The 57671-nt window shown below is 44.0% G+C and carries 49 protein-coding genes, 4 tRNA genes and 1 pseudogene (2 of these 54 only partly in view); 23 read left to right on the forward strand and 31 right to left on the reverse strand.

All coding sequences use genetic code 11. The features are described 5' to 3' along the window. On the forward strand, positions 1-708 hold the final stretch of the coding sequence (locus PGW99_RS10490) for an acetyl-CoA hydrolase/transferase family protein (protein ID WP_273777629.1). It extends 804 nt beyond the left edge of the window; only the last 708 of its 1512 coding nucleotides appear in the window; its start codon lies beyond the left edge, outside the window; the stop codon is at positions 706-708. A gap of 98 nt (positions 709-806) precedes the next feature. On the opposite strand, the gene PGW99_RS10495 is transcribed toward PGW99_RS10490, so the two are convergent. The 6 genes from PGW99_RS10495 to PGW99_RS10520 all read right to left on the reverse strand — a co-directional run bounded on the left by PGW99_RS10495 (position 807) and on the right by PGW99_RS10520 (position 4340). Further along, positions 807-1115, reverse strand: a complete 309-nt coding sequence (locus PGW99_RS10495; protein WP_273777630.1) for a hypothetical protein — start codon at positions 1113-1115, stop codon at positions 807-809. A 157-nt stretch (positions 1116-1272) separates the two neighbouring features. Next, a complete protein-coding gene (locus PGW99_RS10500) occupies positions 1273-2553 on the reverse strand; it encodes an OmpP1/FadL family transporter (protein WP_273777631.1) in 1281 nt (426 codons plus the stop codon). 120 nt (positions 2554-2673) lie between these two features. Beyond that, positions 2674-3408 (reverse strand): class I SAM-dependent methyltransferase, encoded by a 735-nt coding sequence (locus tag PGW99_RS10505; RefSeq protein ID WP_273777632.1) that lies wholly within the window; start codon positions 3406-3408, stop codon positions 2674-2676. 116 nt (positions 3409-3524) lie between these two features. Further along, a tRNA-Phe gene (locus tag PGW99_RS10510) sits at positions 3525-3600 on the reverse strand. 134 nt (positions 3601-3734) lie between these two features. Then, positions 3735-3810, reverse strand: a tRNA-Phe gene (locus PGW99_RS10515). A 152-nt stretch (positions 3811-3962) separates the two neighbouring features. After that, positions 3963-4340, reverse strand: a complete 378-nt coding sequence (locus PGW99_RS10520) for a GNAT family N-acetyltransferase (protein WP_273777633.1) — start codon at positions 4338-4340, stop codon at positions 3963-3965. 93 nt (positions 4341-4433) lie between these two features. Between PGW99_RS10520 and hisB the strand changes: the two genes are divergently transcribed. The 4 genes from hisB to hisA all read left to right on the forward strand — a co-directional run bounded on the left by hisB (position 4434) and on the right by hisA (position 7199). Beyond that, the gene (gene hisB / locus PGW99_RS10525; RefSeq protein ID WP_273777634.1) at positions 4434-5027 is read left to right on the forward strand and encodes an imidazoleglycerol-phosphate dehydratase HisB; all 594 of its coding nucleotides are present in this window, start codon (positions 4434-4436) and stop codon (positions 5025-5027) included. After that, positions 5027-5644 (forward strand): imidazole glycerol phosphate synthase subunit HisH, encoded by a 618-nt coding sequence (hisH, locus tag PGW99_RS10530; RefSeq protein ID WP_273777635.1) that lies wholly within the window; start codon positions 5027-5029, stop codon positions 5642-5644. Before hisB ends, hisH begins: the two co-directional genes overlap by 1 nt. A gap of 88 nt (positions 5645-5732) precedes the next feature. Further along, the gene (locus PGW99_RS10535; protein WP_443098223.1) at positions 5733-6359 is read left to right on the forward strand and encodes a 3'-5' exonuclease; all 627 of its coding nucleotides are present in this window, start codon (positions 5733-5735) and stop codon (positions 6357-6359) included. Positions 6360-6467: 108 nt separating this feature from the next. Continuing rightward, on the forward strand, positions 6468-7199 hold the full coding sequence (hisA, locus tag PGW99_RS10540; RefSeq protein WP_273777637.1) for a 1-(5-phosphoribosyl)-5-[(5-phosphoribosylamino)methylideneamino]imidazole-4-carboxamide isomerase: 732 nt from the start codon (positions 6468-6470) through the stop codon (positions 7197-7199). A 49-nt stretch (positions 7200-7248) separates the two neighbouring features. On the opposite strand, the gene PGW99_RS10545 is transcribed toward hisA, so the two are convergent. The 3 genes from PGW99_RS10545 to PGW99_RS10555 are packed head-to-tail and all read right to left on the reverse strand — an operon-like array spanning position 7249 to position 9237. Then, on the reverse strand, positions 7249-7638 hold the full coding sequence (locus tag PGW99_RS10545) for a DUF4870 family protein (RefSeq protein WP_273777638.1): 390 nt from the start codon (positions 7636-7638) through the stop codon (positions 7249-7251). A gap of 18 nt (positions 7639-7656) precedes the next feature. Next, complete coding sequence (locus PGW99_RS10550) at positions 7657-8280, reverse strand: DUF1294 domain-containing protein (RefSeq protein ID WP_273777639.1); 624 nt, start codon at positions 8278-8280, stop codon at positions 7657-7659. Between the two features lie 9 nt (positions 8281-8289). Beyond that, on the reverse strand, positions 8290-9237 hold the full coding sequence (locus tag PGW99_RS10555) for a homoserine kinase (RefSeq protein WP_273777640.1): 948 nt from the start codon (positions 9235-9237) through the stop codon (positions 8290-8292). Positions 9238-9350: 113 nt separating this feature from the next. Between PGW99_RS10555 and hisF the strand changes: the two genes are divergently transcribed. Then, the gene (gene hisF / locus PGW99_RS10560; protein ID WP_273777641.1) at positions 9351-10109 is read left to right on the forward strand and encodes an imidazole glycerol phosphate synthase subunit HisF; all 759 of its coding nucleotides are present in this window, start codon (positions 9351-9353) and stop codon (positions 10107-10109) included. A gap of 59 nt (positions 10110-10168) precedes the next feature. Here hisF and PGW99_RS10565 read toward each other — a convergent pair whose 3' ends face one another. Further along, the gene (locus tag PGW99_RS10565) at positions 10169-10414 is read right to left on the reverse strand and encodes a hypothetical protein (RefSeq protein ID WP_273777642.1); all 246 of its coding nucleotides are present in this window, start codon (positions 10412-10414) and stop codon (positions 10169-10171) included. Positions 10415-10486: 72 nt separating this feature from the next. Next, positions 10487-11572 (reverse strand): DNA/RNA non-specific endonuclease, encoded by a 1086-nt coding sequence (locus PGW99_RS10570; protein ID WP_273777643.1) that lies wholly within the window; start codon positions 11570-11572, stop codon positions 10487-10489. A gap of 258 nt (positions 11573-11830) precedes the next feature. Here PGW99_RS10570 and PGW99_RS10575 point away from each other — a divergent pair, with 258 nt between their 5' ends. After that, positions 11831-12283 (forward strand): hypothetical protein, encoded by a 453-nt coding sequence (locus PGW99_RS10575; RefSeq protein ID WP_273777644.1) that lies wholly within the window; start codon positions 11831-11833, stop codon positions 12281-12283. 54 nt (positions 12284-12337) lie between these two features. Here PGW99_RS10575 and PGW99_RS10580 read toward each other — a convergent pair whose 3' ends face one another. After that, positions 12338-14215 (reverse strand): potassium transporter Kup, encoded by a 1878-nt coding sequence (locus tag PGW99_RS10580; protein ID WP_273777645.1) that lies wholly within the window; start codon positions 14213-14215, stop codon positions 12338-12340. 120 nt (positions 14216-14335) lie between these two features. On the opposite strand from PGW99_RS10580, the gene PGW99_RS10585 reads away from it, so the two are divergent. From PGW99_RS10585 to PGW99_RS10610, 6 genes are all read left to right on the forward strand, one after another. Next, positions 14336-14425 (forward strand) — tRNA-Ser (locus PGW99_RS10585). A gap of 208 nt (positions 14426-14633) precedes the next feature. After that, the gene (locus PGW99_RS10590; RefSeq protein WP_273777646.1) at positions 14634-15881 is read left to right on the forward strand and encodes a tyrosine-type recombinase/integrase; all 1248 of its coding nucleotides are present in this window, start codon (positions 14634-14636) and stop codon (positions 15879-15881) included. Between the two features lie 159 nt (positions 15882-16040). After that, positions 16041-16802 (forward strand): hypothetical protein, encoded by a 762-nt coding sequence (locus PGW99_RS10595; protein ID WP_273777647.1) that lies wholly within the window; start codon positions 16041-16043, stop codon positions 16800-16802. 99 nt (positions 16803-16901) lie between these two features. Beyond that, positions 16902-17189, forward strand: coding sequence for a helix-turn-helix transcriptional regulator (locus PGW99_RS10600; RefSeq protein WP_273777648.1), 288 nt, complete (start codon positions 16902-16904; stop codon positions 17187-17189). Positions 17190-17191: 2 nt separating this feature from the next. Further along, entirely contained in the window at positions 17192-17413 is a 222-nt protein-coding gene (locus tag PGW99_RS10605; protein WP_151504272.1) for a helix-turn-helix domain-containing protein, read from the forward strand. Continuing rightward, positions 17410-19221 carry an AAA family ATPase gene (locus PGW99_RS10610; RefSeq protein WP_273777649.1) on the forward strand — a complete coding sequence of 604 codons (1812 nt, stop codon included), beginning with the start codon at positions 17410-17412 and terminating at the stop codon, positions 19219-19221. Before PGW99_RS10605 ends, PGW99_RS10610 begins: the two co-directional genes overlap by 4 nt. Positions 19222-19513: 292 nt before the next feature. On the opposite strand, the gene PGW99_RS10615 is transcribed toward PGW99_RS10610, so the two are convergent. The 6 genes and pseudogenes from PGW99_RS10615 to hsdR all read right to left on the reverse strand — a co-directional run bounded on the left by PGW99_RS10615 (position 19514) and on the right by hsdR (position 28210). Beyond that, positions 19514-19903 carry a hypothetical protein gene (locus tag PGW99_RS10615; RefSeq protein WP_151504274.1) on the reverse strand — a complete coding sequence of 130 codons (390 nt, stop codon included), beginning with the start codon at positions 19901-19903 and terminating at the stop codon, positions 19514-19516. A gap of 225 nt (positions 19904-20128) precedes the next feature. Next, on the reverse strand, positions 20129-22036 hold the full coding sequence (locus tag PGW99_RS10620) for a DUF262 domain-containing protein (RefSeq protein WP_151504275.1): 1908 nt from the start codon (positions 22034-22036) through the stop codon (positions 20129-20131). Positions 22037-22062: 26 nt separating this feature from the next. Further along, positions 22063-22524 carry a hypothetical protein gene (locus PGW99_RS10625; RefSeq protein WP_273777650.1) on the reverse strand — a complete coding sequence of 154 codons (462 nt, stop codon included), beginning with the start codon at positions 22522-22524 and terminating at the stop codon, positions 22063-22065. 11 nt (positions 22525-22535) lie between these two features. After that, positions 22536-24296, reverse strand: a pseudogene (locus PGW99_RS10630) (restriction endonuclease subunit S); the annotation flags it as partial. 15 nt (positions 24297-24311) lie between these two features. Further along, the gene (locus PGW99_RS10635) at positions 24312-25787 is read right to left on the reverse strand and encodes a type I restriction-modification system subunit M (RefSeq protein ID WP_273777652.1); all 1476 of its coding nucleotides are present in this window, start codon (positions 25785-25787) and stop codon (positions 24312-24314) included. 56 nt (positions 25788-25843) lie between these two features. Beyond that, a complete protein-coding gene (gene hsdR / locus PGW99_RS10640; RefSeq protein WP_273777653.1) occupies positions 25844-28210 on the reverse strand; it encodes an EcoAI/FtnUII family type I restriction enzme subunit R in 2367 nt (788 codons plus the stop codon). A gap of 793 nt (positions 28211-29003) precedes the next feature. Between hsdR and PGW99_RS10645 the strand changes: the two genes are divergently transcribed. The 4 genes from PGW99_RS10645 to PGW99_RS10660 all read left to right on the forward strand — a co-directional run bounded on the left by PGW99_RS10645 (position 29004) and on the right by PGW99_RS10660 (position 31515). Next, positions 29004-30071, forward strand: a complete 1068-nt coding sequence (locus PGW99_RS10645; protein ID WP_273777654.1) for an ImmA/IrrE family metallo-endopeptidase — start codon at positions 29004-29006, stop codon at positions 30069-30071. Next, on the forward strand, positions 30052-30540 hold the full coding sequence (locus PGW99_RS10650; RefSeq protein WP_273777655.1) for a PIN domain-containing protein: 489 nt from the start codon (positions 30052-30054) through the stop codon (positions 30538-30540). The genes PGW99_RS10645 and PGW99_RS10650 overlap by 20 nt, the downstream gene beginning before the upstream one ends. A gap of 483 nt (positions 30541-31023) precedes the next feature. Next, on the forward strand, positions 31024-31176 hold the full coding sequence (locus tag PGW99_RS10655) for a hypothetical protein (RefSeq protein ID WP_273777656.1): 153 nt from the start codon (positions 31024-31026) through the stop codon (positions 31174-31176). Positions 31177-31439: 263 nt separating this feature from the next. Next, a tRNA-Thr gene (locus tag PGW99_RS10660) sits at positions 31440-31515 on the forward strand. A 45-nt stretch (positions 31516-31560) separates the two neighbouring features. Here the strand turns inward: PGW99_RS10660 and PGW99_RS10665 are convergent. The 7 genes from PGW99_RS10665 to PGW99_RS10695 all read right to left on the reverse strand — a co-directional run bounded on the left by PGW99_RS10665 (position 31561) and on the right by PGW99_RS10695 (position 39214). Next, a complete protein-coding gene (locus PGW99_RS10665; RefSeq protein ID WP_273777657.1) occupies positions 31561-32403 on the reverse strand; it encodes an SAM-dependent methyltransferase in 843 nt (280 codons plus the stop codon). A 6-nt stretch (positions 32404-32409) separates the two neighbouring features. Continuing rightward, complete coding sequence (locus PGW99_RS10670; protein WP_273777658.1) at positions 32410-33708, reverse strand: FAD-dependent oxidoreductase; 1299 nt, start codon at positions 33706-33708, stop codon at positions 32410-32412. 448 nt (positions 33709-34156) lie between these two features. Beyond that, a complete protein-coding gene (locus tag PGW99_RS10675) occupies positions 34157-35032 on the reverse strand; it encodes a pirin family protein (protein WP_273777659.1) in 876 nt (291 codons plus the stop codon). A 209-nt stretch (positions 35033-35241) separates the two neighbouring features. Beyond that, positions 35242-35805 carry an alkyl hydroperoxide reductase subunit C gene (ahpC, locus tag PGW99_RS10680; protein WP_273777660.1) on the reverse strand — a complete coding sequence of 188 codons (564 nt, stop codon included), beginning with the start codon at positions 35803-35805 and terminating at the stop codon, positions 35242-35244. Positions 35806-36028: 223 nt separating this feature from the next. Continuing rightward, on the reverse strand, positions 36029-36595 hold the full coding sequence (gene ssb / locus PGW99_RS10685; RefSeq protein WP_273777661.1) for a single-stranded DNA-binding protein: 567 nt from the start codon (positions 36593-36595) through the stop codon (positions 36029-36031). Positions 36596-36646: 51 nt separating this feature from the next. Beyond that, entirely contained in the window at positions 36647-38011 is a 1365-nt protein-coding gene (locus PGW99_RS10690) for an MFS transporter (RefSeq protein WP_273777662.1), read from the reverse strand. Between the two features lie 120 nt (positions 38012-38131). Beyond that, positions 38132-39214 (reverse strand): DUF475 domain-containing protein, encoded by a 1083-nt coding sequence (locus PGW99_RS10695; protein WP_273777663.1) that lies wholly within the window; start codon positions 39212-39214, stop codon positions 38132-38134. A 435-nt stretch (positions 39215-39649) separates the two neighbouring features. Between PGW99_RS10695 and uvrA the strand changes: the two genes are divergently transcribed. Together uvrA and omp33-36 are read left to right on the forward strand one after the other, a co-directional pair. Then, the gene (uvrA, locus tag PGW99_RS10700) at positions 39650-42481 is read left to right on the forward strand and encodes an excinuclease ABC subunit UvrA (RefSeq protein ID WP_273777664.1); all 2832 of its coding nucleotides are present in this window, start codon (positions 39650-39652) and stop codon (positions 42479-42481) included. Positions 42482-43288: 807 nt separating this feature from the next. After that, positions 43289-44170, forward strand: coding sequence for a porin Omp33-36 (gene omp33-36 / locus PGW99_RS10705; RefSeq protein ID WP_273777665.1), 882 nt, complete (start codon positions 43289-43291; stop codon positions 44168-44170). A gap of 30 nt (positions 44171-44200) precedes the next feature. Here omp33-36 and PGW99_RS10710 read toward each other — a convergent pair whose 3' ends face one another. The 3 genes from PGW99_RS10710 to PGW99_RS10720 all read right to left on the reverse strand — a co-directional run bounded on the left by PGW99_RS10710 (position 44201) and on the right by PGW99_RS10720 (position 47142). Further along, the gene (locus tag PGW99_RS10710) at positions 44201-44932 is read right to left on the reverse strand and encodes an ion channel (RefSeq protein WP_273777667.1); all 732 of its coding nucleotides are present in this window, start codon (positions 44930-44932) and stop codon (positions 44201-44203) included. A gap of 162 nt (positions 44933-45094) precedes the next feature. Next, a complete protein-coding gene (locus tag PGW99_RS10715; RefSeq protein WP_273777669.1) occupies positions 45095-46810 on the reverse strand; it encodes a cation acetate symporter in 1716 nt (571 codons plus the stop codon). Continuing rightward, complete coding sequence (locus tag PGW99_RS10720; RefSeq protein WP_273777671.1) at positions 46810-47142, reverse strand: DUF485 domain-containing protein; 333 nt, start codon at positions 47140-47142, stop codon at positions 46810-46812. Before PGW99_RS10720 ends, PGW99_RS10715 begins: the two co-directional genes overlap by 1 nt. A gap of 183 nt (positions 47143-47325) precedes the next feature. Between PGW99_RS10720 and PGW99_RS10725 the strand changes: the two genes are divergently transcribed. Beyond that, positions 47326-50814: a hybrid sensor histidine kinase/response regulator gene (locus tag PGW99_RS10725; protein ID WP_273777673.1), complete on the forward strand. Its 3489-nt coding sequence runs from the start codon at positions 47326-47328 to the stop codon at positions 50812-50814. 139 nt (positions 50815-50953) lie between these two features. On the opposite strand, the gene PGW99_RS10730 is transcribed toward PGW99_RS10725, so the two are convergent. Beyond that, positions 50954-51604, reverse strand: a complete 651-nt coding sequence (locus PGW99_RS10730) for a response regulator (protein WP_273777675.1) — start codon at positions 51602-51604, stop codon at positions 50954-50956. 376 nt (positions 51605-51980) lie between these two features. On the opposite strand from PGW99_RS10730, the gene msuE reads away from it, so the two are divergent. Together msuE and sfnG are read left to right on the forward strand one after the other, a co-directional pair. Continuing rightward, positions 51981-52712, forward strand: coding sequence for an FMN reductase (gene msuE, locus PGW99_RS10735; protein ID WP_273777676.1), 732 nt, complete (start codon positions 51981-51983; stop codon positions 52710-52712). Between the two features lie 28 nt (positions 52713-52740). Beyond that, positions 52741-53847, forward strand: coding sequence for a dimethylsulfone monooxygenase SfnG (gene sfnG, locus PGW99_RS10740; RefSeq protein ID WP_273777678.1), 1107 nt, complete (start codon positions 52741-52743; stop codon positions 53845-53847). 142 nt (positions 53848-53989) lie between these two features. On the opposite strand, the gene PGW99_RS10745 is transcribed toward sfnG, so the two are convergent. Together PGW99_RS10745 and acs are read right to left on the reverse strand one after the other, a co-directional pair. After that, on the reverse strand, positions 53990-55171 hold the full coding sequence (locus tag PGW99_RS10745; protein WP_273777679.1) for an acyl-CoA dehydrogenase family protein: 1182 nt from the start codon (positions 55169-55171) through the stop codon (positions 53990-53992). 138 nt (positions 55172-55309) lie between these two features. Beyond that, entirely contained in the window at positions 55310-57253 is a 1944-nt protein-coding gene (gene acs / locus PGW99_RS10750) for an acetate--CoA ligase (RefSeq protein WP_273777680.1), read from the reverse strand. Positions 57254-57526: 273 nt separating this feature from the next. Here acs and PGW99_RS10755 point away from each other — a divergent pair, with 273 nt between their 5' ends. Further along, on the forward strand, positions 57527-57671 hold the start of the coding sequence (locus PGW99_RS10755; protein WP_273777681.1) for a DUF805 domain-containing protein. The gene runs 437 nt beyond the window's last position; only the first 145 of its 582 coding nucleotides appear in the window; the start codon lies at positions 57527-57529; the stop codon falls past the right edge of the window.

The raw sequence follows: 57671 nt of genomic DNA on the forward strand, positions 1-57671 counted from the left end.
GCGAATGCAGTATTGACAGGTTTCAAACACTCAAGCTTTGAAAACCTCGTAATGTATTCTGAAGTACTACAAGACTGTACTTTTGAATTGATTGATGCAGGCAAAATGACCTTTGCATCAGGCTGTTCAATGACGTTGTCTGAAAAGTGCGGTAACCGCGTATTTGGCAACTTGGCAAAATACAAAGACAAATTTGTCCTTCGTCCGCAAGAAATTTCAAACATTCCAGAAATCGTGCGTCGTTTAGGCATCATCGGTATCAATACTGCGCTTGAATTTGACATCTACGGTAACGTGAACTCAACTCACGTTTGCGGTACACACATGATGAACGGTATTGGTGGTTCAGGTGACTTCGCACGTAACGCGAACATTGCCATTTTTGTGACTAAATCAATTGCGAAAGGTGGTGCGATTTCCTCTGTTGTTCCAATGGCATCACACGTGGATCACGCGAACCACGACGTTGATATCTTGGTGACTGAACAAGGTCTTGCAGATCTTCGTGGTCTAGCTCCACGTGAGCGTGCACGCGCTATTATCGACAACTGTGTACACCCATCTTATAAAGACGCGTTAAATGACTACTTCGAACGCGCATGTGAACAAGGTGGTCAAACCCCTCACGTGTTAGAAGAAGCGCTTTCTTGGCACGTAAACTTCAAAAAAACTGGCAAAATGCTTGTCAATGAAGTTGAAACCGCTTAATTGAAAGCAATAAAAAAACGCCCGAAAGGGCGTTTTTTTATTGCAAGTTAAATCCGGTCATCTATGGCTGACCGTATAAACAGAACCAGTCAGACTGGTTAAGCCACAACATAATGCAATAACCAAAGCAGTAAACGCACTCCTACTAAAATGACTGCTGCATAAGCATGCAAAATCAAATAGGCAAAACTAATCCAGCCACCCGCTCCATTTACCTCGCGGCCCTGATATTCGCAGAAGAGCACAAATGCTACAGCAAAGATTTCCATCACGATGGTCGTATTCAGTACCCAGTGCCAAGGAAAATGTAATAGCCACACCCAAGCGATAAACAACAAAGCAACGGGAAGCAAAATTTTACTGAGCTGCAGCAAGACGTATAGCTCCCTGCCCGATTTATTCTGCATCTGTTTTACCCTATCCAATCTTATTACGTGATCTGTATCGAAATGGATGTCATCAATGCAATCTGATGACCCATCAACCCCTTATAATATGTAACTCTATCTACCTGATATTAAAAAACCCAGCAGATGCTGGGTTTTTATTTTTAGCTGAAGAAGCTTAGAATTTCACACCATAGGAAACACCCAAGATGTTTTGATCCATAGTGAGGTTTGCTTCTCCACCACCAAACGCTGCTGGAATTGTGCCATGCACCGTTTTTTCCAAAGCATGCGTATATGCCACGCTGACTTCCTGCTTCTGATCAATATGCCAAGTTGCTCCAACACTTAAGTGCTGCTGCACCACACCCGGAGCCAAAATATTCAGGAAAGCCTGATCCCCTTGTACAGGTTGATCATTGTAGCTATAGCCTGTACGCAGGGTCAGTTTTGGTGAAGCCTGATAGGTTGCAGAAACTTTATAGACATTGATGTCATCCCAACCAAAGCCTGGGCCATTTTGGCCACCAAACTTCAATTCAGGATTTCCAGACATGACTAGAGCAGCATTAAAATCGTTTCCAACAGATTTCACATCGGAATAGTTAATGCGCTGATAATCTGCTGCAACCGACAAAGCTGGAGTCACCTGATAATTTAAACCGACACCATAGTTTTCTGGCACATCAAAATCACCCTGTTCAGCAAACAAACCTGCATACTTTTTAAAGCGGCTCGCATCAATTTTTGAAGCATACGTCGCGCCTAGCGTCAGTTGATCATTCACTTTAGCCGACCAGCCAATACGTGCACCAACACCCGTTGAATCATCATGACTGCCATTACTTAATTTGGTTGAATCATTAGAAACACTACCAAAAACAAATCCATCAAAGCCTTTCGCCTGGAAACGCTGATACAGGATATTGGCAGCCAAAGCTAAAGATTGATTCTCCGCATATTCCCAAGAAATCGCAGGTGAAACAAACAGCTGGTTCAGGTTTATTCCTGCACTTCCCGTATTGCCAAAAGCAGCATAAGGATTGTTTTTATAGTTGGTATTCATCCCGCCATTACCATATACCGCAATACCGGCAGCCAACTGATCATTGATCGGATGACTATAACCAAATTCCGGAATCAGGAAATATTTACGGCTGTTACCGTCATACTGGCCATTTGCACTACCAAACCCGATTCCAGTATTCCCCACTATTTCCGCTTCACGGTCCGGTGCAAACAAGGTCACACCCGCATCAAGACGGGATCCAACCCAGCTCAGTCCCGCAGGGTTACTGGCAATAGTTAAACTATCCTGAAAGTTCGCGATTGAAGTGCCTGCATTCCCCTGAGATTTCACACTATAGGCATGCATGAAATAACCAGTGGTAGCAAATGCAGATGATGAAAAGAGTGGAGCAATCACAGCAGCCGACAGCAATGGTACAAGACGTTTCATGGGAATATAGCTTCAACAAAAACAATATATGCAGCAGTATATTGAATGATGTTATTCCTGTATTCGAATATAAATTAATATATTTATTCTAATTTTGAATATAGAAAAGTTCATTCAGCTTTATAAATGCCCCAACCGCAACAAGATAGGAAAATGCACCTGAATTTTTTTCTGCAAATCATGATCTTGCAATTGATTCAATAATAGGTCGACCGGATTCTGCTGATGGCGGCGTTGAAAATGCTGTACAGCGGACCAGGTGTTTAAATAGGCAATCAGTTGAGCAACACTCCATTCAAAGTGCATATTCAGCTCTGGTGCCGGATATTCCTGAAATGGGAAGGGAATCGTACGATAGCCTTCATTAATATAGTGCCGTTCAGCGTCCCAATAGCCTTTCAAAATTCCCTTGTACAACTCATCAATAAACTGGTTGATGCGCTGCTGATCGGTACGAATCAAGCCATAACCTATCACGGCAAGCAGCCCTGCCGGTTTTAACGTACGTCGTACCTCAGCATAAAATTTTTCAAAGTCGAACCAATGGATCGCCTGAGCCACGCTAATCAGATCAAAATGCTGTGCAGGAAAATCAGTCTGTTCGGCAGACTGCACGGAATACTGTACATTTTCCAGAATCGGTGCCTGCGCCAACTGTTTCGCACTGATATCAGTCGCCATCACCTGCTGAAAATGCGGTGCCAGCAATTGAGTCAATTGTCCAGAACCTGCTCCACAGTCCCAAACACACTGTTGTGCAGGTACATAAGGCAACAGTTGTTTGAGCAATTCAGCTGGATAAATTGGACGTGCCTGCTGGTATAAAGCACTTTGCGCTGAAAACAGATCCTTCATTATTATTCTATTCAATCCATGATTTTTTCTAATATAACTGAAAGCCTAGCAAAGCAAAATATGCTCATCACAGGCATAAAAAAAGCCCCAAACTAATGTTTGGGGCTTTTTGAATATGGTGGCGTGAGGCAGGATCGAACTGCCGACACACGGATTTTCAATCCGTTGCTCTACCGACTGAGCTATCGCGCCGATGGGGTGTATTAAGCCGTATCTGCTCTGATTAGTCAACAGAAATTCTGCATTTTTTCGCTAAGAGAATATTTTTTACCCAAAAAAAATCCCTGATGGGATCAGGGATTGAAACTTTGACAAAGTTTTGAATATGGTGGCGTGAGGCAGGATCGAACTGCCGACACACGGATTTTCAATCCGTTGCTCTACCGACTGAGCTATCGCGCCGATGTGGGCGTATTAAACAGTTTAAATACAATTGAGTCAAGCACAGATGCATCAAAATGTTTCAACCGCCTATTTTTAAATCAAAATATCCATAATTTAAGCAACTCAGCATTTAAAACGCTGCTCAATTATGCCTGAATGACTTTAAGAGATTAAATTTTCTCTAAATGTGCTAGACAACGATGAATCGCCCCACAGCCTGGTTCAAATACTTTGACACCTTTGGCCTCTTCCATACGGCAAACTTCACTGACCAAACGTTCTGCCACGCCACGACCACGATTAGCTGGATGCACGACAATATATTCCAGACGGCGGCTTTCGCCCTGTCCGCTACACCAGATTGCGCCAATGATTTTTGTGTTAAATTCTGCCGTGTAAACTAGGGTATACTGGGCAAGATGTTGTTCAAGCTGTTGCAGGGCATCTTGACCGTCGCCAAATTCAGGGCTGGTATCATACAGTCGCTCAAGCTGGCTGCGAACTTCGGCATTTTCTAGTGAAGTATAAGCATGTACGGTTATAGGCATTGATTAACCCTCCTGAGCAATCTATGATGCTGTCACATTCGTCACAGCGAACTTTACATCAATCATTTTTGACGTTTTTTGAGGAACGTGTCTATGACGCAACGTATCAGTGAAGTGGTAAGAAATACCAACGAAACCAAAATTCGAGTTCGTGTCAACCTCGATGGTACGGGTCAAGGCACTCTAAATACAGGTGTTCCCTTTTTAGATCATATGATTGATCAAATCAAGCGACATGGCTTGTTTGACATTGATATTCATTGCGATGGCGACTTAGAAATCGATGATCACCACACGGTTGAAGATTGTGGCATTACCTTGGGTCAGGCTTTTGCTCAAGCGCTCGGTGACAAAAAAGGCATCCGTCGCTATGGCCATTTCTATGCACCACTGGATGAATCTTTATCACGTGTAGTCGTTGATATTTCAGGTCGTCCGGGCCTGTTTATGGATATTCCATTTACCCGTGCACGCATTGGTACTTTTGATGTTGACCTGTTCTCCGAATTTTTCCAGGGCTTTGTCAATCACGCCTTGATGACTTTGCACATCGACAACCTGAAAGGCAAGAACAGTCACCACCAGATCGAGTCAACCTTTAAAGCTTTTGCTCGTGCACTACGTATGGCTTGTGAACTCGATCCACGCGCTGCGGGTACCATTGCTTCAACCAAAGGTAGCTTGTAATGACCCGGATTGCGCTTCTTGACTATGGCATGGGAAATCTGCACTCTGCCGCAAAAGCATTGGAATATGTCGGTGCAACAGTAGATGTCACCAATGATCCAAAATTGATTGCCCAGGCCGATAAAATTGTCTTCCCGGGTGTCGGAGCGATACGCGACTGTATGCAGGGTATGCATGAAGCTGGGATTGATGAAGTCGTGCGTCAAGCGGCATTCAATAAACCGGTACTGGCGATTTGTGTCGGCATGCAGGCCTTGATGCAACGTTCAGAAGAAAATGATGGCGTGGATGCTTTGGGGATTTTTGCAGGTCAAGTAAAACGCTTCCCGGAAATTCCGCATCTCAAAGTGCCGCATATGGGTTGGAATCAGGTGCATCAGATCGACCCAAGCCATCCGATGTGGAAAAACATTGAACAGGACGCACGTTTCTACTTTGTGCACAGTTATTATGTCGAGCCACAAGACCCGGCGATTGTGGCAGCAACCTGTGATTATGGGCTGAATTTCTGCACCGCAATCCACAAAGAGAACCTGTTTGCGACTCAGTTCCACCCAGAGAAAAGTCATACGGCCGGTTTGCAGTTACTGAAAAACTTTGTGGAATGGGATATCTAATCCGATAAAATCAAGCCTAGTCAATCTAGGCTTTATTTTTGTCTATTTAAAGTGTTCAATTCGTTATCCCTCTATAGCGTAAATTATGATGGATCCACTTTCTCTTACGACTTTCCCCAGCGTAGCAGAACGACGTTTGCTACCTGCTTTCGTCAATTTACCCAGAGATCAGATCCATCTGATTAATACTGCAGCACAATGTCGAGCCATTCAGGAACAACTCGATATCGTACACGTGTTCGGTTTTGATACAGAATCCAAGCCCACATTTAACGCCAATGAAAAATCGACTGGCCCACATTTACTACAACTGGCCACAGATCAACACGCTTACCTGTTTCAAGTTAATCCTGAGACCTTAGCCTTTCTGGCTCCCCTGCTCTCCAACCCCAAACAACTCAAAGTCGGCTTTGCCCTAAAAAGTGATGTCAGCTTATTGCGCAGTAAAGGGATTGAACTTGCTGGAACCGTCGATCTTTCAAAAAGTTTTCATGTTTTTGGCATCAAACAGCAGGTTGGGGCACAAAATGCGGTCGCTATTTTATTGCAGCAATATCTCCCCAAGTCCAAACACACCAAACTCAGCAACTGGTCCAAATTCCCACTCACCGAAGCCCAAATCGACTATGCTTGCGCCGATGCCTATGCCAGCCTGCGGATCTATGAGGAACTGAAACGTCGCAATCTGCTGACAACACCCAGAAAGGGCCGCTAAAACGGGTTCTCAACAGAAAAGCCCAACATCGAGGCTTAGCGATTGAACAATACTTTGTTAAGATTGCCACTAATTCAAGCTTGAAAAGATAAAGCCAGGAGCGAAAGCATGCTGATCATCCCTGCAATTGACCTGAAAGACGGTAAATGTGTACGTTTAAAACAAGGCCGTATGGAAGACGATACCGTATTTTCTGATGATCCGGTTGCCACAGCACAACATTGGGTCAATGAAGGCGCCCGCCGTCTGCATTTGGTCGACTTAAACGGTGCTTTTGCCGGTACGCCGATTCACAAGCCGGTGGTTGAAGCGATTGCCAAAGCTCAACCAGAATTGCCAATCCAAATTGGTGGCGGGATTCGCTCACTAGAGACTATCGAGCATTATCTGGATGCCGGTGTGACTTTCGTGATTATTGGCACCAAGGCTGTGAAAGAACCAGAATTCGTTGAAGAGGCTTGCAAAAAATTTGCTGGTCATATCATTGTGGGTATCGATGCCATGAACGGCATGGTAGCGACTGATGGCTGGGCCAATGTCACGGATGTGAAAGCCACTGAACTGGCAAAACGTTTTGCTGATGCAGGTGTATCAAGCATTGTCTACACGGATATTGCGCGTGATGGCATGATGCAAGGTGTCAACGTTGAGCAGACCGTACAACTGGCACAGTATTCTGGTCTTCCGGTGATTGCTTCAGGTGGTGTCACTAATCTGGATGATGTTCGCAATCTGAAAGGCAAACCGGGCATTCTGGGCGCCATCACCGGTCGTGCCATCTACGAGGGTACCCTCAACCTGCGTGATGCCCAAATCCTGCTAGATGAAGACAAAATCTAAAATCTTTTAATAAAAAAGAGGCAATTGCCTCTTTTTTATTGTCTCTTTTTCAGTACATCGGACGGTTTTCATTTAACGCTAGCAAGCCACGAATCACCCGGTAGATACTCCAGATCCAGGCCGCCACCATCACCATCCCACAGAGCAATGTTGAAATAACGAGCCCATTGGCAAGTGCAGTTAAATCCGTATCGGTGCGCCATAAAAACAGAAAAGGTACAAAGGCCAGGATATTCCATAATAGATACCACCAGAAGCTGCGGATCTGCCAGCGAAAGTGGCTGGCATAAATCGTGCCCTGTACGTCTGCACGTTTCAAATAATTGATGATAAGTGCGATAATCGCCAGCAGCCCCCCACTCAAGATGGCAAGCGCATACAGTACATACAAGGCCAAGGTCAGATTCTTATAGGCATTTTGTCCATCCATCATGCTCATGTACGATACTCCAATGGCTTAATTTTGAAACATATTGAATGGCGAAAGCCACCAACCCAGTAGCAGCAGATGCAACACAATCGTGGCAAAGTAAATCTGACGGAAAGGCTGTTTCTGGGTTTTATGCCTAAATTTCTGCTGAGCCAACCAGGCTGCCGGCCAGCCTCCCAAACTCGACAACACATGCAAGGTTTGCTCGGGTACACGTTGTTTCCCCTCGCGAGCTGCCTGTTTATCCTGAGCATACATCCAGTAACTGATCCCATTCGTCAATAGAATGCCGAGAAGAACCAGGCCTGCCAGATGACCACTCAGGCTGAGAATCCCCAGCGACAGCAGATAGGCCGTGATCACGATCTGCATTGGTTGCAGCTTTACCACTTTCTCTGGAACTGCCTGGATTTTACCTTGCAGATGACGCGCCTGAGCCGCGTTCAGATAACTGGCTTGCTGGGCACGACAACGACCTTGGCCGTCTAGTATCACCAGATATTCCAGAGCACAACCTACGATCGGACGTGGCCCAGGACGGGCAAAATCCTTGATATGCAGGAACACCTTGGCTTTGCTCGGGTCATTCGGCTGGATAAAGCCATAGCCCTTATCATCAAACCATTCCACCAGACGGCCTTGATCACGCATCAACAGTTCCTACCCAACATATTTCAAACGTTCGACCAGCATATTGCGCATTTCGAGCGGATCTTTTTGCAAGATATCGGCACTGCTACGCCCCTCTGTGGCATTTCGCTCTGCCACCTCTAACCGTGACAGCCAAAAACGACAGGCCGCCATCGCCAGATACACCGGTAAACAGGCAAACTCATCTGGGGTCAGCTCACGCTCCAACTGATAGGCATTCAGATAAGCATCAGCTTTTTCTTCATCCAAGGTGACTTCCGGATAGTCACTACAAAAATCATTCAGCGTGATGGCAATATCCAGCAGCAAGTCATCACGATTGAGCTCAGAAAAATCCAGAATGCCATGTAATGCCGGGCCAACGAACAGGGTGTTATCACGGAACAGGTCCGCATGGATCATACCTTGTGGACGATCGGGGAATTCAGACTGACAGGTTTTGAAACACTCAAAGACCTGATCCAAGAGTGCCTGATCTTCTGCATTCATACGCTGACGCAGACGCGTTGCCGTTTCTATCCACCAGCTTTGACCATGGTTACTTTCACGTTGTAGCGGATAATCCTGCAAGACCACATGCATGCGCGCCTGTGCCACCGCAATCGCTTCGACTTGAGGCAGCGTTGCAGGTGATGGATGTTCACCCTGTAAACGAGGGGCGATTTGTGCCGGTTTCCCTGCGATCCTATGAATCGCCTGTCCAGCAGGTTGTAAAGGCACTGCGACCGGCACGCCATTTTTTCCCAGATGGGTCAGCACAGGAACCAGTTCCCCTGCGGCCTGTTCACTCAGCTCTTCAAAGACGGTCAGGACAAACTGCTGAGCATCCTCACACACTAAAAAGTAGTTGGTATTTTCAATGCCACCCTGAATCGGAATTAATTCAGTCACAACCAGTCCATAAGGTTCGGCAAATGCCTGAACTTGCTGTAAATTCAATGGGGTATAAACCGACATAGAAAACCTGCAAAAAATCTGATGTATTTTTGCTAGAATACCTGTTCAATCTACCGAGGTGTAGCACCTGCGTAGGGAACTTTCATAATCGGCTGTTATATTTGGAAAAATTTATGCTCGCAAAACGTATCATTCCTTGCCTAGACGTTGATAATGGTCGAGTGGTCAAAGGCGTACAGTTTCTTGATATTCGTGATGCGGGTGATCCGGTAGAAGTCGCACGTCGTTATAACGAACAGGGTGCGGATGAAATTACCTTCCTGGACATTACAGCAACGCATCATGGCCGTGATACCACGTACCGTACCGTTGAACGTATGGCTGAGACTGTTTTTGTTCCGCTGACTGTCGGTGGTGGTGTTCGCAAGGTTGAAGACATCCGCAACCTGCTCAATGCCGGAGCAGACAAAGTCAGCATTAACTCGGCAGCCGTGTTTAACCCTGAGTTCGTACAAGAGGCTTCTAGCCACTTTGGCGCACAATGTATCGTGGTGGCGATTGATGCCAAAAAAACCGGCGATCATAAATGGGAAATTTTTACCCACGGTGGCCGTAAACCGACCGGGATTGATGCGATTGAATGGGCCGTAAAAATGGCGGATTATGGTGCGGGTGAACTATTAATCACCAGTATGGATGCGGATGGTACCAAAGCCGGTTATGACCTCGCGCTGATGCGTGCGATCAATGACCGCGTCAACATCCCAACCATTGCCTCTGGTGGCGTCGGTAATCTGCAACACTTGGCCGATGGGATTCTCAAAGGCGGGGCAGATGCAGTCTTAGCTGCCAGTATTTTCCACTTTGGTCAGCACACGATTCCCGAAGCGAAGAAGTATCTGGCTGAACAAGGTATCGAAATGCGTCTGTAATCCATATTCACGAAAAAAGAGCCTACAAGGGCTCTTTTTTTTACGCTAGGAAAAATAGCTTAGCCAAAGGGATTTTCGATTTCGCCTTCTGCTTTACGTTCAATCTGTTGTGGTAAATTTTCTTCTTGCTCTAGTGCAGCAACCACCTGATTGAGAAAGGCCTGCAAAGCTTTGGCATTTTTTAATCCCGCCTGATCCTTGGTAATCTGCAAATTCCCATACAGGCTGACATAATCGGTTTGATTTTCTAAGGTCAGATCCTCAATCGCAGAGGATTCCGTTCCCTGTTCAAATGGTTTAAACATTATTGCCTCTCATTGTTCTGTTGGCGATCGCAGCAAGTTTCACCTAGTTTTAAGTGAAAATACCGCAACTGTCTATTTTAAAAACTGTAACAGGAACTGCAACAGCATGGTGAGAATCTGCTTGATCAAACTCGGTGCGGCTTCTTCGGGACTGGGAGAGCTCCCGTTGTCATCACTCCCGGTCGCTGCAGCAATTTTCTGCTGGCCAAATTGCTGCTGGGTCTGTTTGATCTGCTCTGGGGCAACATCTTCAGCACATTGACTCTCGGCATCCCATTGAGCATATTCTAGTGGCTGGTTGGCCTTTACTGCTGTGGCATTCAGAGGCAACTGATAAGTGTTGCGTTTTTGCTCCTCAGAAAGCTGTGGGAACAGATTCATGCCGAGCTGCTCTTCCAAATAGCAGACACTCACGACCTTTACCTGCAGTGAATTGTTGTTCGGTGCAAAATAGGCACCAATCGCCCCGGTTTTCGGCACATAAACCGCTTTAAAAACGGCACTCGGGACAATCACCCCCTTGCCAATCGTTTTCAGTTTCTGCCCCATAAAGACCGGGCCTGTCACCACATAGACATCCTGCTTCTGCTTGGTGACAATGGCGCGGGTGGCTTCTTCCAGCTCACGCCAAATCTGCTGATTGTTTTTTGGTGCTTGTGGCACCATGTTGGCCAAAGAGAAACTGTCATATTGGGCTTGAGTATCCCCCATATCGGCATTCGGTGCCATATGACCACGGTCATAGCCGGAGGCTCGATAATCGGCCAATAATGCCCGATGCTGCTCCGGAATACGGGTTTCTTCGTGGAAATTATCTTCACGTTTAATCTTGGTGGCCAGACGTTTCGGGGTTAAATGCTCGGCCACCCACAGCGGGGTTTTGGACACGCCGGAATACATGACATTGAAGCCATTAAAACAGAGCGGATAGCTGTTTTTCTGTAGGCTGGGGCGAGCTAAATAGGGCGGCACTTCTCGATAGAATTGGCTTAGGCAGGCCGAACTCCCTAGACTCCCTGTAGTCCACTGGCTGAGTTTTTCCTGACCAAAGGCCATTGCGAAACTACCCATCGCCACCAAACCCAGAACTATTTTCAGGCCGTACTGATTCACGCTATTCGAACCAGGCGCATTCTTTTTCAGCTTGTTGTTTGCCATTTCTATCCCGATCGCACCTATTTTTGTGGAGCTTAGCAAGCAGGCCCAGTCCTGTATATTCACCCTCCTGCTAACCGCACAATCCTTAAACAAGAAAAGCTGAATATCAGCACCGTCCGGGTAACGAAATGTTGGGGTTCTATAGGGCTTTCTCTGGCCCTTTGCTGTGTTTCAGTAGTTTTCATTGCGTGACCTAATAGGCTTATGTCAATTTCTTCCGCGATATAAATCACACTAAAAAACACATCCGGAGGATATATGTATTCTAAAACCTTGATGCTCGGTCTGATCGGCAGTTTGTTCAGCCTCGGCGTATGGGCTGAACCACCCGTTCAGCCGGGCGATACCCTCGAGAGTCTGTCCAAAGTCAAAATCACCACCAGCACACGTGAGCAAGCCAGTCTGCCAAGTAGCTCCTCCGATCAGGCTGAAATGGTACAGACCAGCAATATCGCAGAGGGTGTTCCAACTGAAGCTGCGGAACAGGCTGGGGCAACAAATGGCGCAGAACAAATGCAGCAACCTTTAGCCCAATCGGACAATGCCGAGAAAGCCAAGCGACCTTATGCCCTTGCGGAACTGCCTTCTTCTGCAGAGCAACCGATCAATCTTGAGACAGCACCTGAGCAGCCCGGCCCTGAAACTACAATGCCCGTACCTGAGGCAGAGAATGAAAAAGCAACGAGCGTAAAACCAGCTTTAACACCTTAAAAAAGCAAAACCAGGGTCAAAGCCCTGGTTTTTTTGAGATCAATCCAAAAAAATTTAAATCTCGATCTGGCTCCCTAATTCAACGACACGGTTCGGTGGAATACGATAGAAATCGCTAACCGGACTGGTATTGCGCTGCATGGAGATAAACAGTTTTTCCCGCCATGGTGACATCCCATCCCCCACCGTACTGATGATCCGTTCACGCGATACAAAGAAACTGATATTCATTAAGTTGTATTCTAGTCCCAGATCCTGATACACCGCTTGCAGCGCCTGTGGGATATTCATTTCATCTTTAAAGCCGTAGTAAATTTCTACGCGGTAAAAATGCTGATTCAGGGTTTCAATCTGGAAGCGTGCTTCATCCGGCACATACGGCACATCCTGAATTTTGACCGTAAGCATAATGTTCTTTTGATGCAGCACTTTATTGTGCTTCATGTTGTGCAACATGGCATGCGGCACGACTGTGGGTGTACCGGTCAGGAATACGGCTTCACCTTCAACCCAGTTGGCCTGCTCACCAATACTCTGAACAAACAGTTCAAGTGGCAAAGTATCTTGCTGGAGTTTGCTGAAGGTCAACTCTCGGCCCTGTTTCCAGGTAAACAGCAACAAGAAAGCCACACCGCCAATCAACAATGGAACCCAACCACCAGAGAAGACTTTTAGAGAGGTCGCACCCACCAGAATCAGATCCAGCAGTAAAAACGGAATGATCAATAAAGCCAGTTTTGGCATTTTCCATTTCCAGGTATAACGCATCAATGCCGCGATCAGTAAAGTGTCACACAGCATGGTCAGTGTCACCGCAAGACCATAAGCATTGGCAAGGCGTGAACTGGTCTGGAAAATCAGGATCAGGATAATAATGGACGTCAATAAAACCCAGTTCAGCAAAGGCACATAAATCTGTCCCTGCTCCTGATCCGAGGTATGTTTAATCGATAATCGTGGTAAATAGCCCAGTTGGATGGCTTGGCGTGCTAATGAAAACACACCAGAAATGACCGCCTGTGAGGCAATGACAGCCGCCATCGTAGCCAGAAAAATCATCGGGTACAGTGCCCATTCCGGAACCAGATGATAGAACGGATTCTCAATCGCTGCTGGCTCACGCAGCAATAAAGCCCCTTGTCCGGCATAGTTCAGCAACAAACATGGCAGAACCACAAAGAACCAGGCCAACCGGATTGGCAGGGCTCCAAAATGTCCCATATCAGCATATAATGCCTCACCACCGGTGACCGTCAACACCACTGCCCCCATGATGAAGAAAGCCATCAAGGGATGCGTCAAAATAAAATCAAAAGCCCAATGTGGACTGAACATACCCAACACTACTGGGGTCTGAACAATACTGCTGATGCCTAAAACACCTAAAGACAGAAACCACAGCAAGGTAATTGGACCAAAAAACTTGCCAACAAAGGCTGTACCATATTTCTGCATCACAAATAAGCTGATCACAATGCTAATCGCAATCGGCACAATGTAGGGATCTAGAGCATCTGTGGCGATCGAGAGACCTTCCACGGCAGACAGCACTGAAATGGCCGGCGTAATGATTCCATCACCAAAGAATAGCGAGGCACCAATAAAACCAATGGCGATCAGCAATAGCTTCTTGCGGTCTGTAAACGAATTTTCCCGCAGGTTCAGCGCAAGCAATGCCATGATCCCACCTTCGCCGTTGTTATCGGCGCGCATCACGATCGCGACATACTTGATGGTAATGACTAAGGTCATGGTCCAGAAGATGATGGACAAAATCCCTAAGACGTTACCAATACTGATTCCCAAGCCATGCGCAGCATGGAAAGACTCTTTGAGTGCGTACAGGGGACTGGTTCCGATATCTCCAAACACCACCCCTAATGCTGCCAATGTAATCGCAGGCAATGCGGCTTTCTGTGCAGTACTTTGCATATTCAGTCTTCAATTTTGACGCTATTTTCTTACCATATTAACACTGCCATGAATCTTTTGCTGCAAATCAATTATTTGGTCTTGGCAGAATATGTTTTTTTCGTTATCATCGCTCGCCTTGGTGAGGTGTCCGAGTGGCTGAAGGAGCACGCCTGGAAAGTGTGTATACGTTTACGCGTATCGAGGGTTCGAATCCCTCTCTCACCGCCAAATTCGATGTTTACGGTAGTTTACCGTAGTATAGAAAGCTTGACTCTAAAGGGATTGAGCTTTTTTTATGCCCGATACACTACGGTGCATAACAGTAGTATACCAACAACTTTGTTGGTACATTTGTTGGTATCAAGCAAGAAAATGAGTAGAGTCTCTCTCATTTTCATTTTTCTCAAGAAAAATACCAACAAGTGAGGGCTATGTGATGGCGAAAGAATCAAACAAGCTGGATGCAAGAACTGTTAAAAATTTAACGGCAGACCCAGAACAAGATAAAAAATATTCTGATGGTGGCGGTCTATACCTTCTCATCAAAAAGAACGGCTCAAAATATTGGCGGCTAAATTACCGCCACCCTGTAACTAAAAAACAGAACACTCTCGCTTTGGGCACTTTTGATCAACTCACATTGCAACAGGCACGCATCAAACGTGAAGAAGCAAAACAATTAATCTTGCAAGGCAAAGACCCAGCAGAGGAACGCAACCAGAACCGAAACGAACAAAAAGCAATTCTCGAAAACACCTTTAATAAGTTTTGTCAGGAATGGCTGAAAAAGAGAGAGCTAGAAAATAAGGTAGATAGTGAAAACCTGCGCAAGCTAGAAAAAGACATTCTCCCATACATTGGTAATATGCCAGTCGTGAATATGACAGTTGAACAACTGGAACGTGATGTAACTGACAGAGTTGTAGAACGTGGTGCACTAGAATCAGCACGGCGCATCAAATCAATTATGTCAATGGTATTGGAACTGGCCAGAAAGAAACGCATCATTACCCACAACCCGGCTAAGGACATTACCCTACCCCAACCGATCAAGGGCAATCATAACGCTGTTACTGATGAAAGAGAGCTTGCTGACTTATTGCGTAAAATGTGGCGCTTCACTAAAGACAACCCACGTAACCGATTAACAACAGAATTGGCAATGAAGCTGTCAGTTTATATATTCCAGCGTCCAAACGAGATACGTGGTCTGTTGTGGGAATCAGTAGATTTTGAGAAACGCCAGCTTTCATTTGCTGCCAGCAAGACGCATCAAGACCATATTGTCCCCTTATCTCGTCAAGCTTTTGACATCCTTAAAGAACTGGAAGATCTGCGTACAACTTCAAAATATGTTTTCCCCAGCGTAAAAACAGGTCGGGAATGTATGAGTGAGGATACGATCAGACAAGGGTTAATCCGCATAGGCTATAAAGGCCGACATACAGCACATGGATTCCGGGCAACCGCGCGAACCATCCTGGATGAAGAACTTGAATACAGAACAGATATTATCGAGCATCAATTAGCACATACAGTGAAAGATCCCAATGGCACAGCATACAACCGGACCGCATTTTTACGCCGTAGACGTGAACTGATGCAATTATGGTCGGACTATCTCGACACGTTGCGCCAAGGTGGGGATATATCCATATTCAAACCGGATAATAAGGAATATTAAAAATATCGCTTAATTAATCTACTAGGCAACTCCATACACTACGGACAACTACAGCAACACTAGATTATAATTTATTCATTACACCCAGCATGCTGGGATAAAACGCTGACAGCTATTCAATTGGGCTGCTTATTTTTACTAGTGTGGCGTGGAATGAAAATGGATTTATTTGAAGAATTAAATCAAGAAAACAATAAGTATATAAGTGTATCCGATGCTTTTAAATTATTGGTAGAGCAAACAAACAATAGTATTCCCGACATATCCAGATATTTATTGTTAGAAAATTTTCATTCCACTGCTCAAACTTTTCTTAAGAATTATCTTGATAAAATTATAACCGTAGATCACCAAGAGAATAATGGTTCCTGGCATATTACATATGACATTTTAGAAAATTGTTTAGGTGAAAATAAATTCCTTGGTAATACACCTAACAGGTATTTAGAAGCAGATTTTGAAAATTATTGTTGGCTAAAATCAGACTTTTTTGAATTTGAAGCAATTAAAAAATTAGGTATAACCGATATCAATAACAATACAACAACTCAAGATCTCAATATTGGCAACTCCACGATTACATCAACGGAACCGCATATACAAAATCTTATTGATAAAATTAAAGAGCTTGAAAATATCATTCAAGAAAAAAATGCAAAAATTGAGGAACTTACCCAGTTAATTAATGCCATTGAAAAAAACAATAATATAGATCAACTTCACACCAAAACTAAAAACGCTGTAGCAAAATTGATCCTGGTATTGTCTGACATGGCAAACATAGATATGTCAAAACCTTATGCTGTCTATGATGCAATAAACACAAAAGCCCAATTACTAGCGATTGATAGGTTCCCAAATGATGATACTGTGGCAGCTTGGCTAAAGGCAGCACAAAAATACAAAGAAACAGACTCCTAATTAGGAAATAGATGATCCTAATCAGGATTAGCCAAATACAAAGAACCAGATACTACCTCTAACGCCGTAACAGCACGGTACACAGTTAGAGGTTTTTTTATGTCTATTGAGCAGTGGGATTTAACACCAAAAGGCTTTTACCGCATGTCACAACTTGCAACCACAGCAGCGCGTAAGGAACGCAAGTACATCGCCAAAGATGGCACAACACGCATCATCAAAGCACGTCCAGCTCGTAAAGGAATACTTCCAATGGGTGAAACAACGATTTGGGATAAGGTTCGTTCTGGTGAATTTCCACAGCCCGTAAAACTCACTAAGCGTATCACCGCATGGCGTATTGAGGATGTTCAAGCCTGGATGCAATCAAAGGGAATAGAGGCTTAAACATGAATCAGAGCACTCAATACAACCAAATCCTGGCTCATCTCAAGCAAAGCAAAACCATTACACAGGCAGAAGCCATACAGTTATTCAATTGCTATTGCCTTAGCTCGGTCATTTCTCGTCTACGCAAAGCTGGACATGACATCGTGACTCACTATGAACCCAACCTAGTGAACAAGGGCACTCATGCACGCTATGAGTATAAAATGAGGGATGAACAATGAATGTGAAACCTTATTTGGATTCCACCGTTGATATGTTCACTGATGAGAAACCAGTGTTTGCAAGTAGCACTAACCCTTTAAGCGGCATGCAAATTATCTGTAAAAATATTGCAGACTTTGAGCAGAACATCTTAACCCAGACCACCAAAAGTGATGTCAAATCGATAAATGCAGAAAGCTTTTTAGATGCCCGAAATCCAGAGCATGATTGTGCTGGATGCAAAGCCTACCCACTCACCAATCCCAAAGACCTAACCCAGATTACTGGCTATCACATCTTTGGAACAGCTAGACAATGGGATGCCAGCAAAGAACCTTACAAATTAATCAATGAAAAGACCGTATCTTTTCCGATTGGTTCGGGAGTGATGGCAAGCCACACAAATAAAAAATGCCTGCCTTATGTCATTGGTACGGACGATATCAAATTATTTGTGCAGATTGCCGAAGCTGGCGAGGCTGTTGTCTATCAACAAAGCATTGATGCTGCATATCTGACGATCAATAATGGCCTACCTGAAACCATCTTTAGAGTGATGGCTGGATATAATCCACCTCAATACAATAAAGACTTATTCATACAGTTGCATGATGATTTTAAGGCATTATCAGACAAAGCACTTAAAGAGTTTTTCAGACAAAAAGTGCAACAACTCCAAAGATCATTTGAGCCTGAGTTGCTTGATCAGTCAGAAGTCCAGACAGCAGGCAAAACACCTCAAACAGAGCAACCGACCCAACCAGTGAAAAAGACTGCATCACTTCAAATATTGAACATGAGCAGCATTAAGGCACAGGCGATCAATTGGCTTTGGGAAGGGTGGCTACCTCTTGGAAAACTTACTATTCTGGCAGGTGCAGGAGGATGCGGAAAAACAACCTTACTACTTAGTTTGATTGCTACAATTACTACAAAGGGACAATTTCCCGATGGCACACAATGTAAACATGCTGGCAGCGTTATTATTTTTTCTACCGAAGATGATCCAGCAGACACCTTAATTCCGCGACTGATGGCAGCAGGCGCAAATCTGAGGAAGGTTTACTTTGTTCAAGGTCATGTTAATGAGAAAGGAGAAAAAAAACCTTTCGACCCCTCAAAAGATATGGATTTATTGCTGGAGTATGCAAAGAAAATCGATGACTTAAAATTATTGATGATCGACCCGATTGTTAGTGCTGTTGGTGGCGATATGCACAGAGCAAATGATGTTAGACGTTCATTACAAACTATTATTGATTTTGCTCAAGATATTGGGTGTGCAGTCATCGGAATTACTCACTTTGCAAAAGGTACAGCAGGAACGATCCCAGTAGATCGAATTATCGGCTCACAGGCATTTACAGCCCTTGCTCGTATGGTGTGGACAGCAGCAAGACGCGAGGATGAAAATGACTGCATTTTAGTTAGGGCAAAATCTAATATTTCCGAGCTGGATGGCGGTATCAGATATGAAATTGAGCAATGCACCGTATCTGACAATATAGAAGCAACTAGAGTCAATTGGCTTGGCCCAATAGAGGGATCAGCTAGGGAGCTACTAAGTGATGTTGAATCTACAGAGAATGATGGTAGTGGCTCAATTATCGATATGGCTATGGAGTTCTTAATTGGCTTGCTAAGTCCAATTGAAAAAATGCCTTCTAAAGAAGTTCATGCACAGGCTAAAGAAGCTGGATTTAGTCCGGCTTCTGTCAGACGAGCTCAGGTAAAATTAAATATAAAACCATTTAGGCCAAGCGGTGAAACTGTTTGGTTTTGGTCATTACCAAAAATTCATAGATTGGATGAACCAACCCATTTTTGAACACTACCACCCAATGAGCAACTTGAACAACATGAGCGACTTGGAGCTAACTTATTGAAGTATATATACATTCAAGTCGTTCAAATAAAAAACACTTTAGCAACATGATGCACAACTTGATTTACAAATTAAATCATACACTTAAAGCCAACTTGCTCAACTTGTTCAATTTGCTCAAAGGTACAGATAATAAATTTAAAAGATTGAGCCAATCCCAACATCCTTGTTGGGGAATAAAACCAGACTATCAGAATGCCCTCAAGGTATTCGCTATTGACGCAATCTTATGAGACTAATAAGTCCATTTCCGGTCGCTGTGAAAATCTCGTTTCAGTTGATTGCAACTTCGTACGATTTCCATGTAATCGACATCCTTGGCACTATCAGCACGATAAAAAACCAGCGGGCTTTTATACAAATCTTCATACGTCAAAAAGGCCATCATCAAAGGATGGTTTAAATCACTATCAGTTCTTTGAGCAACCTCATCATAACTCAACCGCAGTGCCATTCTTCCCACGCCGTTACGGGTGAATATATCGCAATAGTACATAAGCTGCTCAGCATCACTGAATGATAGTTTTTCCCCTTGTGTGGTCAGACATCCGTCTGAGCATTTTGAGCTACAAGAAATTTGTGTGACAAGTGTCAACAGTAGAAGCCCTAGTATTTTAAAGTTCATGTTTACCTTCTTATGGGTATTTAAAATAATCAGCAGTTACGAAATACAGTGCTTATTTATAGAGTTAGACTATTCAGGTCCTATATAAAATCAGATATGACATACCCTTGGTATTTGCTGGATGCTTACATAAATATTCTGAGTAAGTATCATTAAAAACGAGCTGTACCTCAAAGACACGTCATCAAATACGGCTTGAGGTACTTGTTTAGTTTATTTCAAATGTTATTTTTCTTCGGTTTCACTGCACGTTGATGGATCAATTTTCCAGTAATCACCCCAGATATGGTTACATATTTCTAGATATAAATTCTGTCTTTGATCTACATCTTTTTTAGTAAATAACTCTATGTTTTCACTGTCACTAGGCGATTGAATTTTAAAAGCCTGGAATGGCAATTTATAGAGCTGTATTGCCTTAGTAAAATTAGGGTTATTCTTATAAGCTTCTTCACTTAAAGATTGAGCCAGTAAATTTTCCTTTAAGTAATGAGGAACCTTTTTAGAAACAGGCATATCCTTAAAAGACTGATTGGTACCATTTGGCAAAAGAAGTAAATCACCTATACGATTTCTATATTCTTCAAATGCACGTTTATCAGTGAAAGAGCCTTGATGTCGTTCATATTTATTTGCCCAAATATGCTCTATCTCAAATGGTTTTCCTTTAGATGGCTCATAATATTGTATGAAATTAGTCTGCATTCCTGATATTTGTTCTACAAAAACAGTCATTCGAGTCAGCAGAAATTTCACAAAGCGATAATTTTGCCCATGCAATCTAAATCCTACAATTCCTTCTATCTTTTGCGGCATTTTATCCAGCTTTTCAGCAAGAATTTTTTTAACTTCTATTAGATCTTTCTGTCTAATTTCTTTAACCAAGCTATACATTGTGTATCGAATAGAAGTTGCCGAAAATAACTTAAAATTCAAAGACCTTCTAACAGAAAATGTTTCGATATAACGGGCAACCAAGTCTATTTTTTGCTTAACTATTGCATCATCATCTGAAAGATTTAATGGTGCCAGCATTAAAGGAATACTTAAAGTAGGTGCGATTCCCCATCGATGTATATAGAAAACGTGCTCAAGCCCTTCCGTTAAAGTCTTTTGAGCATCAAGGATGCTACGGTAGGCTTTCAAAAAGAATTTAAATTTTGTATTCACAAAAGATTCAAAAGTAGTTGAATCACTGTAATCTAAACCAACTTTTTCTGGGTTATCGCGTACCCAACTATGAAAACGCGTACCAATTTTCTCAAAATCTTCATTTTTTGAGCCTGCTGAACCTTGACGAATTGTGTCAGCATATTGAGCACGAAACCAAGATTGGAAAAACTTTTGGTCTTCATTTTTCTCAAAATTTTTCAGATTTTGAATTTCAGACTTCCAAGTTTCATCCGCTTTTTTACGTTTATTTTTATCGCTAAATTTAGATAGCAAAAAGCCTTTTAACATTTCGGATGGTGTTAAATTTAAGCCACGATCATTCATCGTTTCAAAAATCGTGTAAGCATTTTCATCCGAATACGCCGTAATTTGAACAAGAATTACTTTTTCTTTAAGCCAATCAATAAAATTAGCAAAACATTGAGTTATTTCATCAGGAAAAACTTCTGCAATATCTTCATATCGTGCAGCCATGTTTAAAGATGACTCGTCAGCATCACTATCTGTAAATTTACCTGTTTCAAACAAAGCATTAAAACAAGCCAGACGTTCCTCAACCTGTATATTGAAAGTTTTCTCGCCAAATTTCTCTGAAAAAATCATTGGTGCAATATTAAGATTTTCGCCCAATTCTTTTTGATAATGATTTAAAAAAATTAAAAAAAGTGTCAGTGAGGTTAATCGTTGCTGACCATCAATAATGCTTAGGCTTCCATCTTCGGCTGCTGAAACGACAAATGGTCCTAGATAGTAACTGTTATAGTTCTGAACATTTTTACGTAAGTCACCTTCTGTATACTCATTTAAAAAGGCAGACGTTAAGTCCATTACTAATTGTTGAATATGTGTTTTTTGCCAAGAATACTCTCGTTGAAAATAATCAACCGAATATTTCTTTTCATTCAATACCTGATACAGTGACTGATGTGCTGCTTCAATTTTATTGCTAATATTTGACACGAATCCCCCTAAATTATTTTTAAAAACTATTTCATCAATAAATTAAATAACTTGATGACTTTAAGATATGAAACTTGACTTAAAACGAACACACGATTTTTCAAGGAAGGTGTTAAGGTTTTAACTTCTGACCTCAAAATAGTGGTATTGGGATTGTTATGTTCACTATGTGGATAAATCCAACCACCACTTTCTTTAAGTTTAATAGAATCGATGATTTCTTTAAAATCGGCATCAGCCAATAGACAATCATTCACTACACGTTCATTCAGATAAAATGTTGGAGCAGTAAAGTTCAACATAATACCGACTTCAACACCATTCATTAGCCTATAGCAGACCGTAACATTGCCACCCTCTGGGGTATTCACGACTAAAGGTTTTGCTCCAAGCACTTTTTCAAGATAATTAAGTAATTGCTCTTGATCTATATCAACCTCAAAAGCATCCGTTTTTCCATCTTTATCTTTAAAAGACGTCCACTCCATCACGCCCCCTCCACCGCATTCGCCACCAAAACATCAGCCAAATGTAATTGGGTTTGTCGTGCTTTAGCTTGCAGCACTCGAAGCTGATCAATAATAGAAAAAAGCTGATTTACTTTTTCAACGATACGTTTCTGCTCTTTTAATGGAGGTAAAGGCATAATGATATTTTGAGATTTCGTAACTGAAATATTATCTTGACCTGCTGTACCAATAAGTTCAATTTGCTTTAAGAATGATCCCTCACACAAATAGGTATATACGTACTGGGACAGTTCTGGCTGTAGTAAACCAAAAAATACGATAGCCTGATTACAATTCCATTCAGGATATTCTTCTGGAATAATTGCCACCTTACCCAAAGGAGGTCCAACAATATTCATTACAACATCATTAGGATATAACTTAGAGCGACTTAATTTTGTTTGGTGAATTTCATCATCGATAAATTGCTCTTTATAATGAAAATCAATCTTTTGATCTCTAATATTATAGACTTTTAAAAATGGAATACCTGATTGTACAAACTTGTCTGCACTTGGTGTTGAGCCTGAAGAAATAGGTCGGCATATATCAGCTAGTTTTGTATATTTCCACCCACTTGGTAATTCAAACGGCTTTTCATCATCCGTAATTTCAGGCAAAGGTTTAGACTTTTTAATCTTCCCTTCTTTAACTAACTTCGCTTTTTCTTCAGCAATCTGTTTAAGCAACTCACTTGCAGGCTCATCGCTTGGATCTTGTTTTACCAATTTACCCATCACAGCCAACTGCAAAATCGTTTGTTTTAACTGTTCAATGCTGTAGTCAGTAGTAAATAACAGATCAAAATTAGCTGAAATACGCTGCCAGTTTTGCTGGAATTCATCTGCATCTGCGGAATTGGTTAAAGCATTTAGCAATACATCTACCAGCTGTTCATGTGCTTCAGTACTTAAACTTTGTTGTTGTTCAAGCTGGTCACAAAGCTGCATCAACTCATCGACTTTAGCCACGATACGTTGTTGTTCTTCTATTGGAGGTAAGGTTACTAATATATTAGGCAAATCCTTTAAATTCAGTTTATTTGTATGGCTGCCACCAACTTTTATTTCTTCAAATTGCTGTAAAGCTCGTGGTGAGTGTAAATACAAATGTAAGTATTTGGCATAGTTAATTTTTTTAGAGACTTTTAATAATCCTAAGCTAACGAAGATACTAAACTCGTCATCTGTATCAACCAATGTAGCTCTGCCTAGAGTACCGATGCGACACAATAAAATATCATTTCTTTCAGGCTTACAACGTTTAATTAGATCTGTATGCTCACTTTCACTAATATATTTACAATCAGTGAAAGAAACAGTTTTACCATTAACATCCTTAACCGATATAAAAGGAACACCTGAATCTAAATAGGTTGGTGTGTGATGTGTGCCATCAGTAATTAATAAAGTTATTTCTCCCAAATAAGCTAAAGTCCAAGCTTCTGGCAATGAAAAATCTATACTTTTTGGAGGATAGATAATTTTTGTTTTTTTTAAAATTCCATCCGCTAATAGTTTTTCTTTCTCAATATTGACTTGTGAAATGATGTTATCAGCATAAGTATCAGAGTCTAATTGTGTAGAAAGTTTTCCAGTTACCGCCAAATCTAAAATCAATTCACGAAGTTTTTGCACACCATAAATTGAATTACTTGCCCCAGAACTACGCCCACGTCCTGACTTTTTCTCGGTTTCCGCAGTCAGCCAAATATCCAAATGCTCAGTTATGAGCTGTTTAACGTCTGTCATCTCACTCATCCTGAATTATTGGCTTAATGCTTCGTCTAAAATGGCTTTTAACTGACGGCGAATCACCGCAATTTCATCTTGTAAGTCAGCATAGTGCTTGAGTAACTCTTCAGGGTCTTTGCTTTCTTCTTCAGCCTGATGCGGGTTCTTGATATCCAGGTTGTAGTTACGCGCTTTAATATCCTCTATGGATACTTTCCATGCCTGTTCATTTTCTACACGGCTGGAAAATCCATCCGCCTCATGGCCCCACCATACTTTTAAAGGATCGAATTCTTTAAGCTGAATCGGTTTGGTCTTATTGTAGGCTTTGACCCCTTGCGGTAACTGATGCTCATAGAACCAGATCTGCTCGGTCGGTTTGCCTTTGGTGAAAAACAGGATATTGGTACTGATACTGGTATAAGGTGCAAACACAGACTTGGGTAAACGCACAATGGTATGCAGATTGCAGTCTTCCATTAACTTTTCTTTAATGGCGGTTTTAATGCCTTCACCAAACATAAAGCCATCAGGCAGAACCACCGCTGAACGACCATTGGCTTTGAGCAACTGGATCAGTAACACCATAAACAGGTCGGCAGTTTCACGGGTCTGGAACTTGGCAGGAAAGTTCTTTTCAATGCCCTGTTCTTCTGTACCACCAAATGGTGGGTTAGTCAGAATCACGTCTACCCGTTCCGCAGGCGTCCATGAAATATAAGGACGGGCCAGCGTGTTATCCCTACGGATTTTCACAGGCACATCAATGCCGTGCAAAATCATGTTGGTGGTACACAGCAGGTGCGGTAACGGCTTTTTCTCGATGCCATTGATACTGTTTTGCAGGACTTTCTCATCTTCAGCATTCTGTACATAGTGCTCACGCACATGCTCAATCGCGGACGTCAGGAAGCCACCCGTACCGCAAGCCGGATCAAGGATAGATTCCCCTAGTTGCGGGTCGAGAATTTGCGCCATAAAGCTGGTGACCGCACGCGGCGTATAGAATTCACCTGAGTTTTTAGCAGCCTGTAAATCACGTAACAGTTGCTCGTAAATATCGCCAAAGGCGTGACGCTCTTTGGATTTATTGAAGTCAAACCCCTTTTGAATCTGGTTAATCACTTTACGGATTAAACCACCCGATTTCATGTAGTTATAGGCATCTGAAAAGACCGCCTGCACCACCTGAGCACGAGGATCATCGCTATTGGCAGTTAGATTTTGCAGGCTTGGGAACAGTTGATTATCAATAAAATCTTTAAGTTCATCACCTGTCATGCCTTCATCATTGGCAGCCCAGTTACGCCAGCGAAAAGACTCAGGAATCGGTGATTGAAAGGTTTCCTGATTGAAAAATGCCAGTGTTTCCGCTTCTTTTTCACGGTCATCGATAACTTTCAGAAACAGCATCCAGACTAACTGGCCAAGGCGTTGCACATCACCATCTACGCCCACGTCTTCTCGCATGGTGTCTTGAATTGCTTTGATTGTTCCTGAAATATTCATAACTTGACTATATTTGTACTAAATAAAATTTGTGGAGGATTGTAGCAACTGAGAGTCTAGGAAACATCGGCATAAAGCTGATTTTCGAGCTCTTTCAGTGCATCTGTATAATCTTGAGGCGAACCGAAAGCTTGAATAATTTCGACAATTGACCCCATTTGATTGAAGGGTGGAACATGCAGAATTTTCACATCCTCAATGGGTTCAATGCCCTGATCCGCATACTTGTCTAAAAGCGCATCAAGGACTTGTCGTGCTTGCTCGTTATACTTGGTGAAATAATTGCGTTTACGCACATTGTTCGCCCGTTCTTTTTTAGTCAATGCGGGCTGGTCATAGGCGATATGACAAATCAAATCAAAGGCATCAAAGTCCTTCCCTACTTCATCTTCCAGTGCTTCAAAAATAATGCCCTGCTTTTTAAACTCTTCAATAATCAGTGACTTTTTCTCGGCACCTTTCCATTTACGCAGGAAAGTATCCAGCGACTGATAATCTTTAAGAATATGCTGACGGGTGTAATCTTTCAGTGACTCGGTGACTAACTTGCCATCATTATCATAGAATTGAACACGCTCACCAATCACATTGACCGCGACACCATCAACCACATATTTTTTGGGTGCTTGGTCATCTTGAGTATCGTCTGTATTTGTACCCGATCCTGAATGGGTTGAACCTTGCTCTGATTGCTCTTCTGTATCGACAATCTGTTCTTCATCTGGAGGAATCACCGACTCATCCCCCTTGGGTTCAAAAATCACCACTGGCTCACCATCAAAGGCAGGATCGCTAAACAGTTCAGTGGCCTTTTTGAAGTCCATAATCGTGAACCAAGTCTTGCCGAACTCTTCATTAATCCGCGTACCTCGTCCTATGATTTGCTTGAATTCAGTCATGGACTTGATGTGCTGATCGAGCACAACCAATTTGCAGGTTTGAGCATCAACACCAGTAGTCATCAACTTGGAAGTGGTGGCAATCACAGGAAAACGCTCTTCAGGATTAATAAAATTATCCAGTTCAGCTTTACCTTCTTTATCATCGCCGGTAATACGCATCACGTACTTACGGTTTTCTTTTACTCGCTCCGGATTCAGGTTCACCAATGCCTGACGCATACGTTCTGCATGATCAATATCATCACAAAACACAATAGTTTTTGCGTAGGGATCCGTCTTGGATAAAAACTCGGTAATCTTCTTCGCCACCAATTCAGTACGCTTTGTCAGCACCAGATTGCGGTCCATATCTTTCTGGTTAAAGATGCGGTCTTCAATTTCATTGCCGTGTTTATCTCGCTGTCCCTTCGTTGGTCGCCAGCCTTGTAAATCCTTGTCTATATCGATGCGGATCACTTTATACGGTGCAAGGAAACCATCCTGAATCCCCTGTTTCAGGGTATAGGTATAAACAGGTTCGCCAAAATAGGTGATATTGGAGGTGTCTTTGGTCTCCTTTGGCGTAGCGGTCAAACCTACGTGAGTTGCGGAGCTAAAATATTCCAGAATCTCACGCCATGCAGAATCTTCCTTGGCACTGCCACGATGACATTCATCAATCACGATCAGGTCAAAAAACTCAGGTGAAAATTGTTTGTAGATGTTCTTTTCTTCTTCCGAACCTGTCACGGCCTGATACAGAGACAAATAGATTTCATAGCTCTTATCAATTTTACGGTTGGTGATTTTCGCCATGTGCTGGCCAAAAGGTTTGAAATCATTATTTTTGGTTTGATCGACCAAAATATTGCGGTCAGCCAGGAATAAAATCCGCTTCTTCGCACCTGACTTCCATAAACGCCAGATAATTTGAAAAGCGGTATAGGTTTTTCCTGTACCCGTTGCCATCACCAGTAATACTCGGTCCTGTCCACGCGCAATCGCTTCAATGGTCTTGTTAACGGCATTCACTTGATAATAGCGAGGGGTTTTTCCTGTACCATCATCATAGTAGGGATATTCTACAATCTGTTTGGATTGTTCTGATTCAATCCCATGGTATTGTTCGTAGAGTTTCCAAAGATGTTCCGGAGACGGGAACTCATCGAGGGATAACTCTTGTTCAACGGCACCAAACAACCCCGTGTGATCATGGAACAGGAACGCATCGCCGTTGCTAGAAAATACAAAGGGAACAGCAAGACTATCTGCATAACCCAATGCTTGCTGCATACCAGCACCTACACTGTGGTTGTTATCTTTGGCTTCAATAACAGCTAATGGAATATTCTTTTTATAGTACAAGACATAATCTGCGCGCTTCCGCTCGCCACGGGTATGCAGCTTCCCACGCACCATGATTTGACCATTGGTGAAAGTCACCTCTTCACGGATTTGCTGAGCAGTCCATCCTGCCTTCTCTAATGCAGGGTTAATAAACTTGCTGCAAATATCACGTTCAGAGAGCTTTTTCTTGTCCATCTGAGAGACTACCCATTATTTATTGTGTTATTAATCAAGTAAACAGAATACTCAAAAATGGAATATTAAGAAAGCAGGTAAATCCCAGATAAAAATAAAGTTTTTGAGGTATGTAATTCAATCTAGAAAATATTCATTTCTATGGATACCAGCTTGGATACCGAATTAAACTATGTCTATAGAGCGTAACCAATACTGTAACCGTAACTAAAATGCCGTCGTTAAAAGATGCTTTTTCAGACTAACCTAACGACTAACCAGTATTTTGCTAACCAATTACAGCATCCAAACATACTTATTCTCGGGTAAAGCTTAGCAACCTTAAAAAGTGCGCAAAAAAAAATAGGCTTTTCCGTGCGCACGTTGCTGCGCACCAGTTATTTGCGTACAAACTTTTAAAGTATAAATAAAAATAGCATTTTCCATGTTCACCTAACTGCTCACCTGTAAGTGTTCACCATTCCAATTTAAAAAACGCACCTTCCCATGAAAACCAGGCTTGGAAACCTGAAGAAGTTCGCAGTAACAATATGGTGTTGCGTGCGAACCTATCCGCGAACCATTTTTGAAAAAATTACACTAGCACGTGGTCTGCTCCGAAAAATCTTTTTATAGGGGAAACCATTAATTCTAAATTTCAGGTTTTAACATTATTAAGTCATGGCTATTATCTAATGATCGTTTCAAATGAATTAAACTTGAAACATTAAATTACTACCTATATGCTCTTATATGGTTTACAATTTTTAAATATTTTAATATTTCGTAAACCGACAATCATCAGGAGGTCAGCATGTTTGGTGAACGATTGCTACGTGCCCGATCCTCTAATGGGCTTTCGATGAAAGACTTGGCTAATCAAGTTGGTTTAAGTGCCAACATGATTAAGAAGTATGAACATGGCGATAGCTTGCCCTCTTCTGACATATTGCTAAAGTTGGCAAAAGCTTTAAATTTACGCGTGGAATACTTCTTTCGGCCTGTCAAAATTAGTTTAGGACAAATCGAATACCGTAAAAAAGCGAATGCTTCACAAAAACAACTTCAGTGCATCAAGAATGATGTTCTTGACCAAGTTGAGCGATGGTTTGACCTATCAAACCAGTGGCCTGTATTTCCTGTTCCTAACTTTAGCCTTCCAACCTGTGTACCTAATCTCATACAAAGTTTAGATGAGATAGAGCAACTCGCTGACAACTTGCGTCAAGAATGGCAACTAGGCTTTGATCATATCACTGACCTCATTGACTTATTAGAATCTCGAGGTATTTTAGTGGTGGTCAGTAATGCTGTCGCCGATGGTTCTGTCGATGGCTTACAAATGCATGCAAATCATAAACCTATTCTGGTTGTTTCTGGCCACGTATCCGGTGATCGTCAACGCTTTACCCTAGCACATGAACTGGCACATTTACTTATTCATGGGCACTTAGCCGAAAATATTGATGAAGAAAAAGCATGTCACCGCTTTGCATCAGCATTTTTATTGCCTGCTATTGCGTTACACCAACGTTTAGGTAATCGGCGCCATAATATCGAACTACAAGAATTGTATTTGCTTAAGCATGAATTCGGAATCAGTATGTCAGCTTGTGCTTACCGCGCCAAAGAACTAGGCATTATTAATGAATCTCTGCATAAAAGAATCATGATTAAGTTCAGTAAAAATAAATGGCGCCAACAAGAACCTGGTGAAGCATATCCACAGGAAAAAACCACTTTCTTTCGTCAATTAGTTTTTCGCGCCTTAGCAGAAGAGATAGTTAGTGACAGCAAAGCTGCAGAACTACTCGGAATCTCATTAATTGAGTTGCGTCAAGTGCGCAAACTGGAGCTGTTAAATGCAGCTTTTAATCAGTGATGCCAATATTCTGATTGACTTACATGATGGCGGATTATTGCCATACATGTTCAATCTACCATATGAGTTTGCTACACCAGATATTTTGTTTATGGAAGAGTTAGCCTCCAGCCATCCAAACTTAGTCGGATTAGGACTGCGATTAAAAACCATCCAACCTGAATATATGCATTATGCTTTTACACTGAGCGATAAACACCCAAAAGTTAGCACCAACGATTGTCTAGTTTTGTCATTAGCGAAACAAGAAAAATGCACTTTGCTTACAGGTGATAGACGCTTAGTTAATGTAGCAGAAAAAGAAGCCGTTATCGTTAAAGGTACTATTTGGCTAGTAGAACAAATGGTAAAACATAATATCATTACAGTTGATGAGGCTAAAGTAGCCTATCAACAAATGGAGTCAGCTGGTAGCCGATTACCTTTTTTGGAGGCACATAAAAGGCTAAATGAATTATTAGCAAATTAATGTTTCAAGAGTCTCGTCAAACAAGTAAACCCAAACATAACTTTTTTACTTGTTGGTATTTTTGTTGGTACTTATTAAAATGTAAAAATAAATATTATTATAAATCATAATATTATAACGAAAAACCGGCACACTCTCTCACCGCCAAGATTCAGTTCTGAAACATACTTCAGAATCTAAAAAGGCTTAAATCTACTAAAGGATTTGAGCTTTTTTATTGCCTTTTGAAATCCATTCTTTGAGTAAAAAATAAAATTCCTCGTACTTAGAAATAATTCATCACCTCAATTCCACAGTCGCGGAATTCATCAATATAGATTTAACTCGAATATCAAAAATAAATGAAAATTCCATCAAATTTCACCTCCTCTCTTTTACGTCTAGATACATGTTCAGACTAGAACAATCTGCGTATTTTTTGCATGCTTAAAGTGTCGTTATGGTTTTGGAAATTTCTCATTACATCCACATCAGGAGAAGCGTATGAGCCACAAACACAATATAAAAAAAGACGAACAGCGTAAGGAAGCTGAAGAGCGGCAAAAACTGCACCAAGAACGAGAAGAAAAAGAAGCACAAGAAAAAGCCGATTTACCTGATCCCGAAAAATCACGTCCTTACGTCAAATATCACTAAGCAACTTCCTGAAACGTCAGTCTCTCATCAGAAAGTTTGAATCCAGCATTCAAACTTTCTATTTTGTAGTTGTTTAAATTTCTACCTAGTTTTTATGGGTATTTTTAAAATGAAATAAATGTGTTGCAAGAAAATTCATTTATTTTTTATCTGGTGAAATTTTAATTGCGGTTCTACCCCCTGATCAATTAAACAAAAAACAACCAACCATTAATCCACTCGCTTGTATTTTGAATCGATTTCGGTAAAATTCACGCCACGTTGCCGGCATAGCTCAGTTGGTAGAGCAACTGACTTGTAATCAGTAGGTCCACAGTTCGAATCCGTGTGCCGGCACCATTCCTTTCTCGCGTTGCTTTGACTAAAACACTCTCGCGTTCAGCACTATGACTCAGCTGCCCTCTCTGCAGAAATTTGCACATAATTTAGACAACCTTCACGATAAAGCTTGTCACACAATTTTGCTGTCATCAGAATTTTAAATCCATCCAACCCCGCTGCTTTCAGTGCTGTTTTTGCTAACTGATCAACATAATTTGCAAAACCGGCCAATACCGCTTCGGACAAATCGGTGAATTGGCATCGGCTAAATCCCGACTCGAATAACATCTCTTCCGCTTGCTGCTGCTCCGGTAAAGTGTCCACATCGATATCTGCCGCTTTCAGTAAATAGCGATATTGAAGCTGTTTAAAGGAAGATAAAGTCTGCCAGCGAGGTGAACGCACCAAATAATGGAACGCTAAACGCCCTTGGGGCTTAAGCATACGGTGAGCAACGTTCAGAAATTTACTGAAGGGATGATGATAAGCCGCATCGATGCACAAGATGACATCGAAAGCCTGTTCTAACTCAGGTTCTCTCAGTTGCATAAAAGACGAGGCATAGATTGCATCTAATCCCGGAATGCACTGCTGTTGAATTTGCTCAACGCAGGCCTTTTGTAATTCGACGGCACTAAAATGGCTTAAATGGTAATGCTGAGACCAATGGAGCAGACTGGCACCTTGGCCACAGCCTAAATCCAGCACATGATCTGTGGCTGTTAAAGCAATAGCCTGTGCCAACTGATCAGCCAACTGGCGGCAGGCTTCGGGATATGATCGCTGCTGTGCCGACCAATATCCCAAATTACTCCAAGCGAGTAAGGACTCATCTCCCAACAACGTGCTATTAATCGCATACTTATGCTGAGGAAATAAAGCCTGTATCGTCTTGCGTAGTTGCATGCTGCTTTAATAGCCTAACTCGGGTGCCACCTCAATATGCGGTTTCAAGCCGACAAATGGCAATGGTGCCCCTAAAATTTCAGCAATTTTCATCGCTGAGGTCACGGCGGACTCTAAAATTGGCAAGCCATCACATGACCAGGAGCCACAGTAAAAGACTTTACGACCAAGTTGTAAATGACGTTGCTGCAATTCTTGATTCAAAGCGACAGTTTCGCGATCAACTACGGCACGAGTTAAGGTCACAGAAGAAATAATTTTCTTAGGATCAATCGGAGTGACAGGACGCCATGTTTGGAATACTGGTGTCTTACCCACCAAGCTTGGCTCAACAGCATTAATCCATACGGTAAATTGCTGACGGGTAAATTGACGATCCATCATATAGCTCAATGCAGACCAGTCCTTACGGCGTGGTGGCATCACCGATGGATCAGTATGCACCACCAGATCACCTTGCTCGAAACGGAATTTGCTCAGTAAAGCCAGATCATCAGCAAACTGTGGTGTATTCAGGAATTCTGCCATTTTCGTTGTTGGCGTCGCCACCACGACACGGTCAAACAGGTAATGCTTGCCCTGCATCGTTTCAACCCGTACCTGTTCATCCTGCTGTTCCACATTGACTACAGGCGATGCGCTGTGCAGCTCGATATCTTGAATCAAACGGTCGACCAGAGCCGGTGTTCCACCTTGCAAACGCAGTAATGCTTCACCATCCGTCAACTGGCGCAAAAAAGTCAGTAAAGGCTTGGCAGGCCATTCACCAATGGTTTTGGGATCACAGGTACAGATGGTATAAAGCACCGGCATGATCGCACCGTGCCAAAACACTTCTTCAATATCATGCTGTTGAATGAATTCATTCAGCGTGATGTCTTGGTCTTTGGATTTAAAAAATTTGTGCAGTGCTGTCTTTAACTGCAACATGCCTTTGACCAGACGCCAGCCATATTGCTTGATGCCTTTACGGTTATTGATAATCGGCAAATTACCAATCCGGGTACGGCTGGTGGTCAGCCATGTCTCGGTACGATCTTCAAATAACCAGCTGCACGCCATATAGGTGCGCACCGGAAAGGTTTTCATGCCGAGATGCGTGGCCAGGCTGAGGGTGTTTTTCCATAAATTCGGATTCATCACACGCAACGGTGCATCAATCAACCCACCATCAAATTCGATACTATGGCTATCCATGCCGCGACCCGGCAGCGCCTCAAAAATCGTAATATTATGTCCCGCATCTTTAAGAATTCTTGCGGTAGCTAAGCCAGCCATGCCACTACCAATAATTGCAATATCCAAAATTATTATCCGTGAGTGAACTATTTTCTCGATTATGAACCATACTTTTTAGAAAAACTGTATTAAAAAATGCCAGTTTTTTCTTTTTCCCTATACAGGCCTTTTTTACATTTTATTGTACTTTTCTGATATCTAGCGAGTGCCATAACATGATCAAAGATAAATGAAAAATTATAAAAATTTACATATTTATAAAAAATACTTTTAAAAAATGAACACTTAATTTAACTATTTTTTTATCATACATTTTACAATGTCAGCCGAGTTGGTTAAGATAGCCTGCAAAATAAAAATTGATAACTACATCACACTATCTACAATAAATAATCAGACCAACGCGACAAAACAAGAAACTTAGCAGCGCATAAAATAAAGAAGCCCCTACCCAAGTAGGCGCTTCTTGCTTTTTTTCTCACTTAGCTCAATACCAATACAGGCCAATACGGCGTTATTCAGTTGACGCTATCACACCAAATTTACCACGATGGAAATCTTCAAAAGCCTGGATAATTTCTTCTTTGCTATTCATCACAAATGGACCATAGCCCTGAATAGGCTCATTCAATGGGCGGCCAGTCAGTATCAGGAATTTACAGTCCTGCTGTGCATTAAGCTGTATCGCTGCTTCACCATCCTGAGCGAAAATCACCACGGAATGATCCTGCACTTTTTGTGTATCATTCAGCAGCATTTCGCCTGCCAGTAAAACCAGTAAAACGGTGTGATCCACTGGAACATGGATCAATTGGCTATGTCCGGCTTTTAATTCCACATCCCAGACATTGATTGGGCTAAAGGTAGAAGCGGGTCCGCTCTGCTGCGCGTATGCTCCGGCGATCACTCGCAGTTGACCTGCAGCCTGCTCAAATGTAATCACTGGAATATCCTGCGCTTGAATGGCCTGATAGCGGGGTGGCGTCATTTTATCTTTCGCCGGAAGATTCACCCAAAGCTGAGCCATTTCAAATAAACCGCCACGTTGTGCATATGCTGCAGAATGGAATTCTTCATGCACCAGTCCTGCTCCTGCGGTCATCCATTGTACGTCACCTGCTTGAATTGTACCGCCACCGCCACTTGAATCCTGATGGCTGACTTCTCCCTGATAGGCAATGGTCACGGTTTCAAAACCGCGGTGAGGATGGGAACCTACGCCATGACGCTCTGTCGTCGGTGCAAATGAATACGGTGCGGCATAATCCAATAACAAGAATGGGCTAATCGCCTGTCCTAAACGGTCATAGGAAAACAAGGTACTGACCGGAAAGCCATCCCCGACCCAATGCATTTGCTGGTTACGGTAAAGACCCGCCACTTTCTTCATCTGTTTTGTTCCTTGAGCCAGAATCTAGGTACTTGAGGGTTATGCTAAAGCCTTCTAGGCTCTGGCAATAGTCCATTCACTGACACACATCGTGTCATTAATGAGACATCTTGCCCCTTTGATTTCCCATACACCCCAATCTAGAAATTTGATCATAAAAAAACACCCGGAATCTCGGTTCCGGGTGTCGTTTTTGATTCAGGATATAGTCAAATCTTACCAATCAGGTCAATCGACGGTGCCAAGGTTGCCTCACCCTCTTTCCATTTGGCAGGACATACCTCACCTGGATGCGTATGCACATATTGGGCTGCTTTCACTTTACGTAGCAATTCCTGGGCATCGCGACCAATACCGCCAGCATTGATTTCAATAATCTGAATCTTACCGTCTGGATCAATCACAAAAGTTCCACGATCAGCCAAACCGTCTTGCTCAATCAACACTTCAAAGTTTTTAGCCAGCGTCCAGGTTGGATCGCCCACCATCAAGTATTGGATTTTTTTGATTTCATCCGAACTATCATGCCAGGCTTTATGGGTAAAATGTGTATCGGTTGAAACCGAATAAATTTCTACGCCAAGCTGCTGAAATTCTACATAGTGATCTGCCAAATCACCCAACTCCGTCGGACAAACAAAGGTGAAATCCGCCGGGTAGAAAAATACCACCGACCATTTGCCTTTCATATCGGCTTCCGAAATTTCTACAAATTGGCCATTGTGATACGCAGTTGCCTGAAAGGGTTTTACTTCGGTATTGATTAAGCTCATTCGATATTCCTCAATTAAATGACTTGGATTGCTTCTGTTGTGAAGCCAGAATACGAAAGATTTAAAAACAGGTAAAACCGTAGTTTTTTATAATTTTGATCGTTATTTTAGATTTTAAATTCAATTACACCTTCGTAATCGCCATATTTTAGAATTTTAATGTTTTTACAATACAAATAAAAAACCCTCTCAGCAGAGAGGGTTTTGATCAGCTTCCAATCAGTTAAAATGGAAGATCATCATCTAAATCGGCAGGTGCAGGCGTTGGCGCAGCTTGAGGAGCCTTCGGCGCGAAACCACCTGGGTTGTTATTGCCATAACCGGTGTTTTGGCCATATGACGGGTTCGGCTGGTTCGCGTTATTATTTTGCTGGCCATAGCCGCCTTGCGGGTTATTATTAAAACGAGGCTGATTAAAGCCTGTATCACCACCCATACCCTGCTCGCCTTGTGGGCGGTTTGAGTCCAGCATCTGCATTTGTTCACCACGAATTTCCGTAGTGTAACGCTCCTGACCATTTTGATCTGTCCACTGGCGGGTACGCAATGAACCCTCAATATAGACTTTTGAACCTTTGCGCAAATATTGCTGTGCGATTTCACCTAAACGGTTATGTAATACAATCCGGTGCCATTCTGTTTGTTCTTTTCGCTCACCGGTATTTTTATCCATCCAGGATTCACTGGTCGCAATTGAAAATTGAGTTAAAGATCCACCATTTGGAAAAGTTTTAGTTTCTGGATCACGTCCCAACGTACCGACTAAAATTACCTTATTAACACCACGCATCTGCTTTCATCTTCCTATTCAATTCTATCTTTTACTTTATAAGAGTTATGCTTAAATGGCTACCTCTTTCCCCAATAACTGCGTCAGGCTGTGTCGAGCTGCATCATCAATCAATGCCTTGTCGACCTTCACAAACGCGACGTTTTGATCAGGCATCACCACAACTTCTTCAATACCATGAATGGCCAGTAATTTTGAAGTCCACTCATCTGTTTGTCGGGTTTCCGGCAAACGGAACACCATGGAAGATAAATAGCGCGGTTGCTTCAGGGTAAAACTAATCGCCAGCCAAATCACGGCGAGCACAGCCAAGAAGGCCCAACCTTGTCCTTGGTTTTGCAGGGTGAGCAAATGACCACCGAGCATCCCGCCACAAAATGCGCCAAGAAACTGTCCGCTGGCATTGACCCCCATCGCGGTTGCTTTCGATTGAATTGGGGCTGCTTTGGATAGCCAGGAAGGCAACAGTGCCTCCATGACATTAAAAGCAATAAAGAATAGCCCCAGACCGGTCAACAAGCCATATTTAGATTGATAACCCCACGCCATCACAATGAGGCCCAGAATGATTCCCGTAATCGCAGTCAGGAAAATGCCGCGCATTTTGCGATATTTTTCCGCCAAGATAATACTCGGGAAAGCGAAAAACATGCTGATGACCAACAATGGCAAATACACCCAGCTATGATGTGCCAAAGGTAAACCTGCATACTGGATCAACTGACCCGGTACAAAAATAAACATCGCAGTCAGCAATAAATGTAATGCAAAAACCGACAGATGCAGGCGGTTTAAATCTCCCATACGGACCACTTCGGCCAGCTGTTTGCCATAGCCCTGCGCAAAATTACGATGATGGCGCGTCACTTTCGGCACCAACAACATCATAAAACAGGCGGCAATGCCCATAATGGTCGTCACCCAAAACAGGCCGGAAATTCCCACCAGTGAGGTCAACCAAGGCCCCATACTGAATGCCACCACAAAGGATAAACCAATACTCATCCCCATCACGGCCATGGCTTTGGTACGGTGTTCTTCACGCGTGACATCGGACAGCAAAGCCATGACGACTGCAGAGACTGCCCCCCCACCCGCAATCGCTCGCCCGGCAATCACCCCATAAATCGTCTCGGACATCGCGGCAATGGCTCCACCCAAGGCAAACATCAACAGGCCAAACACAATCAAAATCTTGCGGTTATAACGATCGGCAATCAGGCTAAAAGGAATCTGTAAAATGGCTTGGGTCAAACCATAAACGCCCACGGCCAAACCGATTAGCCCCGGAGTCGCATACTGATAGGACTGCCCTGCAATTGAAAATACCGGGATAATCATGAACAGACCCAACATGCGCAAGGCAAAAATACTGCTTAAAGCAAAAGTTGAGCGACGTTCTAAAGCATTCATCATATGTCAGCTTGTCATAGATTCGGGGAAATAATCTGGCTATTGTAATTCAAGCCAATGCTCACTGCATAAAAAAGGGTGCACTGCAGCACCCTGATTTTATATTTTTTTACAACAATTCAGTTAACCCAAGCGGTCTTGCTGTTTGCGGTATTGAATTGATGCAATTACCGCCCACACGATAAACGCTACGCCAATCAAACCTGTCACGACTTCAGGTACATGCACACCCGTACCACTAGCGAGCATAATAAAGGCCAATGCACCGATTGCGTAGTGAGCGCCATGCTCCAAGTAGATGTAAGCATCCAATGTGCCTTTCTCTACCAAGTAAATGGTCATCGAACGGACAAAAATCGCACCGATTGCCAAGCCAAGCATAATAATGACGACATCACTGGTAATTGCAAATGCACCAATCACACCATCGAAACTGAACGATGCATCCAGGACTTCAAGATAGAGGAAGCCACCGAAACCTGCTTTCACCACACCCTTCGCTGCACCATTCACATCTTGGGTCACGGCATTGCCATTTTCATCAATTTCCGGTTCACCACCGAGTAAATGGCTCAACACCTGCACACCGATATAAATCACGATACCCCAGATCCCCGCCATAGTCACGGCCAAGCGGACCTCTTCGGCCACGTTTGCCGCCATCACCAACAAGGCAATCAGTGCAAGAAATACTGACATCGCCGGTACATTTGCCAAACTGGATAAACGTCGCTCTAGCCAGTGGAACCAGTGCGTGTCTTTACCTTCATCCAGGAAGAAATTCAGGAACACCAACAGCAAGAAAGCGCCACCAAAGGCTGCAATTTCAGCATGATGCGCCATCAAACGTTCCGAATAGGTTTTCGGGTCATTCAGCGCCAGCTTGGCCACTTCGATCATGCCCATATCTGCCGTGACTGCGACAATCACCACCGGGAAAACCAGACGCATACCAAAAACGGCAATCAGGATCCCTACAGTCAGGAAAATCATTTTCCAAAAATGATCCCAGCCACGAAGGACAGAGGCATTCACCACGGCGTTATCGAAGGACAGTGACACTTCCATCACTGCCAGAATGGCCGTAATCGTCAGTGCGGTCAGCATGGTAGTCAGACCTGCTTCAGGGCCGTGGGTATAGCCCCAATAGGCAGCGAGTATGAGACACACCACCGTAAACAATATGGAGAAACGAAAATGCTGCATAGAAAAACCTATTCGCAAGAAAAAGAGCCAGCTCAGTGGACGTCACTGATACTAAAAAAATTGAATGGCACCATTATGACGCGTTTTAAGGATTTTAGCGAAATACGACTTGTGTAAATTCTTAAAAAAACAGCAACCTTCCAATGTAGCCAATGTCATAAATTCACTCGACTCGAGCTACGCAGCCACACATAAAGCAAAAATGTTGCCATACTTTCATCACATCATGCTCACATCCACTGGGTTATGCTTAAGCCATGATGCAAGTGAATCTATGGGTGACATGGCTGAAAATATCAGCCTGTTCCTCCGTGGAGATACCTTGAGAATTACATGCCTTTTCATGGAATGATCGATTAAACTTAACCCTATGATGCCTTGAACCTGCGGGAACAAGCCTCATATCCATTGTCTATTTAACGAACTGGGATCATTATGAGCCAAAGTCACATCCGTATTCGTGGGGCACGCACACACAACCTAAAAAATGTGTCACTCGACATTCCACGCGACAAATTTGTGGTGATTACGGGACTGTCTGGCTCAGGTAAATCCTCCCTGGCCTTTGACACTTTATACGCAGAAGGCCAGCGCCGTTATGTTGAATCCTTGTCAGCTTATGCACGCCAGTTTCTTTCACAAATGGAAAAACCGGAAGTCGACTCGATTGAAGGTCTGTCGCCAGCGATTGCCATTGAACAGAAATCCACCAGCCACAACCCCCGTTCTACAGTAGGCACCATTACCGAAATTTATGATTACCTGCGCTTGCTCTATGCACGCGTAGGGACACCGTATTGTCCTGAGCATGATTTGCCGATGGTGGCACAGACCATCAGCGAAATGGTGGATGCCGTTAAAAGCTTGCCAGAAGGCACAGCGCTCATGCTGCTGGCTCCCGTTGTGCGTGAACGTAAAGGTGAATACACCCAGCTATTTGAACAGTTACAGGGCCAGGGTTTTGTTCGTGCGCGTGTCGATGGTGAAATTGTCGAGATCGATAGCGTTCCAGAACTGGATAAAAAGAAAAAACATACCATTGAAGTGGTCGTGGACCGTTTCAAGGTACGCGATGACTTAGGTAACCGCATTGCGGAGTCCTTTGAAACCGCACTACGTTTAGGCGGTGATCTTGCAATTTTGTCCTGGATTAATGCAGAACATCCGGATCGGGTCTTTTCAGCAAAACATTCCTGCCCCCAATGTGACCGTGCTGTAGCCGAACTAGAACCGCGTCTATTCTCTTTTAATAATCCTTATGGTGCCTGCCCAGTCTGTGATGGTTTAGGAACACGTAGCCATTTTAGTGCGGAAAAGCTGATCCCGAATCCGAGTGTTTCGATTAGCCAGGGTGCCATTCGTGGCTGGGATCGCCAGCGTCCTTATTATTATTCGATGCTGCAAAAAGTAGCCGAGCATTTTGGCTTTTCTTTGGATACGCCTTGGCATGAATTGGATAAAGATACCCAGAAAAAATTCCTTCATGGCACCGGCAAAGAAAAAATCGACCTGAGCTATACCGATGAGCGTGGCCGTCGCCATAATCGGGTGATTCCATTTGAAGGGATCTTGCCGCATCTAGAACGCCGTTACCGGGAAACTGAAAGCAACTATGTGCGTGATGATCTGGCCCAATACCTCTCCAATGCAGCCTGTGACGCCTGCGATGGCTCACGTCTGAATGAAATTTCCCGTAACGTCAAAATTCTGGATAAAACCATCAGCGCCATCACCAAGATGTCGATTGGCGATGCCGAAGATTACTACCAGAACCTGAAACTGGACGGGGCGAAAGGTGAAATTGCCGACAAGATTTTCAAGGAAATCCGTGAACGCTTGCACTTTCTGGTCAGTGTCGGCCTGAATTACCTCAGTCTGTCACGTTCGGCTGAAACCCTATCGGGTGGTGAAGCCCAGCGGATCCGGCTTGCTTCACAAATCGGTGCCGGCTTGATGGGCGTGATGTATGTGCTCGATGAACCCTCCATTGGTCTGCATCAACGTGACAATGACCGCCTACTACAGACCTTGATTCGCCTGCGTGATCTTGGCAATACCGTCTTGGTCGTTGAGCATGATGAAGATGCGATTCGTGCTGCCGACCATATTATTGATATTGGCCCAGGTGCCGGGATCCATGGTGGTCATATCATCGCCGAAGGGACTGCAGATGAACTGGCCAAACATAGTGACTCGCTCACCGGTAAATACCTGTCAGGTATGCTCAAAATTGCGGTTCCAGCGCAACGAAAACTGCCACCCAATCCAGAACACTACATTAAGCTCAATGGAGCTTGCGGACACAACCTAAAAAATGTCGATCTGACGCTGCCTTTAGGGGTGATGACCTGCGTCACGGGCGTTTCCGGTTCAGGTAAATCCACTCTGATTAACCGGACACTACTTCCGTTAGCGGCAACCCAACTGAATGGTGCAACCACGCTCACCGCTGAGAAATTTGATTCGATTGATGGCCTGCAATATCTCGATAAAGTCGTGGATATTGATCAAAGTCCGATTGGCCGTACCCCGCGTTCCAACCCGGCCACCTATACCGGTCTGTTTACCCCGATCCGTGAACTGTTTGCCCAGACCCCTGAAGCCAAAGCCCGCGGTTATACCGCCGGTCGTTTCTCCTTTAATGTACGCGGCGGGCGCTGTGAAGCCTGTGAAGGTGATGGCATGATCAAAGTGGCCATGCATTTCCTGCCGGATATGTATGTGCCTTGCGATGGCTGCCATGGCAAACGCTATAACCGAGAAACGCTGGAAGTCAGCTACAAAGGCCGCAACATCTCGGATGTACTGGAAATGACCGTTGAAGATGCTGCCCAGTTTTTTGATGCTATTCCGGTGATTCACCGTCGTCTGGAAACCCTGATTCAGGTGGGACTGGGCTATATCAAGCTGGGACAGGCAGCCACTACCCTGTCAGGTGGTGAAGCGCAACGGGTCAAGCTAGCACGTGAATTGGCCAAACGTGATACCGGTAAAACCCTGTATGTCTTGGATGAACCTACCACAGGTCTGCATTTCCATGACATTGCCAAGTTACTCGATATCCTGCATGAACTGCGGAATAAGGGAAATACCATTGTGGTGATTGAACACAATCTGGATGTGATTAAAACCGCTGACTGGATTATCGATTTAGGCCCTGAAGGTGGTTCAGGGGGTGGACAGATTATTGCCGAAGGTACACCTGAGCAGGTCGTGGAAGCTGCGATCTCTCATACCGGTCGCTTCCTGAAACCCTTGTTGAAATAACAGGATTATTGCCTACCATACCCAGACACAATAGATCGGATGGTGAAAATACAGCATAAGTGTAAAAGCTGAGTTTAAGTTAAGTCAGAATCCCGGTCTTAAGCCGGGATTTTTTTATCCTCACTAGATGCTTTAATCATCAGGACTGATCAAGCACCACGCCAAATGACGAGTTGTTTTTTTCTGCATCAATCAAACAAAAAAAAGCCCAACCTTGGGGAAGTTGGGCATATAAAATGAAAAGTCACATTTTGGAGAATCAAAAATTTCCCACGTCACTGGAAATCATTCGACATCGCTATTATGGGAAATTCTTCACACAATGTAAATCCGATTAATTTAATCAGATTTAAAATCTCTATCGAAAATAAGAATAGAATGCTTGATCGATCACAAAACACGCTTTTGTTGAATAACTAATATACAAAAAATTACATTTTTAAATAAAATTAATAATTACTTCATCAAAATGAAACAAATAATTTTAAATTAATGAATTTAAATTCATCTCATTGATAGTTTTTAACATTCAATTTTTAATAGATAAATGTTTTATCCAATGATAAAAAACAAGGATTAACAACTAAATTACAGAGGTTTTAAGACAAAAAAGCTTTTAGCTAATTGTAAAAACTCGTTTTTTCCAAGTTGACAAGATTTTTTACAATAGAACAATTTTTAACCCAAACAAAATTAAAGCTAAAAATCTAATTTTTAAACATTTTTAAGCTTATTGACTTAATACATTGTTACAATAAAATGAAATTGTATGACTTTTTTGTTGTTTTTATAACAAGGACTATCGCTATGAAAAAACTCGGTTTAGCCACTGCATTATTATTAGCCATGACCGGTGCTCAAGCTTATCAATTCGAAGTACAAGGTCAATCTGAATACATCGATAATACTGTAAATGACAAAAATTTTACTGGGGCAGTTCAAGGGACTTACTATCTTAAAAATGTAGATACCTCTAAAGGCCCATTGGCTGAAGCTGCATTCTTGAATCAAGCATCAAACGTTTCTTTAGCATATAACTATGGTGAGTATGATGAAGATGGCGCGGATCTTGTTTCACACACTTATGGTGCTAAAGCAGAAGCTTACATCCCAACTCAAGTAGTACCTGTATATGCATCAGCATCTTACAGCCACACACATAATGATGCTAAAAATGTATTAGCTGCTGATGCTGAAGGTAATGGTGACCGTTACGCATTGGAATTGGGTGCAGTGGTTGTGCCAAACTTCTTAGTTGCAGTAGGATATACTAGTGTTGCAGATACATATGCACTTGATACTTTTAAAATCCTCAATGGCGGCGTAGCTAAAGCAGGATTAGAAGCAGCTACAATCGCTGATGATCAAGATGCAATTACTGCACGCACAAAATACGTGGGCAAAATTGATGGTACCAACATGGCGATCGGTTTCGAAACTGGTCTTGTCTACGGTGAAGATACCGCTTACGAATTAAAAACTGATTTGTATCTCAATCCACAACTCAGCGTGGGTGCTTCTTACGCAGAGTCAAGCTATGACTTCTCTCCAAGTAAAGCTTGGGGTGCTAATGTAAACTACTTCATCACTCCAGCAGTGGCTGTTGGTGCAAGCTACGTAAATGCTAACGATGAAATTGATAACGTTGACACTCAAACAGTTGGCCTAAATGCTAAATTCCGTTTCTAATTCTTTAGAAACCCATAAAAAAGGATCCATCTAGGATCCTTTTTTATTTCTCTGTTGCTTAGTTTGAACATTTGGAATTCTATTTGAGGGTGAATGCACAATATATTGTAACGCCACAAGACGCGATACAATTAAAGCCAGGTACATGACCCCACAGAACATCTGCAACATGGCAATCACACGCGCAGGCGGCGACAATGGCATCAAATCCGATAGCCCCGTTGCGGATTGCAAGCTAAAACTTAAGAACAGCAGATCGAGCCAGCTTTGCACACTTTGCAGCTGGTTGGGATTCTGAAAACTTCCTGGTAACAACAATTGGCAAATATTATATAAAAAGGCAAAACCCCAAGCCATTAAAGTAAATGTGGCTCCTGCTGCGAATAATTCATCTTTAGTGAGATAACGGTCTTGGAACATGTATCTCAACAAACCATAGGCCGCGCTAAAGTAAGCACTCGCTTCAAACACATGGGCCGTAATCTGAATCGGTAAAGCCGCATACCCCAACAAAATCAGCAGCGAAAAGAAAAAAGCCCCGATCACAAAGAACAGGCCTAACAGAGTATAAATGGGCGTTTGCCGGATCACTTTAGCAATAATTAACAGTGCCAGCACTCCCACAGACCAGCTCAGAGCACGATAAGTAGGACTACCATTGGTTAACAAGGCCAAAATCAAAATGAATAACTGTACGAGCAGCAACCAGGCTGAAGGTAAATGCTGAAAATTTTGCCCAAATCTTTTCCACAGCCAAAGCATAAGAACTCACCTTTATTTTCTATTTCTATCCTGACCGGATTGAAACATAAAATATGAGCTCTGCCTGCTTATAACCTGGTGTCATTTTTGTAATAAGCGATGAATAAAAGGCAAAAAACAAAAAGCCCCGATCTTGGGGCTTTTTGTTAAGTTTGGGTTAGATTAGTGGTCGCTAGCGCCAGAAGCACCGATACCAGTCATCGAACGTACAAACTGTGAGTTGAAGCGAGCTTGTTCTGCTTTTGCACGTGCAGAGCCATCAGTCACAGAGAACAACCAGCAGCACACGAAAGACAAGGTAATAGAGAACAATGCCGGGTTACCATATGGTAGTGGAGCTTGGTCAGAAATCTTCAAGGTATCTACCCATACTGCTTTGGTTAAGCAGATCAAGACTACCGCACTGATAAGACCAGCCAAACCACCGATCACTGCACCACGAGTCGTTAGACCACGCCAGAACATTGAAAGCACAAGTACTGGGAAGTTTGCAGATGCTGCTACAGCGAATGCCAAACCAACCATGAATGCAACGTTTTGTTTTTCGAACAAGATACCCAAGACCATCGCGAAGATTGCAAGACCAACAGTCGCCATCTTAGAAACACGAAGCTCAGATTCCATTGTCGTCTGGCCTTTCTTGAAGACGTTAGCATACAAGTCGTGAGAGATTGCAGATGCACCAGAAAGTGTCAAACCAGCAACTACCGCAAGAATCGTTGCGAACGCTACAGCAGAGATAAAGCCAAGGAACAAGTTACCACCAACAGCATGACCCAAGTGAACCGCAGCCATGTTGCTACCGCCAAGCAATTCAAGTTTGCCATTCAACGCAGTTTTCGCAGCATCGATGTATTGTGGATTTTGAGATACGAACAGGATCGCACCAAAACCAATGATGAAAGTTAACAGGTAGAAGTAACCGATAAAGCCCGTTGCCACAACAACTGATTTACGTGCTTCTTTCGCATCTTTAACCGTAAAGAAACGCATCAAGATGTGTGGAAGACCTGCCGTACCGAACATCAATGCAAGACCTAGAGAGATCGCATCAATTGGGCTCTTCACAAGAGAACCAGGGCCCATGATCTTGGTTGCTTCCTCAAGAGAGATATTACGTACTTGAGAGAATACGTGGATCGATTGAGTGAACATTTCGCTGAAGCTGAAACCCACTGACTTCAATACCATGAAGGCCATGAAGGTTGCACCACTGAGCAGCATCACCGCTTTAATGATCTGTACCCAAGTTGTTGCCAACATACCACCGAAGATTACGTAAGCCATCATGAGGAAGCCCACGATTACAACCGCGATGTTATAGTCCAAACCGAAGAGTAGTTTAACCAGCTGACCTGCACCCACCATCTGTGCAATCAGGTAGAAAGCAACGACGAACAATGAGCTGACCGCTGCCATTGCACGAACTGGTTTTTCTTCTAGACGGAAAGACACTACGTCAGAGAAGTTATATTTACCCAGGTTACGTAGACGTTCTGCGACCAAGAACAATACGATTGGCCAGCCGACCATGAAGCCAAGAGAGTACATCAAGCCATCATAGCCTGAGTTGAACACCATTGCGGAAATCCCGAGGAAGGATGCCGCTGACATGTAGTCACCCGCAATTGCCAGACCATTCTGGAAACCACTGATACCACCACCGGCAGTATAGAAGTCTTTGGTCGATTGAGTCTGCTTAGCTGCCCATTTGGTGATAAACAGCGTCAAACCAACGAAGATGACGAACATGATGATCGCAGTCCAGTTGGTTGGCTGTTTCTCAGCCGTACCTTCCAGTGCCGCAGCCATTGCATTGCTAGAGAGTAATGCAGCTGAAGCAACAAGTGCTGAAGCTTTAAGTGAAGTCCAATTCATTATTTACGATCTCCTGCGTGGGTGATCATTTCTACTTCACGCATTGCTTCTGCGTTGAGCTGATCAAAAGCGCTATTGGCAATGGATGAATAGACCCAGCACAATACGAATGACGCTACAATAACACCCAAACCAAGTGGAACACCCCAAGTAATTACACCGCCGCTGAATGAGCTATGTAAGAATGCTGGGTTATATGCCACTAATAAAATAAAACCAATGTAAATGAACAGCTGTAACGCAGTTAAACTCCAACTGAGACTACGCTTTTTGCTGACAAGTAACTTGAATTTCGGATTTTGTAGAATTCTTTCTACTTGAACCTCATCCATAACCATGCTCCTTTGCTGCGACCAACCTTGGCCGCATTTTTAATTCGTATTTTCATTGTTAAAATTAACAATGTTACCTAGTATTCGTAACTTAGACTTTGGTCGTTAAATTTTGATCAATTTGATCAACAGGTATGTTTCGGCTGAGGTATCATGAGCACTTGGTTTGGAACATCTTGGCATATGAACAGTTGGCTTATTATTGGGGCACTTGCCTTATATATTCTGGTGCTCTTTATTTGCGCCTTTTTTGGCGAAAAACATGCAAGCCGTCTCAGCACGCGCGGGCGAATGTTACTCTTTAGTCTAACCCTCGGTGTTTACTGTTCATCCTGGACCTTTTATGGTGCCACCGGTGCTGCGGTACGTGAAGGTATCATCTTTTTACCCATTTACCTCGGCCCACTGCTATTTGTCGCGATTGGTTATGATATCTGGCGACGTCTGGGACGTGTCCGTCAATATCATGCCATTTCTTCCATCGCTGACTTTGTCGCGGCCCGTTATGGCAAAAGTGGACCTTTAGCGTCACTGGTGACCATTCTGGCCGTCATTGCCATTATTCCTTACCTTGCGCTCCAACTTCGTGCGATTGCACTCAGTGCAGCCGTTATTTTAGATCAAAATGCACACCTCCATTCCACCACCAACAGTGTCTTGTTCCTCACTGCGATTCTAGCCATTTTAGCCATGCTGTTTGGTACACGACAAATCGCCAATACCGAGCAGCATGGTGGTCTCATGTTAGCGGTTGCATTTGAATCTTTTGTGAAATTATTTGCGCTGTTATGTGTCGCCGTGTTTTTCTTGTTTGAAGCACCGGAAAATATTGCACAGGTCTCCGATGACGTTGCCATCACTTTCCAGGAAGTGCAACTGTTTGGGGTACCGGAAACGTTCTGGGTGCAAACCTTGCTGGCTGCACTGGCGATTATCTGTCTGCCACGCCAATTCCATGTGGCCGTGGTCGAATTACGTGATGAAAAACATATCCGCGGTGCACGGCGCTGGTTTGCCACTTACCTCATCCTGACCACTATCGCGATCATTCCGATCGCTAGCTGGGCCTTGCATGCCGCACCAGAATACCTGTCGATTCCGGATGTTGCAGTACTCTCCCTGCCGCTCAGCTACAATCAGGACTGGTTAACTCTGCTAGCCTTTTTAGGAGGCTTTTCTGCATCAACCGGCATGCTACTGGTTTCTTCGGTTGCCCTGTCAATTATGCTGAGTAATGACCTGATAATGCCAGCACTCTGGCGTTTGGGCTTGTTGGCCCGTCACGATAAACGTCTGCCTTTGGTACTGAAATTTACCCGTCGCGTCTGTATTCTCGCCGTGATGTTACTCGGCTTCCTGTTCTTCCATTTCTTTAATGATATTGACCAGTTATCGGTCTTTGGATTGTTGGCGTTTAGTGCGGTAGCCCAATTTGCACCAGCCTTGATCGGTGGTCTCTACTGGCGTGGCGGCAGCCGTCAAGGAGTATATGCTGGCCTGCTGGTTGGTTTTTGCATGTGGATTTACACCCTGCTATTGCCCACGATATTACGCAGCCTGCCCACAGAATATACGGCTTTTGCCCATGAGTTCCTCAACGCGGGTCCTCTAGGCATTAGCTGGCTACGCCCTGAAGCATTGCTAGACTTTCAGTCTTTTGCACCGCTGACCCATGGGGTGATGTGGTCTTTGGGTCTCAACATCATTTTATATATTTGGGTATCGAAAGTTTATCGGCCAAGTGTGGCGGAACAGATCCAGGCGGAAAGTTTCTTTTACTACGACACCAAACCGTTACCCTCACAACCAACTTCAGGTGATATCAGCTATCTGCACCATGATGCACTGCGTCTAAAAGTAGGCGATCTCATTACCCTGGCCAAACGCATTACAGGTGAAGGTCCCACCACGCAAGCGTTCCATCAGTTCTGTGAACAGAATAATGTCGTACTGAATGAAAACAGTACAGCCAATGGTATGTGGTGGCGTTTTACCGAGCAATATCTAGCGGGTACGATTGGCGCCGCTTCGGCACGTACTTTATTGACTACAGCCATGGTCAATAATGGCTTGGCATTGGGTCAGGTCGCAAATATTCTGGATCAGGCCTCCCAATGGCAACGTTTTAACCAGAACCTGCTAATGACCATGATTGACCATATGACCCAAGGGGTTAGTGTGGTTGATGAGAACATGTGTCTGGTGGCCTGGAATAACCAATATCTCAAGCTTTTTGATTACCCGAAAGATCTGGTCTATGTGGGTTGTCCGATTGCCGACCTGATTCGCTACAATGCAGAACGTGGCGAATGTGGGCCAGGTTCAATCGAAGAACACGTACGTAAACGGGTGAACTGGATGAAAGTCGGCAGTGCACATGAGTTTGAACGCATTCGTAAGGATGGTCGTGTCATTCAGATGCGCGGCAATCCGATTGAAGGTGGTGGTTTCGTGACCACCTTTGCCGATATTACCGCCTTCCGTGAAAACGAGGCGGTACTGGAAGCCCATGTGCGTGAACGGACCCGACAGTTGGCCGATGCACTGACTGAACAGCAATTGGCACGTGAACAAGCCGATAAAGCCAACATGTCGAAAAGCCGTTTTATTGCCGCAGCCAGTCATGATCTATTGCAACCTATGCACGCAGCGCGTCTGTTCAGTACCGCATTGGAACAAAGTGTGCATTCTGATGAAGATCGCCACACCTTACAGCAACTGGACCGTGCCTTGCATGGCGCAGAAAGCATGCTGTCTGCCCTGCTGGACATTGCTCGTCTGGAAGGCGGTACTATACAGCCGAAACGTCAGGCCTATCCCCTGCATGACTTACTCAGTGATCTGGAACTGCAATTTAAATCGATTGCCGCACAGCGCAATATCCGCTTTAGCGTCCACGATGTCCAGTTCTGGATTGACACAGATCCGCAATGGATCCGCCGCATTATCCAGAATTTTGTCAGCAATGCCTTGCGCTACACGGCCAAAGGTCGTGTGGTGGTTGGCGTTCTGCGTTCAGCGGAAAAACCCGGACATATCCGTATCGGGGTTTGGGATACAGGCCCCGGGATCGCTGAAGAACAGCGTATCAAGTTATTCCAGGAATTTGAGCGTTGTGGTCACACATCACCTTGGGGCGAACAGGGCTTGGGACTTGGTTTGGCCATTGTACAACGCATGACCAGCATGCTGGACTATCCGGTCCATGTCTACTCCGAGCTCGGCAAAGGTTCCTGCTTCATGATTGAAGTGCCCGTGGTTGCAGCACCAAAAGTGATTGCCGCACCGGTACAAGCCGCACCGCTAAAAACCAAAGCCTACCGGATTTTGTGTTTGGACAATGATGAGACCATTTTGGAAGGCATGTCGACCTTACTCAGCAAATGGGGCTATCAGGTGTTTAAAGCCACTGAACCCGAACAAGCCGCCGAGATTATTCGTCAGGAGAACATTCAGGTCTGGCTGATTGATCAACATCTCAACCATAATCAGCTCGGACTGGATTTCATTCTGCAGCACCGTCAGCCCGAAGTTCCAATTGCACTGATCACCGCGGATTCGGATCCTGAACTCCCACAGCGTCTGAAAGATCTGAATATCGTGTTGTTGAAAAAGCCATTGAAACCCGCGTCCTTACGCTCCTGGTTGTCCGGTTTGAAAATTTCCAGCTAAATCAATTCACCATAATAAAAGCCCATCTTCAGGATGGGCTTTTTATTGGACGATTTCTCTCATTCACTCTACGCAGAGAACCCCAAAAAGAAAAAAGCCTCGATCGAGGCCTCTTTCTCAATATCGAACAAGTCCTGTCTCAGACTTTTTTCTCTTCAATATTCAGTGCCTTAATTGCCAATACCGCTTGTGTACGGTTTTGTACACCCAATTTACGGAAAATAGCGGTTACATGCGCTTTAATCGTAGCTTCAGAGACATCAAGTTCATACGCAATCTGTTTATTGAGCAGACCTTCGGCGACCATCATCAAAACACGGAACTGTTGTGGTGTAAGGGATTGAATCCGCTCAGCTAGTTCAGTCTCATCTGCAGCACGCGGATCAAAACTCATGTTGGCTGGCAGATTTGGTGGCAACCAGATTTCACCTTCAAGTACCTGACGGATCGCTTCACCGATATGACTTGGGTGTGCAGACTTTGGAATATAACCCATCGCGCCATGTGCAATCGCACGCTGAATAATTGAGGCTTCTTCGTGTGCAGAGACCACAATGATCGGAATAGATGGATATTGTGCGCGTACATGCACCAATGCGGAAAAACCTGAAGCACCTGGCAAGTTTAAATCGAGCAAGACCAAATCCGGTTCAGGTCCCTTCTCCAAACGTTCATAAAATTCATTTACTGCAGCAGTCTCATGAATTTGCGCTTGCGGTAAGCTATAACGAACAGCTTGAATTAAAGCATGACGAAACAGGGGATGATCATCAACGATTAAAATATTCATAAGCGGAGCGAGAAATCTCTAGCACAGTGCCTACTATTCTAACCACACTCAAGCAGTTTAGGATATGCCAATCGCACCTATTTTTTGTACTAAACGTAGATCAAATCAACAAATCCGTATTTATTCGCTGGTTTTACAGGCGATGAAAAAACAAATCATATTTTACTATAAAACAAATCATCTTAAATGAAACACTTAGCTACATACAGGATAAATATAAAATTCAAATAATTAGAGGAATATTCCCCGCAGTTTTCACGATAAAAAAGATATATCGTTAAATCAGATAACCTATCTTTTTTTGCTTATTTTACAGTGCACTTTGCGCTGTTGATAAATACAAGGCATTCCAAAACTTATTTTAGGTTATTGCCTTATGTCGATTGCTCATCAACAAAAACCACTCAATATTGTCGCTGTTTCAGGTGGCTTAAATAATCCCTCTAAAACCGAAAGTCTGGTGCAGGAAATCCTCAATGAATTGGGTCAAGCCACACCAATCAACGTACACTTTATTAAATTCAGTGAAATTGGTCCGTTACTCGGTGGTGCAATTTATCGCAACCAGCTTCCACAACGCGTGCAGGATGATCTGGCTGCGGTAGAAGCGGCAGATGCCCTGATTGTCGGCACACCCGTGTATCGTGCTTCATTCACTGGCTTGTTTAAACATTTCTTTGATTTTGTTGAACAAACAGCTTTAGTGGATGTGCCTGTATTACTTGCTGCCTCAGGCGGTAGTGAGCGTCATGCCCTGGTCCTTGAACATCAACTGCGTCCATTGTTCAGCTTTTTCCAGGCGCAAACCTTGCCGATTGGTGTGTATGCCACCGATAAAGATTTCACCCCGGAATACACCGTGCGCAGTGAACAACTGCGTGAGCGCATTATCTTGGCGGTTGCACGGGCCTTGCCTATTCTGGAATGGGCACCTGCCAAAGGTCAACGTGCCGAAGTGGTGAAAGAAAAAACCCAGCAAGCCAATCAGCATCTGGGCATTAACAAGCAAATCGAACAGGCAGAAGTTCTTCCATCTGCAGCAGTACCAAGTTTGGATGCGGCAGAATCACGGTTGCACCCTAAATCCGGCAACGTTCACGTGGCGTAAGAATAGCAGCAGATCCGGAGGGTAAAACATGTCACAACAAGAACAAAACATTCACTTCGCTTACTGGGTACCGAATGTCAGTGGTGGCCTGGTGGTCAGCAATATCGAACAGCGTACCGACTGGAGCTATGACTACAATGTGCGTTTGGCGCAAACTGCGGAAAAAAATGGCTTTGATTATGCCTTGACTCAGATTCGTTTTACTGCGGGTTATGGGGCAGAAAACCAGCATGAATCCGTCAGCTTTAGCCATGGCATCCTGGCCAAAACGGAAAAACTCAAAGTCATTGCCGCCATTTTGCCAGGTCCCTGGAAACCGGCTTTAGCCGCCAAACAACTGGCGACAATTGATCATCTCACGCAGGGCCGGATCGCAATTAACGTGGTCAGTGGCTGGTTCCGGGGCGAGTTTGACGCGATTGGTGAAGAATGGCCGGAGCATGATCAGCGTTATGCACGTTCGGAGGAGTTTATTCGCTGCCTGAAAGGTATCTGGACGACGGATCATTTCAGCTTTGATGGCAAGTATTATCAATTTAACGATTACAGCTTAAAACCCAAGCCGCTACAGCAACCACATATCGAGATTTTTCAGGGCGGCAGCTCGCGTGCCGCGCGTGATATGGCATCACGTGTCTCGGACTGGTATTTCACCAATGGCAACACGCCTGAAGAAATCAAAAAGCAGATTGATGATATTCGTGAAAAAGCCAAAACCAACCATCATCAGGTGAAAATTGGGGTGAATGCCTTCATTATTGCCCGCGATACTGAAGAAGAAGCACAAGCTGTACTGCAAGAAATCCTTGATAAGGCCAATCTTCCAGCGGTGAAGGCTTTTGGCGATGCGACCCGTGAAGCCGGTGCCGCCACAGCTGAAGGTGAAGGGAACTGGGCCAAATCAACCCTTGAAGATCTGGTGCAATACAACGATGGCTTTAAAACCAATCTGATTGGTACACCGCAACAAATTGCTGAACGCATCGTGGCATTAAAAAATGTGGGTGTGGATCTGATTCTTTCGGGCTTTTTACACTTTATTGACGAAGTGGAATATTTTGGCGAGAAGGTCTTGCCTTTAGTGCGTGAACTGGAAGCCCAACAAGCCGAAAAACTGCAAGCCAAATCCGCATAAACAACAAGAACCTAATTATAAAAATAATCACGCTCCACCACTCCAATCTCCCTCAAGCCTGGCTTGGGGGATTTTTTTTGGCAACCCTTCATCCAGACCAAATAAAAGGGAGGAAGCGCTCCCTAAAAACTCATCGTGGATGTTAGGCATAAAAACTGGGTTTTGGCACTTGCCCCGTTAACACCCATTCCCCGACTTCCTGATATTTATAATCAATCGGGTCATGCAAAGTCTGGGTACGCACATTACGCCAGAAACGGTCCAGATTCAGTTGGGCGGTAGTTGCCCGTGCCCCCATGACCTGGAAAATATTTTGCGTGACATAAAGTGAAGTATTCGTGGCGGCAATTTTGGCAGTAGCAATGGCAATTGAGACCAGCCCACGCTGTTCTGCAGTCAGAGTTTCACCCTGTTGCCAAGCCTGCTGTAATACCGCAACTGCCTGTTGTGCCAGTAAACGCACAGCTTCAAGTTGCACATAAAACTCGGCAAAATGTTTCTGGGTAAAAGGATCCTGTACGGCCTGTTCTACCAGCGACGTTGACCAGGCTTTTTGTGTTTGCACCGCCTGTTTCGCCACCTCAAACGCCCCTTCCGCCACGCCTAAAAACAAATGCACGAAAATCAGTTGCGCGATCAGCGGACGCAAACTGGAATATGGGGTACTGAGTGGCCCAGGATTGAGCAGTAATTCATCCTGCTGGATTCTGACCTGTTGAAACTGGCTAGTGCCGCTATCGGTCTGGCGTTGTCCCATATTGTTCCAATCCCCTAAAAAGCACACCCCTTCACGTGCCGTCGGAATCACGCCAATCAATAATTTGCCTTCAGCATCATAAGCAGAACACAGCAACATGTCGGAATCGATGGAGCCGGAACAGAAACTCTTTTCACCATGAAAAATATATTCTTGTGCAGAAATCTGTTCTGCCGTGGTACGTCGATCCAGTGGATTTAAGGCGTTGCCCCAAAACAGGTTTTCCCGTGCAGTTTGCTCAAACCATGGCGCATATTGTTCGGGTTGGGCAAACAGCTGTACCGTCGCAATCAATAAATGATGAAAACCATACACATGTGCCAATGAGCTATCCACCTGTGCAAAGATGCGAATGGTACTAAAAATAGTGGACCAATCCGCCGCCTGCCCGCCATATTGCCGCGGAATAGATAAGCTTAGCAGTCCACTGGCACGGATCAGATCGCGTTCTGTTTTAGGATTGCCACCACGTTTATCACGTTCAGCTGCAGTCTGTGCAAACTGTGCAGCGAGTTGCCGGGCAATCTGTTGTGGATCAAAATTTAAAGGGTTGGGTGTGGTATTCATCTTGCCTTCAATCATTATCTTGCTATGGTTTTAGCTTAACAGATCAAATTTTCGGGCTTTATCTCAATCGCTGCTGAACTTATCCGGCACAGCAAAATACCGCCTGCACATGTCAGACGGTATAGGCTAAAAGAAAGGTTATTCTGTTGGATAAACAGTCGCAATTAAACGCTCCACCACGGCTGGATCGGCCAAAGTTGAGGTATCTCCCAAACTGTCGAGTTCATGTGCCGCTATTTTTCTGAGAATTCGCCGCATGATTTTGCCAGAACGGGTTTTCGGCAACATCGGTGCCCAGTACAAGGCATCCGGTGCGGCAATGGCGCCGAGATGTTTACGCACCCATTCAATCAGCTCTGTGCGCAAAGCTTCACTTTCTGGCACACCAGTTTTCAGTGTCACAAAGGTACAAATGCCCTGACCTTTTAAATCGTGCGGCATCCCGACGACTGCGGCTTCAGCCACCTGTGGATGGGCCACCAGCGTACTTTCAATTTCCGCCGTGCCTAAACGGTGGCCAGAGACATTCAGCACATCATCCACCCGACCGGTGATCCAGTAATAGCCATCTTGGTCACGGCGGGCCCCATCTCCAGAAAAATAATAGCCCGGGAAAGCAGCAAAATAGGCTTCAAAGAAACGCTTATTGTCCCCCCAAATTCCGCGCATCTGGCCCGGCCAAGAATCCTTGATCACCAGATTGCCCTGTGCTTCACCGTGCAGTTCATAGCCTTGATCATCGACCAAGGCAGGCTGAATGCCAAAATATGGACGGGTGGCTGAGCCTGGTTTTAAATCCGTTGCACCCGGCAAAGGACTAATCAGAATCCCGCCGGTTTCGGTTTGCCACCAGGTATCGACAATCGGACAACGCCCTTCACCCACGACATGGTAATACCAGTTCCAGGCTTCCGGATTGATCGGCTCTCCCACACTGCCCAATAAGCGCAAGCTGCTGCGGTCACTTTCCCGCACATAGGCATCGCCTTCACGCATCATGGCGCGAATGGCGGTGGGTGCAGTGTATAAAATGCTGACATGGTGCTTATCGACAATATGACCAATCCGCGCCCAGCTCGGATACTGTGGCACGCCCTCGAACATCAGGGTCGTGGTGCCGTTTGCCAAAGGGCCATAAATGGAATAGGAATGTCCAGTAATCCAGCCGACATCGGCGGTACACCAGTAAATATCATCGGGTTGAAGATCAAACACGTCACGGAAAGTGGATGTCACATAAACCAGATAGCCACCCGTGGTATGTAGCACGCCTTTCGGCTTCCCGGTCGAACCAGAGGTGTACAAAATAAACAGCGGATCTTCAGCACCCATTGGCGTCGGTGGACAGTCTTCCTCGACTTCCATGATTTCTTCGTGATACCACAGGTCTCGCCCCGGCTGGAACTGAATCGGATTTCCCGTGCGATGCACCACCATGACATGCTCAACACTTTGTGTACCCGACATCGCCAATGCCTGATCGACATTATCCTTGAGAGGAATCAGCTTCCCACCCCGCATGCCAGCATCGGCGGTCACCACCAGCTTAGCCTGACTGTCTTCAATCCGACTGGCTAGGGAGTCTGGAGAAAAACCGCCAAACACCACGCAATGCACCGCACCAATGCGGGCACAGGCCAGCATGGCAATTGCAGCCTCGGAAACCATCGGCATGTACAGTACCACCCGATCGCCTTTAGCAATTCCGTACTTTTTCAGCACATTGGCAAAGCGGCAAACTTCGGCATACAGCTCTTGATAAGAAATGATCTTATGCCGTGAAGGATGATCCCCTTCCCAGATGATCGCCGGTTTCTGCGGATGTACCGCTAGATGACGATCCAGACAATTGGCACAGACATTCAGTTCACCATCGGCAAACCATTCAATGTGAAAGTTATCTTTGTCAAAACTGGTATTTTTGACTTGTATAAACGGTTTGATCCAGTCAATCCGTTGTGCCTGCTCAGCCCAGAACTGTTCCGGGTACTGAATAGAGTATTGGTAACGTTGTAAATAATCTTCCTGCAAGGTACGTGCGGTCTTTTTAAATGCCTCTGGTACCGGATAGCGTTCGTTCATCAGCATCTTCCTTGTACTTGACTCTCCTCTCGAGAGCTTCAGGGTCTTTTTTGTTGTTCTGTGCAGGCCAATGTCCGTATTTTTTCTGCATCATAAAGCCGACAAACCTGCGCAATCCGTCTATTATTTAAACAGATTTAACAGATAAAATCAGTGAGCATAACAACAGATATGTCGGTTAAACGTATCAGTGCCCTTTTTTTAGCCTTATAATTTTAATTCATTTCATCGACCTACAGCTGATCCGTGCTGTGTTTGCGGATGAGGACGCCTATGACCTCCCAGAATTCATCCCCATTTTTCTCCCGCCCACCTGTGACACGTCAGGATTCCCCCCTGTCGCCCGCAGGACGGTTTAGCCGGTTAAGCTATATTGGCTGGTACGGACTTTTGCACCTGAGCATTTTTTTGCTCGCAA

The sequence above is a fragment of the Acinetobacter sp. GSS19 genome (genome assembly GCF_028621895.1).
GTDB lineage: Bacteria > Pseudomonadota > Gammaproteobacteria > Pseudomonadales > Moraxellaceae > Acinetobacter.

What these genes read in the sequence shown, in the direction of transcription:
- PGW99_RS10495 (WP_273777630.1), bottom strand. Translation starts at nt 1,115, where the DNA reads ATGCAGAATAAATCGGGCAGGGAGCTATACGTCTTGCTGCAGCTCAGT.
- PGW99_RS10500 (WP_273777631.1), bottom strand. Translation starts at nt 2,553, where the DNA reads ATGAAACGTCTTGTACCATTGCTGTCGGCTGCTGTGATTGCTCCACTC.
- PGW99_RS10505 (WP_273777632.1), bottom strand. Translation starts at nt 3,408, where the DNA reads ATGAAGGATCTGTTTTCAGCGCAAAGTGCTTTATACCAGCAGGCACGT.
- PGW99_RS10520 (WP_273777633.1), bottom strand. Translation starts at nt 4,340, where the DNA reads ATGCCTATAACCGTACATGCTTATACTTCACTAGAAAATGCCGAAGTT.
- hisB (WP_273777634.1), top strand. Translation starts at nt 4,434, where the DNA reads ATGACGCAACGTATCAGTGAAGTGGTAAGAAATACCAACGAAACCAAA.
- hisH (WP_273777635.1), top strand. Translation starts at nt 5,027, where the DNA reads ATGACCCGGATTGCGCTTCTTGACTATGGCATGGGAAATCTGCACTCT.
- PGW99_RS10535 (WP_443098223.1), top strand. Translation starts at nt 5,733, where the DNA reads ATGGATCCACTTTCTCTTACGACTTTCCCCAGCGTAGCAGAACGACGT.
- hisA (WP_273777637.1), top strand. Translation starts at nt 6,468, where the DNA reads ATGCTGATCATCCCTGCAATTGACCTGAAAGACGGTAAATGTGTACGT.
- PGW99_RS10545 (WP_273777638.1), bottom strand. Translation starts at nt 7,638, where the DNA reads ATGAGCATGATGGATGGACAAAATGCCTATAAGAATCTGACCTTGGCC.
- PGW99_RS10550 (WP_273777639.1), bottom strand. Translation starts at nt 8,280, where the DNA reads ATGCGTGATCAAGGCCGTCTGGTGGAATGGTTTGATGATAAGGGCTAT.
- PGW99_RS10555 (WP_273777640.1), bottom strand. Translation starts at nt 9,237, where the DNA reads ATGTCGGTTTATACCCCATTGAATTTACAGCAAGTTCAGGCATTTGCC.
- hisF (WP_273777641.1), top strand. Translation starts at nt 9,351, where the DNA reads ATGCTCGCAAAACGTATCATTCCTTGCCTAGACGTTGATAATGGTCGA.
- PGW99_RS10565 (WP_273777642.1), bottom strand. Translation starts at nt 10,414, where the DNA reads ATGTTTAAACCATTTGAACAGGGAACGGAATCCTCTGCGATTGAGGAT.
- PGW99_RS10570 (WP_273777643.1), bottom strand. Translation starts at nt 11,572, where the DNA reads ATGGCAAACAACAAGCTGAAAAAGAATGCGCCTGGTTCGAATAGCGTG.
- PGW99_RS10575 (WP_273777644.1), top strand. Translation starts at nt 11,831, where the DNA reads ATGTATTCTAAAACCTTGATGCTCGGTCTGATCGGCAGTTTGTTCAGC.
- PGW99_RS10580 (WP_273777645.1), bottom strand. Translation starts at nt 14,215, where the DNA reads ATGCAAAGTACTGCACAGAAAGCCGCATTGCCTGCGATTACATTGGCA.
- PGW99_RS10590 (WP_273777646.1), top strand. Translation starts at nt 14,634, where the DNA reads ATGGCGAAAGAATCAAACAAGCTGGATGCAAGAACTGTTAAAAATTTA.
- PGW99_RS10595 (WP_273777647.1), top strand. Translation starts at nt 16,041, where the DNA reads ATGGATTTATTTGAAGAATTAAATCAAGAAAACAATAAGTATATAAGT.
- PGW99_RS10600 (WP_273777648.1), top strand. Translation starts at nt 16,902, where the DNA reads ATGTCTATTGAGCAGTGGGATTTAACACCAAAAGGCTTTTACCGCATG.
- PGW99_RS10605 (WP_151504272.1), top strand. Translation starts at nt 17,192, where the DNA reads ATGAATCAGAGCACTCAATACAACCAAATCCTGGCTCATCTCAAGCAA.
- PGW99_RS10610 (WP_273777649.1), top strand. Translation starts at nt 17,410, where the DNA reads ATGAATGTGAAACCTTATTTGGATTCCACCGTTGATATGTTCACTGAT.
- PGW99_RS10615 (WP_151504274.1), bottom strand. Translation starts at nt 19,903, where the DNA reads ATGAACTTTAAAATACTAGGGCTTCTACTGTTGACACTTGTCACACAA.
- PGW99_RS10625 (WP_273777650.1), bottom strand. Translation starts at nt 22,524, where the DNA reads ATGGAGTGGACGTCTTTTAAAGATAAAGATGGAAAAACGGATGCTTTT.
- PGW99_RS10635 (WP_273777652.1), bottom strand. Translation starts at nt 25,787, where the DNA reads ATGAATATTTCAGGAACAATCAAAGCAATTCAAGACACCATGCGAGAA.
- hsdR (WP_273777653.1), bottom strand. Translation starts at nt 28,210, where the DNA reads ATGGACAAGAAAAAGCTCTCTGAACGTGATATTTGCAGCAAGTTTATT.
- PGW99_RS10645 (WP_273777654.1), top strand. Translation starts at nt 29,004, where the DNA reads ATGTTTGGTGAACGATTGCTACGTGCCCGATCCTCTAATGGGCTTTCG.
- PGW99_RS10650 (WP_273777655.1), top strand. Translation starts at nt 30,052, where the DNA reads ATGCAGCTTTTAATCAGTGATGCCAATATTCTGATTGACTTACATGAT.
- PGW99_RS10655 (WP_273777656.1), top strand. Translation starts at nt 31,024, where the DNA reads ATGAGCCACAAACACAATATAAAAAAAGACGAACAGCGTAAGGAAGCT.
- PGW99_RS10665 (WP_273777657.1), bottom strand. Translation starts at nt 32,403, where the DNA reads ATGCAACTACGCAAGACGATACAGGCTTTATTTCCTCAGCATAAGTAT.
- PGW99_RS10675 (WP_273777659.1), bottom strand. Translation starts at nt 35,032, where the DNA reads ATGAAGAAAGTGGCGGGTCTTTACCGTAACCAGCAAATGCATTGGGTC.
- ahpC (WP_273777660.1), bottom strand. Translation starts at nt 35,805, where the DNA reads ATGAGCTTAATCAATACCGAAGTAAAACCCTTTCAGGCAACTGCGTAT.
- ssb (WP_273777661.1), bottom strand. Translation starts at nt 36,595, where the DNA reads ATGCGTGGTGTTAATAAGGTAATTTTAGTCGGTACGTTGGGACGTGAT.
- PGW99_RS10690 (WP_273777662.1), bottom strand. Translation starts at nt 38,011, where the DNA reads ATGATGAATGCTTTAGAACGTCGCTCAACTTTTGCTTTAAGCAGTATT.
- PGW99_RS10695 (WP_273777663.1), bottom strand. Translation starts at nt 39,214, where the DNA reads ATGCAGCATTTTCGTTTCTCCATATTGTTTACGGTGGTGTGTCTCATA.
- uvrA (WP_273777664.1), top strand. Translation starts at nt 39,650, where the DNA reads ATGAGCCAAAGTCACATCCGTATTCGTGGGGCACGCACACACAACCTA.
- omp33-36 (WP_273777665.1), top strand. Translation starts at nt 43,289, where the DNA reads ATGAAAAAACTCGGTTTAGCCACTGCATTATTATTAGCCATGACCGGT.
- PGW99_RS10710 (WP_273777667.1), bottom strand. Translation starts at nt 44,932, where the DNA reads ATGCTTTGGCTGTGGAAAAGATTTGGGCAAAATTTTCAGCATTTACCT.
- PGW99_RS10715 (WP_273777669.1), bottom strand. Translation starts at nt 46,810, where the DNA reads ATGAATTGGACTTCACTTAAAGCTTCAGCACTTGTTGCTTCAGCTGCA.
- PGW99_RS10720 (WP_273777671.1), bottom strand. Translation starts at nt 47,142, where the DNA reads ATGGATGAGGTTCAAGTAGAAAGAATTCTACAAAATCCGAAATTCAAG.
- PGW99_RS10725 (WP_273777673.1), top strand. Translation starts at nt 47,326, where the DNA reads ATGAACAGTTGGCTTATTATTGGGGCACTTGCCTTATATATTCTGGTG.
- PGW99_RS10730 (WP_273777675.1), bottom strand. Translation starts at nt 51,604, where the DNA reads ATGAATATTTTAATCGTTGATGATCATCCCCTGTTTCGTCATGCTTTA.
- msuE (WP_273777676.1), top strand. Translation starts at nt 51,981, where the DNA reads ATGTCGATTGCTCATCAACAAAAACCACTCAATATTGTCGCTGTTTCA.
- sfnG (WP_273777678.1), top strand. Translation starts at nt 52,741, where the DNA reads ATGTCACAACAAGAACAAAACATTCACTTCGCTTACTGGGTACCGAAT.
- PGW99_RS10745 (WP_273777679.1), bottom strand. Translation starts at nt 55,171, where the DNA reads ATGAATACCACACCCAACCCTTTAAATTTTGATCCACAACAGATTGCC.
- acs (WP_273777680.1), bottom strand. Translation starts at nt 57,253, where the DNA reads ATGAACGAACGCTATCCGGTACCAGAGGCATTTAAAAAGACCGCACGT.